The sequence below is a fragment of the Bradyrhizobium sp. 2TAF36 genome (genome assembly GCF_052114925.1).
GTDB lineage: Bacteria > Pseudomonadota > Alphaproteobacteria > Rhizobiales > Xanthobacteraceae > Bradyrhizobium > Bradyrhizobium barranii.
Genome location: NZ_JBFRFR010000018.1, coordinates 1 through 57,671, shown reverse-complemented (window position 1 = coordinate 57,671; position 57,671 = coordinate 1). Strand labels below are relative to the sequence as shown.

General features: G+C 64.7%; 43 protein-coding genes. 22 read left to right on the top strand and 21 right to left on the bottom strand.

The annotated features are described in order from the left end of the window. The first annotated feature begins 331 nt into the window (after window positions 1–331). The 3 genes from AB4Z51_RS12555 to AB4Z51_RS12545 all read left to right on the top strand — a co-directional run bounded on the left by AB4Z51_RS12555 (window position 332) and on the right by AB4Z51_RS12545 (window position 3,999). On the top strand, window positions 332–1,561 hold the full coding sequence (locus AB4Z51_RS12555) for an acyl-CoA dehydrogenase family protein (RefSeq protein ID WP_441497493.1): 1,230 nt from the start codon (window positions 332–334) through the stop codon (window positions 1,559–1,561). 326 nt (window positions 1,562–1,887) lie between these two features. After that, a complete protein-coding gene (locus tag AB4Z51_RS12550) occupies window positions 1,888–3,342 on the top strand; it encodes a hypothetical protein (protein WP_085403895.1) in 1,455 nt (484 codons plus the stop codon). Between the two features lie 147 nt (window positions 3,343–3,489). Further along, window positions 3,490–3,999, top strand: a complete 510-nt coding sequence (locus AB4Z51_RS12545; RefSeq protein WP_085403894.1) for an AAA family ATPase — start codon at window positions 3,490–3,492, stop codon at window positions 3,997–3,999. Between the two features lie 271 nt (window positions 4,000–4,270). Here AB4Z51_RS12545 and AB4Z51_RS12540 read toward each other — a convergent pair whose 3' ends face one another. Next, complete coding sequence (locus tag AB4Z51_RS12540; RefSeq protein WP_085403893.1) at window positions 4,271–6,010, bottom strand: methyl-accepting chemotaxis protein; 1,740 nt, start codon at window positions 6,008–6,010, stop codon at window positions 4,271–4,273. A gap of 219 nt (window positions 6,011–6,229) precedes the next feature. Between AB4Z51_RS12540 and AB4Z51_RS12535 the strand changes: the two genes are divergently transcribed. From AB4Z51_RS12535 to AB4Z51_RS12520, 4 genes are all read left to right on the top strand, one after another. Then, complete coding sequence (locus AB4Z51_RS12535; RefSeq protein ID WP_085403892.1) at window positions 6,230–7,612, top strand: ethanolamine ammonia-lyase subunit EutB; 1,383 nt, start codon at window positions 6,230–6,232, stop codon at window positions 7,610–7,612. Between the two features lie 152 nt (window positions 7,613–7,764). After that, a complete protein-coding gene (locus AB4Z51_RS12530; protein WP_441497492.1) occupies window positions 7,765–9,351 on the top strand; it encodes a B12-binding domain-containing radical SAM protein in 1,587 nt (528 codons plus the stop codon). 6 nt (window positions 9,352–9,357) lie between these two features. Then, complete coding sequence (eutC, locus tag AB4Z51_RS12525; RefSeq protein WP_085403890.1) at window positions 9,358–10,140, top strand: ethanolamine ammonia-lyase subunit EutC; 783 nt, start codon at window positions 9,358–9,360, stop codon at window positions 10,138–10,140. A 207-nt stretch (window positions 10,141–10,347) separates the two neighbouring features. Next, window positions 10,348–12,714 (top strand): efflux RND transporter permease subunit, encoded by a 2,367-nt coding sequence (locus AB4Z51_RS12520; protein ID WP_071915703.1) that lies wholly within the window; start codon window positions 10,348–10,350, stop codon window positions 12,712–12,714. Between the two features lie 25 nt (window positions 12,715–12,739). On the opposite strand, the gene AB4Z51_RS12515 is transcribed toward AB4Z51_RS12520, so the two are convergent. Both AB4Z51_RS12515 and AB4Z51_RS12510 read right to left on the bottom strand, forming a co-directional pair. Further along, window positions 12,740–13,573, bottom strand: a complete 834-nt coding sequence (locus AB4Z51_RS12515) for a hypothetical protein (protein ID WP_085403889.1) — start codon at window positions 13,571–13,573, stop codon at window positions 12,740–12,742. A 75-nt stretch (window positions 13,574–13,648) separates the two neighbouring features. Beyond that, complete coding sequence (locus AB4Z51_RS12510) at window positions 13,649–14,146, bottom strand: hypothetical protein (RefSeq protein WP_028146949.1); 498 nt, start codon at window positions 14,144–14,146, stop codon at window positions 13,649–13,651. A gap of 457 nt (window positions 14,147–14,603) precedes the next feature. On the opposite strand from AB4Z51_RS12510, the gene AB4Z51_RS12505 reads away from it, so the two are divergent. From AB4Z51_RS12505 to AB4Z51_RS12480, 6 genes are all read left to right on the top strand, one after another. Next, window positions 14,604–14,837 (top strand): hypothetical protein, encoded by a 234-nt coding sequence (locus AB4Z51_RS12505; RefSeq protein ID WP_028143219.1) that lies wholly within the window; start codon window positions 14,604–14,606, stop codon window positions 14,835–14,837. Window positions 14,838–15,029: 192 nt separating this feature from the next. After that, a complete protein-coding gene (gene hpnC / locus AB4Z51_RS12500; protein WP_014496822.1) occupies window positions 15,030–15,914 on the top strand; it encodes a squalene synthase HpnC in 885 nt (294 codons plus the stop codon). After that, a complete protein-coding gene (hpnD, locus tag AB4Z51_RS12495; protein WP_441497491.1) occupies window positions 15,904–16,743 on the top strand; it encodes a presqualene diphosphate synthase HpnD in 840 nt (279 codons plus the stop codon). The genes hpnC and hpnD overlap by 11 nt, the downstream gene beginning before the upstream one ends. Beyond that, the gene (hpnE, locus tag AB4Z51_RS12490; protein WP_085403887.1) at window positions 16,743–17,999 is read left to right on the top strand and encodes a hydroxysqualene dehydroxylase HpnE; all 1,257 of its coding nucleotides are present in this window, start codon (window positions 16,743–16,745) and stop codon (window positions 17,997–17,999) included. Before hpnD ends, hpnE begins: the two co-directional genes overlap by 1 nt. Window positions 18,000–18,049: 50 nt before the next feature. After that, window positions 18,050–20,017 (top strand): squalene--hopene cyclase, encoded by a 1,968-nt coding sequence (gene shc, locus AB4Z51_RS12485; protein ID WP_441497490.1) that lies wholly within the window; start codon window positions 18,050–18,052, stop codon window positions 20,015–20,017. After that, window positions 20,014–20,763: a phosphorylase gene (locus AB4Z51_RS12480; RefSeq protein ID WP_063984634.1), complete on the top strand. Its 750-nt coding sequence runs from the start codon at window positions 20,014–20,016 to the stop codon at window positions 20,761–20,763. The genes shc and AB4Z51_RS12480 overlap by 4 nt, the downstream gene beginning before the upstream one ends. A gap of 408 nt (window positions 20,764–21,171) precedes the next feature. Here AB4Z51_RS12480 and hpnH read toward each other — a convergent pair whose 3' ends face one another. After that, a complete protein-coding gene (gene hpnH / locus AB4Z51_RS12475) occupies window positions 21,172–22,332 on the bottom strand; it encodes an adenosyl-hopene transferase HpnH (protein ID WP_063984632.1) in 1,161 nt (386 codons plus the stop codon). 35 nt (window positions 22,333–22,367) lie between these two features. Then, on the bottom strand, window positions 22,368–23,294 hold the full coding sequence (ispH, locus tag AB4Z51_RS12470) for a 4-hydroxy-3-methylbut-2-enyl diphosphate reductase (protein ID WP_063984631.1): 927 nt from the start codon (window positions 23,292–23,294) through the stop codon (window positions 22,368–22,370). A gap of 462 nt (window positions 23,295–23,756) precedes the next feature. On the opposite strand from ispH, the gene AB4Z51_RS12465 reads away from it, so the two are divergent. Continuing rightward, window positions 23,757–26,345 (top strand): MMPL family transporter, encoded by a 2,589-nt coding sequence (locus AB4Z51_RS12465; protein WP_085403885.1) that lies wholly within the window; start codon window positions 23,757–23,759, stop codon window positions 26,343–26,345. On the opposite strand, the gene AB4Z51_RS12460 is transcribed toward AB4Z51_RS12465, so the two are convergent. Further along, window positions 26,313–26,990 (bottom strand): DUF2147 domain-containing protein, encoded by a 678-nt coding sequence (locus AB4Z51_RS12460; RefSeq protein WP_085403884.1) that lies wholly within the window; start codon window positions 26,988–26,990, stop codon window positions 26,313–26,315. The genes AB4Z51_RS12465 and AB4Z51_RS12460 overlap by 33 nt on opposite strands. Before the next feature lie 141 nt (window positions 26,991–27,131). Here AB4Z51_RS12460 and hpnO point away from each other — a divergent pair, with 141 nt between their 5' ends. Continuing rightward, entirely contained in the window at window positions 27,132–28,523 is a 1,392-nt protein-coding gene (gene hpnO / locus AB4Z51_RS12455; RefSeq protein ID WP_028146959.1) for an aminobacteriohopanetriol synthase HpnO, read from the top strand. Window positions 28,524–28,618: 95 nt separating this feature from the next. On the opposite strand, the gene AB4Z51_RS12450 is transcribed toward hpnO, so the two are convergent. The 6 genes from AB4Z51_RS12450 to AB4Z51_RS12425 form a co-directional block, all read right to left on the bottom strand. After that, window positions 28,619–29,386, bottom strand: coding sequence for an anti-sigma factor family protein (locus AB4Z51_RS12450; RefSeq protein WP_441497489.1), 768 nt, complete (start codon window positions 29,384–29,386; stop codon window positions 28,619–28,621). Continuing rightward, window positions 29,383–29,931 carry a sigma-70 family RNA polymerase sigma factor gene (locus AB4Z51_RS12445; RefSeq protein ID WP_028146963.1) on the bottom strand — a complete coding sequence of 183 codons (549 nt, stop codon included), beginning with the start codon at window positions 29,929–29,931 and terminating at the stop codon, window positions 29,383–29,385. The genes AB4Z51_RS12450 and AB4Z51_RS12445 overlap by 4 nt, the downstream gene beginning before the upstream one ends. Window positions 29,932–30,073: 142 nt before the next feature. Continuing rightward, window positions 30,074–30,397, bottom strand: a complete 324-nt coding sequence (locus tag AB4Z51_RS12440; RefSeq protein ID WP_028146964.1) for a cupredoxin domain-containing protein — start codon at window positions 30,395–30,397, stop codon at window positions 30,074–30,076. A 39-nt stretch (window positions 30,398–30,436) separates the two neighbouring features. After that, entirely contained in the window at window positions 30,437–31,378 is a 942-nt protein-coding gene (locus AB4Z51_RS12435; protein ID WP_441497488.1) for a metallophosphoesterase family protein, read from the bottom strand. A 262-nt stretch (window positions 31,379–31,640) separates the two neighbouring features. Next, complete coding sequence (locus AB4Z51_RS12430; protein WP_441497487.1) at window positions 31,641–32,522, bottom strand: alpha/beta fold hydrolase; 882 nt, start codon at window positions 32,520–32,522, stop codon at window positions 31,641–31,643. A gap of 12 nt (window positions 32,523–32,534) precedes the next feature. Continuing rightward, a complete protein-coding gene (locus tag AB4Z51_RS12425; protein WP_085403879.1) occupies window positions 32,535–34,154 on the bottom strand; it encodes a GMC family oxidoreductase in 1,620 nt (539 codons plus the stop codon). A 211-nt stretch (window positions 34,155–34,365) separates the two neighbouring features. Here AB4Z51_RS12425 and AB4Z51_RS12420 point away from each other — a divergent pair, with 211 nt between their 5' ends. Next, a complete protein-coding gene (locus AB4Z51_RS12420) occupies window positions 34,366–35,538 on the top strand; it encodes a M20 aminoacylase family protein (protein ID WP_085403878.1) in 1,173 nt (390 codons plus the stop codon). A 76-nt stretch (window positions 35,539–35,614) separates the two neighbouring features. Here the strand turns inward: AB4Z51_RS12420 and AB4Z51_RS12415 are convergent, their stop codons facing one another. The 3 genes from AB4Z51_RS12415 to AB4Z51_RS12405 all read right to left on the bottom strand — a co-directional run bounded on the left by AB4Z51_RS12415 (window position 35,615) and on the right by AB4Z51_RS12405 (window position 40,029). Then, a complete protein-coding gene (locus AB4Z51_RS12415; RefSeq protein ID WP_441497486.1) occupies window positions 35,615–37,243 on the bottom strand; it encodes an inorganic phosphate transporter in 1,629 nt (542 codons plus the stop codon). 108 nt (window positions 37,244–37,351) lie between these two features. Beyond that, on the bottom strand, window positions 37,352–38,794 hold the full coding sequence (locus tag AB4Z51_RS12410) for a UdgX family uracil-DNA binding protein (RefSeq protein WP_085403877.1): 1,443 nt from the start codon (window positions 38,792–38,794) through the stop codon (window positions 37,352–37,354). Continuing rightward, window positions 38,794–40,029, bottom strand: coding sequence for a putative DNA modification/repair radical SAM protein (locus tag AB4Z51_RS12405; RefSeq protein WP_441497485.1), 1,236 nt, complete (start codon window positions 40,027–40,029; stop codon window positions 38,794–38,796). The genes AB4Z51_RS12410 and AB4Z51_RS12405 overlap by 1 nt, the downstream gene beginning before the upstream one ends. Before the next feature lie 163 nt (window positions 40,030–40,192). Between AB4Z51_RS12405 and AB4Z51_RS12400 the strand changes: the two genes are divergently transcribed. The 3 genes from AB4Z51_RS12400 to AB4Z51_RS12390 are packed head-to-tail and all read left to right on the top strand — an operon-like array spanning window position 40,193 to window position 45,835. After that, window positions 40,193–40,975: an ImuA family protein gene (locus AB4Z51_RS12400; protein ID WP_085403875.1), complete on the top strand. Its 783-nt coding sequence runs from the start codon at window positions 40,193–40,195 to the stop codon at window positions 40,973–40,975. Next, window positions 40,878–42,464 carry a Y-family DNA polymerase gene (locus tag AB4Z51_RS12395; RefSeq protein ID WP_085403874.1) on the top strand — a complete coding sequence of 529 codons (1,587 nt, stop codon included), beginning with the start codon at window positions 40,878–40,880 and terminating at the stop codon, window positions 42,462–42,464. Before AB4Z51_RS12400 ends, AB4Z51_RS12395 begins: the two co-directional genes overlap by 98 nt. Next, window positions 42,461–45,835 carry an error-prone DNA polymerase gene (locus AB4Z51_RS12390; protein ID WP_441497484.1) on the top strand — a complete coding sequence of 1,125 codons (3,375 nt, stop codon included), beginning with the start codon at window positions 42,461–42,463 and terminating at the stop codon, window positions 45,833–45,835. The genes AB4Z51_RS12395 and AB4Z51_RS12390 overlap by 4 nt, the downstream gene beginning before the upstream one ends. A gap of 255 nt (window positions 45,836–46,090) precedes the next feature. Here AB4Z51_RS12390 and AB4Z51_RS12385 read toward each other — a convergent pair whose 3' ends face one another. Both AB4Z51_RS12385 and AB4Z51_RS12380 read right to left on the bottom strand, forming a co-directional pair. Then, the gene (locus AB4Z51_RS12385) at window positions 46,091–46,861 is read right to left on the bottom strand and encodes an SDR family NAD(P)-dependent oxidoreductase (RefSeq protein WP_441497483.1); all 771 of its coding nucleotides are present in this window, start codon (window positions 46,859–46,861) and stop codon (window positions 46,091–46,093) included. Window positions 46,862–47,037: 176 nt separating this feature from the next. Then, a complete protein-coding gene (locus tag AB4Z51_RS12380; protein ID WP_085403970.1) occupies window positions 47,038–47,325 on the bottom strand; it encodes a hypothetical protein in 288 nt (95 codons plus the stop codon). Window positions 47,326–47,438: 113 nt separating this feature from the next. On the opposite strand from AB4Z51_RS12380, the gene AB4Z51_RS12375 reads away from it, so the two are divergent. From AB4Z51_RS12375 to AB4Z51_RS12365, 3 genes are all read left to right on the top strand, one after another. Then, window positions 47,439–48,851 carry a CoA transferase gene (locus AB4Z51_RS12375; protein WP_085403871.1) on the top strand — a complete coding sequence of 471 codons (1,413 nt, stop codon included), beginning with the start codon at window positions 47,439–47,441 and terminating at the stop codon, window positions 48,849–48,851. 145 nt (window positions 48,852–48,996) lie between these two features. Further along, window positions 48,997–50,241, top strand: a complete 1,245-nt coding sequence (locus AB4Z51_RS12370) for an efflux RND transporter periplasmic adaptor subunit (RefSeq protein WP_085403870.1) — start codon at window positions 48,997–48,999, stop codon at window positions 50,239–50,241. 29 nt (window positions 50,242–50,270) lie between these two features. Continuing rightward, window positions 50,271–53,387, top strand: coding sequence for an efflux RND transporter permease subunit (locus tag AB4Z51_RS12365; protein ID WP_063984613.1), 3,117 nt, complete (start codon window positions 50,271–50,273; stop codon window positions 53,385–53,387). A 20-nt stretch (window positions 53,388–53,407) separates the two neighbouring features. Here the strand turns inward: AB4Z51_RS12365 and AB4Z51_RS12360 are convergent, their stop codons facing one another. The 4 genes from AB4Z51_RS12360 to AB4Z51_RS12345 all read right to left on the bottom strand — a co-directional run bounded on the left by AB4Z51_RS12360 (window position 53,408) and on the right by AB4Z51_RS12345 (window position 57,403). Then, window positions 53,408–54,370, bottom strand: a complete 963-nt coding sequence (locus tag AB4Z51_RS12360; RefSeq protein WP_441497482.1) for an amidohydrolase family protein — start codon at window positions 54,368–54,370, stop codon at window positions 53,408–53,410. Window positions 54,371–54,421: 51 nt separating this feature from the next. Next, window positions 54,422–54,979, bottom strand: a complete 558-nt coding sequence (locus AB4Z51_RS12355; protein WP_441497481.1) for a hypothetical protein — start codon at window positions 54,977–54,979, stop codon at window positions 54,422–54,424. Window positions 54,980–55,004: 25 nt separating this feature from the next. After that, the gene (locus AB4Z51_RS12350) at window positions 55,005–56,435 is read right to left on the bottom strand and encodes a TolC family outer membrane protein (protein ID WP_094184354.1); all 1,431 of its coding nucleotides are present in this window, start codon (window positions 56,433–56,435) and stop codon (window positions 55,005–55,007) included. A 188-nt stretch (window positions 56,436–56,623) separates the two neighbouring features. Continuing rightward, window positions 56,624–57,403: an enoyl-CoA hydratase gene (locus AB4Z51_RS12345; RefSeq protein ID WP_085403867.1), complete on the bottom strand. Its 780-nt coding sequence runs from the start codon at window positions 57,401–57,403 to the stop codon at window positions 56,624–56,626. Window positions 57,404–57,671 lie beyond the last annotated feature (268 nt).

Sequence of the window (57,671 nt, the reverse complement as noted above, 5' to 3'; positions counted from 1 at the left end):
ATCGTAGGGTGGGCAAAGGCGCACTTGCGCCGTGCCCACCACCGATCCAACACCGAAACAGAAACGTGGGCACGCTTCCGCCTTCGCTCTTCGAGCTACGGCGGACAAGTCGCTTTGCCCACCCTACGACACCGCTAGCAAAGCGGCCACACAGACGGTGCCCCCTCTCCCCTTGTGGGAGAGGGTGGATGCGCGAAGCGCAGCCGGGTGAGGGGTGTCTCTCCTCACGACTGCTTGTGCGAGTGGATACAACCCCTCATCCGGCGCTTCGCGCCACCTTCTCCCACAAGGGGAGAAGGGAAGAGCTAAGCGCAGCGAACAGGAGACCACCATGGACTTTCAACACTCCGCCCGTTCGCTGGAGCTGCAGGAACGCGTTCGCCAGTTCATGCTTGCGCATGTCGAGCCGGTCGAGGAGCTCTATTACGAGCAGGTCAAGCCGGAGGCCGCGCGCTACAAGACGCCGCAGGTCCTCCAGGACCTGAAGCGGCTGGCACGCGAGCAGGGGCTCTGGAACCTGTTCCTGTCAGGCGAGCACGGCCAAGACCCTGACAACACTGGCCTCACCAATCTCGAATATGCGCCGGTGAAGGAGATCATGGGCCGCATCCTCTGGGCGCCTGAAATCTTCAACTGCTCGGCCCCTGATGTCGGCAACATGGAGGTGCTGGCGAACTACGGCACGCCGGCGCAGCAGGAGCGCTGGCTGAAGCCGCTGCTGGAGGGGCGCATCCGCTCCGGCTTCTCGATGACGGAGCCGCAGGTCGCCTCCAGCGACGCCACCAACATCCAGTGCGAGATCAAGCGCGACGGCGGCGACTACGTCATCAACGGCCGCAAATGGTTCACGTCAGGCGCGATGAATGAGGATTGCGAGATCCTGATCGTGATGGGCAAGACCGCGCCCGACGATCCCGACCGCCATCGCCAGCAATCCATGATCCTGGTGCCCAAGGCGACGCCCGGCGTGCGCATCGTCCGCGACATGCTGACCTACGGCTACGACGACGCGCCGGTCGGCCATCCCGAGATCGTCTACGAGAATGTCCGTGTGCCGGCCGAGAACATCCTGCTCGGCGAGGGCCGCGGCTTCGAGATCGCGCAAGGCCGGCTCGGCCCCGGCCGCATCCATCACTGCATGCGCTTGATCGGCTGCGCCCAGCGTGCGCCGGAATTGATGTGCCAGCGCTCGGTGTCGCGCACAGCCTTCGGCAAGCCGCTCGCAGACCAGGGTTCGGTGCGCGAGGACATTGCGCACTCCTTCTGCGAGATCGCGCAGGCGCGGCTCCTCACGCTGCAGGCCGCCGACAAGATGGACCGCGAAGGCAACAAGGCCGCGCGCGACCTGATCGCCGCCGCCAAGATCGTGGTGCCCAGCATGGCCGCTCGCGTCATCGACCGCGCCATCCAGATCCACGGCGCCGCCGGCGTCTCGCAGGACACCTTCCTCGCCCGCGCCTACGTCTATGCCCGCTTCATCCGCATTGGCGACGGCCCCGACCAGGTGCACCTTGCCGCGGTCGGCAAGGAGCTGATCAAGCGCGGCGGAGTGATGGGGTAGGGCCTGACCCTCTCCAGGAGCGCGTGCACCTTGATGTGGGATGAACGCTCATAGCGGCGCGCAGGATGCCGCGCGCAACCCCGGCGTCTCGCCATTCGACCTGACATTTAACCATGAAACGGCACTGTTTCAGGTCGTTACCGTATTGTTTCAGATCATTGTAGCACAATAGTAACGACTCTCGATTGAAAGTGGCGCTGAGTACGCGCAGCGGCAGGTTCGCGCACGGGTGAGAGAGAACAGACCGCTTCCGTTCGAGGAGAGGGCCTTTGCCGGCGTCAAAAGAGGCGGTCACGCCCCTGGCCATGTCAGGAAGCACGTTTAGCATGAGCTACCGCTGGATCATCGTGTCGGCGATCCTGCTGATGGCCTTGCTCGTTCAAATGCCTGTCGTTCTCAACGCGGATTTGAGCTGCCTGCTGACCGAAGGCGAGAAAGTTCTCGATGGCGGAAAGCTCGGCGTCGACGTCTTCGAACTGAATCCGCCGCTGTCGGTCTATTTGTACATGCCGGCGTTGCAGCTTGCGCGCATCACCGGCATTGCCCCCGAGATCATCGTGATCATCCTGGTGATGATCGAGATCGTTGCCGCACTCGTCATCATCGATCGTGCCGCTGCGGCGGCAAAGCTGGAAGCCGACGAGAGGAGCATTACGGCGTGCGTGCTAGCATTCCTGTTCGCAATTTTTCCCAGCGCCGTATTCGGACAGCGTGAACACATCGCCGTCATTGCGATGACGCCTTTCGTCGCCATCGCTGCGATCCGCTGGCGCGGGCTTGCGCCCGGACCGGTTGCGATCCTGGCGGGACTGGGTGCCGGGTTGGGCATGAGCCTGAAGCCCTACCTTACCCTCGTGGTCGGCCTGCCGATCATCCTCTGCGTCCTCCGTCAACGCTCCATCAAACCCTTGTTCACACCCGAAGCGTGTGCGGCCGCTGCTGTCGTGATCGGCTATGGAGCGGTGCTCGCCATCTTCTTTCCGGCTTATCTGTTGACCTTTGCCCCGATGGTTACTGCCGCTTATGTGCCATTGAGGATGGATTTCGGCGATCTGCTTTTTTTCCCGGCCGTTATGCTGGTCGCTTCCGTCGGCCTCGTGCGCCTGTTGGCGCCGCAGGACTTCAAATGGGAAGGCGGCGCAACGCCGTGGCTGGCCGCAGCGGTTGGCGGAGCGGCGAGTTTCATCATCCAGGGTAAGGGCTGGACCTACACGGCATTTGCGCTTTGCATGTTTGCGAGTGCCGCGCCATTGCTGCAGGCTCGCACGAAGACGTTGCGCCTGCCTGTCATGATCTGCGCCCTTGCTGCGATTGTGTGCATCGGCTCCCGTTTGTCCCTTCAGGTGCGGCCGTTCCCGCCACTGGAGGGGCGTATCCTGGCCCTTGCAAAGCATCCGCGGCTGATCACGATCGGCGATCACGTCGCTCTCGGGCATCCGCTCGTCCGTCAGATCAATGCGACCTGGGCGGGCAACACGTGTGGGCAGGCGTTGGCGGCCGGCTCAATGCTCCAACAGAAGAGCTCGCAACTGCCTGAGGGTGAGCGAGCGAAACTGGACGGCATCATCAATTTCGAGCGGCGGCTGCTGTTGGCGGACCTGCGGGCCGGTCGGCCGAATGTGATTCTCGTGGATACCTATCTGCTGAGCTCAATGCCGTTCGATTGGCTGGCCTGGGCCAATTCGGATCCCGACCTCAAGGCGGAGTTGAGCCGTTATCGTGAAGTCGCGGATGCCGACGGCCGCGTTCGCATCTTGGTCGATCCATCCGGCTCGGAATGATAGTCCCGTCTCGCTCGATGTGAGCTGTCGATGGCAGTGCTTGCCGGGCTGCAGTGGCTAATAGCCGCTTTCGTTTGCTTGGCCGCTTATTCGTGGTGGCCGACGTCACGTCCCTAAGGGGCCGGTCCAACGCAATTCGGGTGTGCAATGGCGAGACTCATCACGCTTGCTGGTTTGCCGGGGGTCGGCAAGTCAAGCATTGCCCGGGTTCTGGCGCGGCGTACCGGAGCCGCCTGGCTGCGGATCGATTCGATGGATCAAGCGATCTGGGCATCCGGTACTGCACCGGCTGATCTGCTGGACTGGACCTATCGCGCCGCTCAGGCCGTCGCGACAGACAACCTCGCCCTCGGCCTGGACGTGATTGCCGACTGCGTCAATGATTGCGAGGAGGCGCGGGAAGGCTGGCAAATCGCTGCGCGAAAGGCTGGCGCCGAGATCGCCTGGATCGAGGTGGCGTGCAGCGATGCAGACGAGCACCGACGCAGGATTGAGACGAGATCGACCGACATTGCCGGGCTGTCGTTGCCCGGCTGGAATGCGGTCGCCGGCCGAGCGTACGCTCCGTGGGAGCGCGATCATTTTACGGTCGACACAGCACGGCGCAGTCTCGAGCAGTGCGTGGAAGAAGCGCTCGGCCTGCTTGACCGTCGGTAGCCGCTTCTGGCGCCTCCTTCCGCAAACACAAGTCTACTGAAGCTGACCCAGCTCATCCATGGCGCCTGACGCCGCCACGATGACATCATGCCAGTGTTTTGCCCGACGAGTCAAAGCGATTTCGTAAAATCAGTAGTCATCCGAGCGCGAAGCCAAGCCATTGATATCGCTGGCCCCGGCTACTGTGCATGGGGTTGTTTTTCAGTTTTGGTTCTGGCAGGCCTGCCGCCGGCCTCATGGCGCCGCGGTGCGCCGGATCATTTCGCCTTCATCATCCCGCTTTGGCGATACGGCTGTCGGCCGCTCCCGAACGCAGGTTCTGGAAGAACTTTTCCACCTCGCGCGACAGCGTGTCCGCCGTCTCCGTGAGGCTGCTCGCCGCCGTCAGCACGGAGGCTGCCGCCGTGTCCGTCTCGCCGATGGCGTCGCGCAGCGAGGTGATGTTGGCGACCAGGGTCTCGTTGCCCTGCGCGGCCGATTGGGCGTTGGACGAGATCTCGCGCGTGGCGGTGTCCTGCTGGCCGATGGCGCCGGCGATTGCCGAGGTGACGTCGCTGATCTCGCGCACGGCGCCGCCGATCTCGCGCACGGCATCGACCGCGTTGCGGGTGGACGCCTGGATCATCGAGACGTTCTCGCCGATCTCGGCGGTCGCCTTGGCGGTCTGACCCGCCAGCGCCTTCACTTCGTGCGCAACGACGGCAAAGCCGCGGCCGGCGTCACCGGCGCGCGCGGCTTCGATGGTGGCGTTGAGCGCGAGCAGATTGGTCTGCTCGGCGATGGCCTGGATCAGGTTGAGCACGCCGTCGATGCGCTGGGTGGCGGCCGCGAGGCTTTCGATCTCGGAGATCGACTTCTCGGTGCGCTGACCGGTCTGCTCGACCGCGCTTGCGGACTGCCGGACCTGGCGGCCGATCTCCACCACCGACGCCGACAGCTCCTCGGCTGCGCCTGCCACCGCGGTGACGTTGTGCGAGGCCTGCTCGGTGGCGTTCGCCGCGGTGCCGGCGCGGCTGTTGGCATCCGCTGTGACGCGGGTGATCGTCTGCGCGGTCTCGCGCATGACAGAGGCGTTGTCGCTGAGGCCGCGCATGATCGCGCCGATCGCCTCGCGAAACGCGTCGACGGATTGCTCGATGTGGCGGGCGCGCTGCTCGCGCGCGGCGGAGTCCTGCGAGACCTGCGAGGCGAGATTGCGGTTGCGGCCCATCGCGTCCTGGAAGATCTGGATGGCGCGTGCCAGCGCGCCGATCTCGTCGGCGCGGTCAGAGTGCGGTACCACGACATTCTCGGCGCCGTCCGCGACCTGCTCGATGGTCGCGGTGATGGCGGAGAGGGGACGGGCGATCGAGCGGGCGATGATGACGATGCCGATCACGACGAGGGCCAGCGCGACGCCGCCGAGGCAGGTCAGCACGAAGGAGAGGGTGCGATTGGTCTCGGTCTCTTGCGCGATCTGTCTGGCGCGTTCGGCATAGACCTTGTACAGTGCCTCGAGATCCTTGTTCAGCGCCGAGCGCACGGCGCGATTGGCGTCGTTGTCGCCCCATTCGCGGCCCGCGGCCGCATTGATCTCGACGCCGCGGCGCACCAGCTCCTTGCGGAACTCGACGAACTGCTCGATGCGCTTCTTGAACGTGGCGAACTGCTCGGCATCGTCGGCTTTGACGATGGTCTCCCAGCGCTTCACGACGTCCAGGATCTGGGCGTTGAACTTGAGCAGGCCTTCGCCGTATTTCTTCACGACGGCCGGTTCGGTCGACATGTAGACGCCGCGCGATTCCATCACGACCGCGTAGACCAGCGAGTTGACTCGCTCGACATTGAGCGCGGCGGCGTTCGCCGTCTCGATCGCGCTCGTCAACTCGGCGCTGCGGCGGCTGTTGTAGTCGGACAGCGTCGCGATCGCCGCCGTGAGCAGCGCGAACAGCGCGAAGATCGCGTAGAGCTTGGTCGCAAGCGTGAAACGGCCTGCCACCCCCGTGGCATTCCCAGATCGGTCGGTTGTCATGCTTTTCAGAGGCCCCAATGGCCGGCAGTGGCCGGAGAGCGCGGTCGTATAAAATTGATGCAAAACTATGCAGAATGAAGATGGACGCCGTCTTAACGCCGTGGCCCGGCCCCTTCGTCCTTAGTCGAAAGAAAGGTAAGATATTTCAGTGTCTTGATCTGGGTATAGTTTGGGATCGCGCTGATGTCGGCCACTGGCCGATGAACCCCGGAGGGGCCTTTGGTCTACCGCCACACCATCGACGCCACGACCTACACGTTCCCGGACCTGCGCGACCTGCTCGCCAAGGCGACGCCGCCGCGCTCCGGCGACCGGCTGGCCGGAATTGCCGCGGCAAGTGCCGCGCAGATGATCGCGGCGCGGATGGCGCTCGCCGACGTCCCGCTCGGGCAGTTCTTGCAGGAAGCTGTCATCCCGTACGAAGCCGACGAGGTCACCCGCCTCGTCATCGACAGCCACGATGCCAGAGCATTCGCGCCGGTGGCTTCGCTGACGGTCGGCGCCTTTCGCGACTGGCTGCTGTCGGACGCGGCGACATCCGAGGTTTTGCGCAGGCTGGCAGGCGGCATCACCCCGGAAATGGCGGCCGCGGTCTCAAAGCTGATGCGCAACCAGGACCTGATCCTGGCGGCGCGGAAATGCGAGGTCACCACCGCCTTTCGCAACACCATTGGCCTGAAGGGGCGGATGAGCACGCGGCTTCAGCCCAACCATCCCTTCGACGACGCCAGGGGCATCACCGCCTCGATCCTCGACGGCATCCTGTTAGGGGCCGGCGATGCCTGCATCGGCATCAATCCGGCGAGCGACGATCCCGCTGTCATTGCGCAATTGCTGCGGCTGCTGGACGAGATCATCGCGCGGCTGAAGATCCCGACGCAAGCTTGCGTGCTGACCCATGTCACGACGACGCTGTCGCTGATCGGGCAGGGCGTGCCGGTCGACCTCGTCTTCCAGTCGGTCGCCGGCACCGAGGCCGCCAATCGCAGCTTTGGCGTCGATCTCGCGCTCCTGAAGGAGGCGCAGCAGGCCGGCCTCTCGCAGAAGCGCGGCACGGTCGGCGAGAACGTGATGTATTTCGAGACCGGCCAGGGCTCGGCGCTGTCGGCGGGCGCCCATCACGGCGTCGACCAGCAGACCTGCGAGGCGCGGGCCTATGCGGTCGCCCGCGCCTTTGCGCCATTGCTGGTCAACAGCGTGGTCGGCTTCATCGGCCCGGAATATCTCTACGACGGCAAGGAAATCATCCGTGCCGGGCTGGAGGATCATTTTTGTGGCAAGCTGCTCGGCCTGCCGCTCGGGATCGACATCTGCTACACCAACCACGCCGAGGCGGACCAGGACGACATGGACAATCTGCTGACGCTGCTGGCGGCCGCCGGTGTCACCTTCATTATGGGTGTCCCCGGGGCCGACGACGTCATGCTGAACTACCAGTCGACGTCTTTTCACGACGCGCTCTATGTCCGCGACGTCTTCGGCCTGCGCCGCGCGCCGGAATTCGACGACTGGCTGGTGCAGTCGGGGATCGCGGGCGCCGATTTCCGTCTTGCCGGCGACGCAGGCCTGCTGCCCGATTTTGCCTCACGGCTGATCGCGTGACGCGGCGGGAGCGCCCGGCGGCTTGAGGAAACCATTGGTCCCTCTCGGAATTATGGTCCTGCCACAATATTGAGAAATTCCGGCGACAGCATTACGCTATGTGTCTGGCTGGCAATTTCCGCAGCTATGTCGACCGTGGCGGGGGAGCTTTGATGCGAGCTGAAAGTAACGGTACGGCCCGGCGGATTCTGTGCGTGTTTCCCCGGTACACCTCGTCGTTCGGGACGTTCGAGCATTCCTATCCATTGACCGACGGCGTCTGCGCCTTCATGCCCCCGCAGGGGCTCTTGCTGCTCGCGGCCTATCTGCCCGAGGAGTGGGAGGTCAAATTCGTCGACGAGAATCTCCGTCGCGCGACCAACGAAGAGTTCGCGTGGGCGGAGGCGGTCTTCGTCAGTGGCATGCACATCCAGCGCCAGCAGATGAACGACAWCTGCCGCCGCGCCCATGAGTTCGATCTCCCGGTCGCGCTCGGCGGTCCTTCCGTCAGCGCCTGCCCGGACTATTATCCGTCCTTCGACTATCTCCATGTCGGCGAACTCGGCGACGCCACCAATCGGCTGATCGAGATTTTGGCGCGCGACACGTCGCGTCCCGGGGAGCAGGTGGTGCTCACCACCAAGGACCGCGTGCCGATGACGGAGTTTCCGATCCCGGCCTACGAACTCGCCGACGTGAAGAAATACTTCCTCGGCAGCATCCAATATTCCAGCGGCTGCCCCTATCAGTGCGAGTTCTGCGACATCCCCGGCCTCTACGGCCGCAATCCGCGCCTCAAGTCGCCCGAGCAGATCATCGCCGAGCTCGACCGCCTGCGCGAATGCGGGATGACCGACACGGTCTATTTCGTCGACGACAATTTCATCGGCAACCGCAAGGCGGCGATGGACCTGCTGCCGCATCTGATCGAATGGCAGAAGCGGACCGGCTATGTGGTGCGGCTCGCCTGCGAGGCGACGCTCAACATCGCCAAGCGGCCCGAGATCCTCGAAAAGATGCGCGAGGCCTATTTCATCACCATCTTCTGCGGCATCGAGACGCCCGATCCCGACGCGCTGAAGGCGATGCACAAGGACCACAACATGATGGTCCCGATCCTCGAGGGCGTGCAAACGATCAACTCCTACGGCATGGAGGTCGTGTCCGGCATCATCATGGGGCTCGACACCGACAAGCCGAACACCTCGGAGGCGCTGCTGGCCTTCGTCGAGGAGTCCCGGATTCCGCTGCTCACGATCAACCTGCTCCAGGCGCTGCCGAAGACGCCGCTGTGGGACCGTCTGGAGCGCGAGGGACGCCTGATCGAGGATGACGGTCGCGATTCCAACGTCGACTTCCTGTTGCCCTATGATGAGGTCGTCGCATCCTGGAAGCACGCCATGGGCGTCGCCTACGAGCCCGAGAAGGTCTACGCGCGCTTCCAGTATCAATGCGACAACGTCTATGTGCACCGCCTGAAGATGCCGACGCCGGACGAGATGAAGACCTGGCCCAACATCCGGCGCGGTCTCGTGATGCTGCGCAACATCTTCTGGAAGGTCGGTGTGCTCGGCGACTACAGGCGCGTGTTCTGGAAGTTTGCGCTCGGGCGCATCAAGCGCGGCGACCTCGAAGGGCTGATCGGCTGCACCTTGATCGCGCACCATCTGATTACGTTTGCGCGCGCGGCGTCCAGCGGCAGGCAAAACGCCTCGAACTATTCGATCCGCCTGCGCGAGGCCTCCGTTCCCGCCGAATGACGCGACATGTCTGATCCGGCCGTCCCGCGCCGCCCGACCCTCGATCTGCGGTCGCTGACGCCTGCGCGCGTCGCGCTCGGCCGCAGCGGCGCGAGCGTGCCGACAAGGGCCTTGCTGGATTTCACGCTGGACCATGCCCGCGCCCGCGATGCCGTGCATGCAGTCTTCGACGCGCCGCGTCTGGTCGCAGATCTCCGCGCGCTTGGCCTTATCGTCACCGAGGCGCGGAGCCAGGCGGTCGACCGCAGGGATTATTTGCGGCGGCCGGATCTGGGACGACAGCTCGATGCCGGTTCAGCGGAGCTTTTGGCGCGAAGTGCCTCGGAGCCGTGCCAGCTCGCCATCGTGATCGGCGACGGCCTGTCGTCGGCCGCGGTCCACGCCCATGCGGTGGCGCTGGTGTCTCACCTGCTGCCGCTGCTTGCGGAAGGGAACGACGTCGCGATTGGACATTTCGTTGTCGCCTCAGGCGCGCGCGTCGCGCTCGGCGACGAGATCGGCGCCATTCTCGGTGCGCGCATGGTGGTGACGCTGATCGGCGAGCGGCCGGGCCTGTCCGCGCCCGACAGCCTCGGCGCCTATCTGACCTTCGCACCGAAGCCGGGCCGCACCGATGCCGAGCGCAATTGCGTCTCGAACGTCCACAAGGCCGGGTTGAGCCATGACGAGGCCGCCTTCAAAATCGCCTGGCTTGTTCGCGAGGGGCTGGCGCGGGAGGCCACCGGCGTGGCGCTGAAAGACGAGAGCGGCGATCCTCCCGCTCGAATCGGGACGATCCGGCCGGAATGACCGGTATCAAGGGTCGAAATCGCCGCATGTTGATCCAATTTGTGCGCTTGCGCGCGCTTGCGAGAGGGCGTTTGGACCTGCTAAACCCCTCGCGGCGATTTTCCGCGCATTTTCAAAGGGCAAGCCTCCCATCTGTATGGCATTTTCAAGCCGTTCGCGGGACGCAATAAGCTCACAGACCCGAGCCGATTAGGAACTGGACAAGGCATGCTCGAAAAGCACCGCGAGAATGAGGTTCATGTCGACAAGGTCGAGCAGGGACCGACGTCCTCGATCGCCTTCGGGCTCGAGCGCATCGGGCTGATCGCCGTCCGGGCGCCGATCGTCTCCTGCATCGTTCTGCTCGCCCTGATCGTCGGTGCCGTGTTCGGCATTCACCGGATCAAGATCGACGATTCGCTGTCCCAGCTGTTCCGGTCCAACACGCCGGAATTCCGCCAGTATGAAGCGGTGACAAAGAAGTTCCCGGCTGAGGAATTCGACGTCCTCGTCGTGGTCGAAGGCAAGACCCTCCTGGCGCGGAATAACCTCGAGAAGCTGCGCGACTTCGTCACCGACATGCAGCTGGTCGAAGGCACGCGCGGCCTGGTCTCGCTGTTCTCGGCGCGGCAGGCGCCAGCGCCGGGCAGGCTGCCGGCGGCGCTGTTCCCGCCCGAACTGCCCGAGGGCGCGGCCTATGACAAGTTCGTCGAGACCGTCAAGAACAACGAGATCATCCGCGGCAAGCTGTTGTCGGACGACGGCACGCTGGCGCTGATCGTGCTCTCGCTCGATCCGGAGGTGGTCGCCTCCAGCAAGCTGACCAAGACCGTCGGCGACATCCGTGCGCTGATGAAGGAAGACCTCGGCAATACCGGCCTCAACGTGCAGCTCTCCGGCGTGCCGGTGATGCAGCTTGAGATCCGCAACGCGGTCGAGCGTGACGGGCTGACCTACAACATCCTCGGCATCCTCGCCGGCTGCGTTATCGCCATCATCTTCTTCCGCAAGATCTCGTTCATGGTCGCGGCGGCGTTCCCGCCGATGATTGCGATCCTGCTGGCGCTCGGTGCGCTCGGCTGGGCCAATTTCAATCTCAACATGTTCCTGAACGTGATGACGCCGCTCATCATGGTGATCAGCTTCTCGGACTCGATGCAGTTGACGTTCGCCGCGCGCGACCGGCTGATCGCGGGCCAGGACAAGTTCACCGCGTTCAAGAACGCCGTGCTGGTGGTGGGCCCGGCCTGCGTGCTGACGCACGGCACCGCCGGCATTTCCTTCATCGCGCTCCAGTTCTCCGACTCCGACCTGATCCGCAAGTTCGGCGAGGCGGGCCTCGCCGCCACCATCATCGCGCTGGTCGCGGTGCTGTCGCTGGTGCCGGTGTTCGGCGTGCTGCTGGTGCGCAATGAGAAAGTCTTTGCTTCCAAGTTCCAGAGCGCGGATGCCGGCGTGCAGGCGCTGCGCAATTTCTGCTACTGGATCGCGGTCCGCATGGTGGGCCGTCCCGGCCTGTTCAGCCTGATTGCAGTGTTGTTCGTCGCGGGCCTCGGCGTCATCTACGCCAATCTGGAACCGCGCTACCGGCTCGCGGATCAGGTGCCGGACAAGCGCCAGGCCGTCGCCGCCAGCGACCGGCTCGATGCCAAGCTCACCGGTGCCAATCCGGTCAACGTGCTGGTCCAGTTCCCCAAGGGTGAGACGCTCTACTCGCCGGAGACGCTCCAGACCATCGCGGACGTGCATGCGACCGTCGAGAAGGCGGCCGGTGTCGGCAACGTCTGGTCGCTCGAGACCCTGCGCCGCTGGCTCGCAGACAAGGCCGGCAGCGCCGACGTCGCGACGCTGAAGGAATATGTCAACGTCATCCCCGAGCATCTGGTCCGGCGCTTCATCGACGCCGAGCAGGACGCCGTCGTGGTCGCAGGCCGCGTGCCGGACAAGGATTCCAGCCAGCTGCTACCGATCGTCGACAAGCTCGATTCCGAACTTGACGCCGTCCGCAAGAAGCATCCGGGCTACGAGATCGCGGTAACGGGTCTTGCCGCGATTGCCGCGCGCAACTCGGCCGGCATGATCGAGAAGCTCAACCGCGGGCTCACTGTCGAATTCGCGCTCGTCGCGATCTTCATCGGCCTTGCCTTCCGCTCCTGGGTCGTGATGTTCGCCTGTATCCTGCCGGGCATCTTCCCGGTGGTGATGTCGGGAACGGTGCTGTGGGCGATGGGCGAGGGGCTGCAATTTGCCAGTGTCGTGGCGCTGACCGTTTCGTTCGGCCTGGGCTTGAGCGCGACGATCCACTTCCTCAATCGCCTCAGGCTGGAGAGCAAGCCGGGCGTCGGTTCGGCGCTCGCGGTGGAGCGCGCGACGGTGCTGGTCGGCCCGGCGTTGATCCTGACCACGCTGGTGCTGGCCTGCGGTCTCGTCGTCACCGTGTTCTCCGACCTGCCGTCGCTGCGGCTGTTCGGCTGGCTCAGCGCCTTCTCGATGGTGATGGCCCTCGTCGCCGACCTCTTCATCCTGCGGCCGACGGCGATGTGGCTGATCAACCTGCACGCCAAGCTTCAGGGCCCTGACAAGCCGGCGATCTGAGCGGGCGGCATACGCCGCCCTTTGCTCACGCCTCGACCCGGACGATCCCGTACGGATTGAACTTGAAATCGTCCTCGGCGTAGTCCTGCTCCCGCGAGAGCGTAAGCTTGCGATCGCGTAGCGTCGCTTCGATGCCACTCTCGGCCATCGCGTTGGCAAGCTCCTCCATGAGCATCACCGCCGACCATTCGTTGCCGCGCGATTTCGCGACATAGATCTCCGGCAAGCCGACGAGGTGATAGCCGACGGTCTCGTAATAGCGATCGCCGCCGAGCGGACGCTTGGCGAAAGCAAGACGACACGCCTTGGCGACGGCGAGGGTCATGCCAAGGCCCTGACTGGTCTTTGCGCCCTTGCGGGCCTGATCGCCGAGACTGCGCCACCGCTCGAGGCCGTGGGCAATGCCGGCGCTTTCGCCCTTCACGGCGGTGGCACCGGCTTCGATCATCTCCTCGACGATGCGCAAGGCCGCGGCCGAAAAGGCGACTGCCTTCTGCTGCTCCAGCGGCGGGCTCAGCAAATAGAGCACCGCTTTGTGGCTGGCCACGGTCGCTTCGTCCGCGGCAGACCAGGCTTTCGGGAAGACGCGGTCCCAGCACACGCCGAACGACCGCTCCATGTGCGGATCGGGTTTGGCTTGCGAATAGGTGCGGTCGATCTCGAAGTTGAAATCCGCGATTGTCTTGGCCACCGCCTTCGACGGGTGCAGCAGGCTCTCGTCCTTGCCGAGGAAGCAGAGCACGTGACGCGGTTTTACCGACGAAGGCTGCATGCTCGTACCCTGCTGGTCATTGGCGAAGGCGCGGCTGGTTACGAAGAGCCCGGCGGCCTTGAGCAGATGTCTGCGAATTGGGTCCATGTCCGCAACAATGTCAGCAAAAAGCCCCCGGCTCGCGAGAACCGGGGGCGTGTTCCTTATCCGCTGGGAAGGGCGTCAGCCCTTCGTCATCGTGATGTTGACGCCGCGGATCTCGCCCTTCGAGCTGATCTGCACCGTCTGCTTGGTGCCGTTGGTGCGCAGCGACAGGTTGGCGGCGAAGCCGTTGGCTTCGACGAACACCTCGATCTGGCCGCCGCCGGCGGTGCCCTGGAGATTGCCGAAGATGTTGCGGTTGGTCTCGCTCCAGTTGCCGGAGATTCGCTCGCCCTGGCTCGTCACGTCGCTGGTGAGGTCGAACTTGTAGCTGTCGGACGCGCAGTGAAGGGCCTGCTTGAGGCTGAGACCGGTGCCGGCGACCTTGTAGTCGGCCTTGCAGCGGATGCGCTCGGTGCTGCCATCGGACAGCGACACCGTGCCGGTGCCGCTCCACGCACCGTCGAAACCTGCAAACGGTCCGGACGACTGAGCATGGCTTGCCGAGACTGAGAAGAGCAGCGCAGCCCCGATGCCGGCCGCCTTGATTGCCTGTCCAGATCGCCCAAAGAATTGCATTTTGAATATCCCGTTTTCGAGCGACGTTCGCTTAGGATGAACGTCTCGCCACATCGAAAGTTTAGTGTTCCGAGGCTGTGTCTGGTTCAAAGTCTGACAGCCGGGGACGGCGGTTCACGACGCCCTCGCGCCAGGTCAGGCTGCGCGATTCTCTCTGTTTCGGTGTGTTTCTGGCGGGAAAAGCAGGGCGGAGAGATGCAGCTCTGCAACAGGTACGCATCAAAACGCGGTGTGCCAGAATTATGACGTAGTATCAAACTCTTACATCTGCCAATGAAGAGCGAGGGAAGACCTAATTTGGTGGCTGTGGCGCCAATTTGGCCGCATTTGCCAGTGCTTGTGCCTTCTCCGAGGCCGCACGTTCCGCGGCGACTTGCCATCAGAACAATCCATTCCGGTCGTCCGCCCTGTGCTGTCCGGGATTGGTGCGATTCTGCCGTCAGAATGAAGGAATACAATGCGTAAGCTTCTCGTCGCTCTCACCCTGCTGTCGGCATCCCTTTCGACGGCGGCATTCGCCCAGGCAGGACGCGGCACGGACGCGGAACAGAAGGCCTGCACGCGCGATGTGCAGAAGTTCTGCCGTCCGGTCATYGACCAGGGCGATTTCACCATCCTGGCCTGCCTCAAGGAGAACCGGGCCAAGATCTCGCAGGCCTGCGACCAGGTCCTGAAGACCCACAACCAGTAAGCTCGGCCACTGGCCTACCAAGGGCGGCCCCGGGGCCGCCTTTTCGGGCCGGATCCGGAAGGGCAGCCATCGAGAGACAGGATTGGTTTTGCGGCCGTATTCCCCTATATGGGGGCCGCGGCGGCATCGCCGGCATGAGCCCGCGCGAGCGAAAAAGCCCTTCCTGTCCAAACGATTGTAAACCAGCCCTCGATGACCTCTGCGAGCGAATTGCGATCCGGCAAGGGTGACCGCGACGAGAATTTTCCCGTCGCGTCCTGGATCATTCATCCGCGCCATCGCGCGCTGATCCTGGCGTACTACAATTTCGTCCGCACCGCCGACGACATCGCCGATCACGCGACGCTGCCGCCCGACCAGAAGCTCGCTTATCTCGACCTGCTCGAGGCGGAACTGCTCGGCGAGGGCGACACCCAGGCCGAAGCCGTCATTCTGCGGCGGGCGCTGGCCGAGCGAGGCATGGCGCCGCGCCACGCGCTCGACGTGCTCATCGCGTTCCGCATGGACGTCACCAAGCTGCGCTACGAGAACTGGGACGAGGTCATCCACTATTGCCGCTACTCGGCGATGCCGGTCGGCCGTTTCATGCTCGACGTCCACGGCGAGAGCACGTCGACATGGGCGGCCTCGGACGCGCTCTGCGCAGGTCTTCAGATCAACAACCACCTCCAGGATTGCGGCAAGGATTTTCGCGAGCTCAATCGCGTCTATCTGCCGCGCGACGCGCTGGCCGCGAGTGGCGCCTCGGTCGAGCAGCTCGGGCTGACGCAGTCGCCGCCGGCGATGCTGGCCTGCCTTCAGGCGCTCGCCGTGCGCAACGCAGCCCTGCTCGACGAGGGCCGGTCGCTCAGCGCGGAGATCCGCGATTTCCGCCTCGGCGTCGACGTCGCGGTGATCCAGGCCTATGCCGATCGCATCGTGCGCCTGTTGAAGGTGCGCGATCCCCTGCGCGAGCGCGTGCATCTGAACAAGTTCGAGCTTCTCACTTTCAGCCTCGCCGGCATGATCGGCGAAGTCGGCCGCCGCGCGATCGGGCGCAAGGCCATTTCCAGACCGGGGACTGCACATGACGCTTGAGGCGACCTCGCCCAGCGCCAATTACGGCTCGACCGCATCGAACAGCTCCTTCTACGCTGCGATGCGCATCCTGCCGCATGACCAGCGCGAAGCGATGTTCCAGATCTACAGCTTCTGCCGCCAGGTCGACGACATCGCCGATTCCGACGGCCCGCGCGACGAGCGGCTCGCCGCGCTTCAGGAGTGGCGCAACGACATCGACGCGCTCTATCAGGGCCATCCGCCGCCGCGGCTGAAGGACTACGTCGCCTCGGTGAAGACCTTCGGCCTCAAGCGCGAGGATTTCCTTGCGATCGTCGACGGCATGGAGATGGACGTGCCGCAGGACATCCGCGCGCCCGACATGACGACGCTCGATCTCTACTGCGATCGCGTCGCCAGCGCCGTGGGGCGGCTGTCGGTGCGGGTGTTCGGCCTGCCCGAGGAAGACGGCATCCAGCTCGCCTACCATCTCGGCCGCGCGCTCCAGCTCACCAACATCCTGCGCGACATCGACGAGGACGCTGGCCTCGGCCGGCTCTATCTGCCGCGCGAGGCGCTGCTGCATGCCGGCATCACCTCCAACGACCCGAACGGCGTGATCACCGAGCGCGCGCTGCCGAAGGTCTGCCAGCCGCTGACGCAGCGTGCGAAGGCGCATTTCGAGAAGTCTGACGAGATCATGAACCGCAACAAGCGCCGCGCCGTGCGCGCGCCGCGGATCATGTCGAAATACTACCATTCCATTCTGGACCTCCTGATCGCACGCGGCTTCAACGCGCCGCGCGAGCCGGTGCGTGTGTCGAAGGTCGCGCGCATCCTGATCCTGCTCCGTTACGCTTTCATCTGATGCAAAAGACAGCTCACATCATCGGTGCTGGAATTTCCGGCCTCTCCGCCGCCGTGCGGCTCGCCAATGCCGGCTTCAAGGTCGCCGTGCACGAGGCGACGCACCAGGCCGGCGGCCGCTGCCGTTCCTATTTCGACGGCGCCACCAATCTCACCATCGACAACGGCAATCATCTGCTGCTGTCGGGCAACAGCCATGCGCGCGCCTATGCCCGCTCGATCGGCACCGAGGCGGGCCTCGTCGGCCCCGAGCGCGCGCAGTTTCCGTTCGTCGACATCAAGACCGGGCAGCGCTGGCAGATCGATCTCGGCGATGGCCGGCTGCCGACCTGGGTGCTCGACGAGAGCCGCCGCGTTCCCGACACCGGGCTCAGCGATTATCTCAAGCTGGCGCCGCTGATCTGGGCGTCGGAGGAGACGCTGGTCGGCAAGTCCATTCCCTGCGAAGGCATCCTGTATCAGCGGCTGGTGCAGCCGCTGCTGCTTGCGGCGCTCAACGTCGATCCGCCCGAGGGCTCGGCCGGGCTTGCCGGCGCGATCGTGCGCGAGACGCTGCTTGCCGGCGGACAGGCGTGCCGGCCGCTGATTGCGCGCGACGGCTTGAGCGCCGTGCTGATCGAGCCTGCCGTCAAGTTCTTGCAGGAGCGCGGCCACACCGTTCAGCTCGGCCATGAGCTGCGTTCGTTTACGACCGGTGACGGCAAGGCCAGCGCGCTGAATTTCGGCGGCGAGGATGTGATCCAGCTCGGTGAGGGCGATGTCGTCGTGATGGCAGTGCCGCCGCGTGCCGCTGCGAGCCTGCTGCCCGGGCTGAAGACGCCGACCGAATTCCGCGCCATCGTGAACGCGCATTTCCGCTTTGAACCGCCGCCGGGCTCGGCGCCGATCCTCGGCGTGATCGGCGGCGTCGTGGAATGGCTGTTCGCGTTCCCGAACCGGCTCTCCGTGACCATCAGCAATGGCGACCGCCTGGTCGACATGCCGCGCGAGGAACTCGCGCAGGCGATCTGGAACGACGTCTGCAAGGCGGGCGGGGTCTCCGGCGAGCTGCCCCCCTGGCAGATCGTGCGCGAGCGCCGTGCCACATTTGCGGCCACGCCGGCCCAGAATGCCCTGCGTCCGGGGCCGGCCACTGCGCTGAAAAACCTGTTTCTTGCCGGCGACTGGACTGCTACGGGATTGCCTGCAACCATCGAGGGATCGGTGCGGTCCGGTGATCGCGCCGCCGATCTGGTTTTGGCCGCAAAGCGGCCCTGACGGGCAAAGTCCCGGTCAATTTCAATCGACTATCGGAGCAATCGAGCGACATGGATTCCGTGAACGCGACCAGCCGCGAAGCCTTGGAATCGGGCGTCCTGGAATCGAGCATTGCGTCGGCGACGCAAGGCGTTCTCGGCTTCCAGCAATCCGACGGCCATTGGGTGTTCGAGCTCGAGGCCGACTGCACCATTCCGGCCGAATACATCCTGCTGCGCCATTATCTCGCAGAGCCCGTGGACGCCGTGCTCGAGGCCAAGCTCGGCAATTATCTCCGCCGCGTGCAGGGCGCCCATGGCGGCTGGCCGCTCGTGCATGACGGCGAGTTCGACATGAGCGCGAGCGTGAAGTCCTACTTCGCGCTCAAGATGATCGGTGATTCCGTCGACGCCCCGCACATGGTGCGTGCGCGCGAGGCGATCCATGCCCGCGGCGGCGCGATCAACAGCAACGTCTTCACGCGCTTCCTGCTTGCGATGTTCGGCGTGGTGACCTGGCGCGCGGTGCCGGTGCTGCCGATCGAGATCGTGCTGTTGCCGTTCTGGTCGCCGTTCCACCTCAACAAGATTTCCTACTGGGCGCGCACCACCATGGTGCCGCTGATGGTTCTCGCCGCGCTGAAGCCGCTGGCGAAGAATCCGAAGGGCGTCGGGATCGACGAGCTGTTTCTCCAGGATCCGCGCTCGATCGGCATGACCGCGAAGGCGCCGCACCAGAGCATGGCCTGGTTCGTGCTATTCCGCGCGCTCGACGGCATTCTGCGCGTGATCGAGCCGATGTTTCCGAAGAGCCTGCGGCAGCGCGCGATCGATACGGCGCTCGCCTTCACCGAGGAGCGGCTCAACGGCGAGGACGRCATGGGCGCGATCTATCCGCCCATGGCCAACATCGTCATGATGTATGACGCGCTCGGCAAGGACGAGAATTATCCGCCGCGAGCGGTCACGCGCCGCGGCATCGACAAGCTGCTCGTGTTCAACGGCGACGAGGCCTATTGCCAGCCCTGCGTCTCGCCGGTGTGGGACACGACGCTGACCGCCCACGCGCTGCTCGAAGCCGGCGGTGACATAGCCCTGCCTGCGGCCAAGCAGGGCCTCGACTGGCTGATCCCGAAGCAGGAGCTCGAGGTGAAGGGCGACTGGGCGGTGAAGCGGCCCGACGTGCGCCCGGGCGGCTGGGCCTTCCAGTACAACAATGCCTATTATCCCGATCTCGATGACACCGCGGTGGTGGTGATGTCGATGGACCGCATGCGACGCGAGCACGGTGCGACCGGCTATGACGCCGCAATCGACCGCGGCCGGGAGTGGATCGAGGGCATGCAGAGCGACGACGGCGGCTGGGCCGCCTTCGACGTCAACAACCTCGAATACTATCTGAACAACATCCCGTTCTCGGACCATGGCGCGCTGCTCGATCCGCCGACCGAGGACGTCACCGCGCGCTGCATCTCCATGCTGGCCCAGCTCGGCGAGACCGAGAAGACCAGCAAGCATGTCGCCGACGGGGTCGCCTACCTCAGGAAGACCCAGCACCCGGAAGGGTCCTGGTACGGCCGCTGGGGCATGAACTTCATCTACGGAACCTGGTCGGTGCTCTGTGCCCTCAACATGGCCGGCGTCCGCCATAACGACCCGATGATTCGGAAAGCCGCCGACTGGCTGGCCTCGATCCAGAACAAGGACGGCGGCTGGGGCGAGGCCGCCGTCAGCTACCGTCTCGACTACAAGGGCTGGGAGGCGTCTCCCTCGACCGCCTCGCAAACGGCATGGGCCTTGCTTGCCCTGATGGCTGCTGGCGAGGTTGATCACCCGGCCGTCGCCCGCGGGGTGGAGTACCTGATTGCAACACAGAACAAAAAAGGACTGTGGGACGAGCAGCGGTACACCGCCACAGGCTTTCCTCGTGTATTCTATCTGCGTTATCACGGTTACCCGAAGTTCTTCCCGCTGTGGGCGTTGGCGCGGTATCGGAACTTGCGGAACACCAACAGCAGGGTGGTAGGGGTCGGGATGTGACTTTGGGGACGGGGGACTATCTGACCGTGGGTAATGCCATCGACCCGCGGCCGATATTGATCGTGACTGGACTGGTTCAGGAGGCCCGTATCGCGGCTGGGCCCGGAATGGCGGTCATTTGCTCGTCGAGCAGCCCGACCCAGTTGCGGGCGCTTCTGACGGTGGTGGATCCCGAGACGATTCGCGGCGTGATCTCGTTCGGCGTGGCCGGCGGGCTCGACCCGACGCTGCGCTCCGGCGACGTCGTGCTGGCGACCGAGGTGCTCTCCGGCGATACCCGCTGGGCCGCGGGCCTGTCGCTCGGCGACGACCTGATCGACCGCCTGACGTCGGGCCGCCGCCGCGTGGTGCGCGGCAGCCTTGCCGGCGCCGAGGAGGTGGTTACGAAGCGGTCCTGCAAGGCGGCGCTGCATTCGGAAACCGGCGCCTCCGCCGTCGACATGGAGAGCCACATCGCGGCCGCCTACGCCGCCGAGGCGGGGCTGCCCTTTGCCGCGGTCCGCGTCATCAGCGATCCCGCCCATCGCGCGCTGCCGGCGCTCGCCCGCGCCGCCATCAAGCCGAACGGCCAGATCGATCTCGCCGCCGTTCTGCGCGGCATCGTGCGCAATCCGACCACGCTGCATGCGCTGGTCTCGACCGGCATCGACTTCAACCGCGCGCTGCGTAGCTTGCGCGGCTGCCGCGACTATTTGATCGGCACCGAGCTCGTCGACAGCGAGGCCCTGGTCTCCAAGGCGGCCTGACCTCTTGATACGATAAAGCAAAGGGCCCGGTCGCCATTGGCGACCGGGCCTTTTGCGTTTTGGTGCCTGCTCACTCGGTCGCTTCCATGCGGTTTCGATCCACGACCCACAGCGTCCGTCGCATCATGCCCTCGACAATTGCCGCCGACTCGCTTGGACGCAGATAGATCGCCGTCGCACGACGCTCGTTCCGGACACGCTGGGCTCGATCGTCGGTTTGCTGGATTCAGCGCGATCAGCCTGACGAAGGTCGGCAATCTGCCTTATGGCACGAGTGGCCGCGCAGGGCCGTTTGGCTTCACGGGGCAGCGGATCTGCCTCCGGTCGCCTCGGGGCGTTCGTGCCGAAGATGAAAAGGCCCGGTCGCGGTGGCGACCGGGCCTTCTTTGTTCGTACCGACTTGCGTGCTTACGCGGCGGTCGACGCCTTCCGCGCCGCCTTCTCCTGCGCCGCGGCCGCCTCGTCCTTGCGGATCTCCGACAGGCGCTTCTGCACTTCCGCCGAGAAGATGTACTGCGCCGGACGCTGCTTGGTCATGTCGATCTCGGGCGCCATCGGGCCCGTGGTCCTGATGCCGCGCAGCGACACCCACATCGCCTTCAGCGGGTGGCTGATGGCAGCGGTCGCAGCCGTCGGCTCGTAGCCGCAATGGGCCATACAGTCGGCGCACTTCTCGTACTTGCCGGTGCCGTAGGTTTCCCAATCGGTGGTGTCCATCAGCTCCTTGAAGGTCTTGGCATAGCCTTCACCGAGCAGATAGCAGGGCTTCTGCCAGCCGAAGATGTTGCGCGCGGGCATGCCCCACGGCGTGCACTCGTATTCCTGGTTGCCGGCGAGGAAGTCCAGGAACAGGCCGGAATGCATGAAGTTCCACTTCTTGCCCTTGCCCATCGCGAAGACGTCGCGGAACAGCTTCTTGGTCTTGGTGCGGTTGAGGAAGTGCTCCTGGTCCGGCGCACGCTCATACGCATAGCCCGGCGACATCGAGACGCCGACACCGAGCTCGACGGTGAGGTCGAGGAATTTCGCGATCTCCTCGGCCGGATGGCCGTCGAAGATGGTGGCGTTGACGTTGACGGTGAAGCCGCGCGCCTTGGCCGCCTTGATCGCGGAGACGGCGCGGTCGAACACGCCCTTCTGCGACACAGCCTTGTCGTGATGGTCCTTCAGGCCGTCGAGATGCACCGAGAAGAACAGGTACGGGGAGGGCGTGAACAGGTCGAGCTTCTTCTCGAGCAGCAGCGCGTTGGTGCAGAGCGAGACGAACTTCTTGCGTTCGACCAGGCCGCGCACGATCTCGCCGATCTCCTTGTGGATCAGCGGCTCGCCGCCGGGAATGGCGACCATCGGCGCGCCGCACTCGTCGGCCGCGTCCCAGCACTCCTGGGCGGTCATGCGGCGGTTGAGGATCGCATCCGGATAATCGATCTTGCCGCAGCCGACGCAGGCGAGGTTGCAGCGGAACAGCGGCTCCAGCATCAGCACGAGCGGATAGCGCTTGCGGCCAAGCAGTTTCTGCTTGAGCAAATAGCCGCCGATACGCATTTCCTTGAAGAAGGGGATAGCCATTACAAGTTTCTTTCTGGGCTAGGAATTCGGGTGGGTCAGCTCGCAGCCAGTTCGGCCGGAAGCCGGAATTCGATGTTTTCCTCGCGGCCCGGCAGCACCGAGACCTTGACTGGTCCGATCCGCCGCATCGCTTCGATCACGTCATCCACGAGTACCTCAGGCGCCGAAGCGCCGGCCGTGACGCCGACGGTCTTGGCATCTTTCAACCACTCCGGATTGAGCGCGCTGCCGTCGGCAATCAAATAACTCGCGACGCCGGCCTCAGTGCCGATTTCGCGGAGCCGGTTCGAGTTCGAGCTATTGGCAGCGCCCACCACCAAGATCACGTCGACCAGCTTGCTCAAGTCCCTTACCGCAGATTGGCGGTTCTGTGTCGCATAGCAGATATCCCGGATATCCGGGCCTTGAATATCTGTAAAGCGGGCCTGGAGGGCCGCAATAATGTCCTTGGTGTCGTCGACCGACAGGGTGGTCTGGGTGATGTAGGCCACTGGCGTATCCGCCTGCAGCGTCAAGGCCTTAACCTCTTCAACGCTTTGGACAAGCAGCACCGGGGCGGGAACCTGGCCCATCGTGCCCTCGACCTCGGGGTGGCCGGCATGGCCGATCAGGATCAGGGTGCGGCCCCTGGAGATGTAGCGTTTCCCCTGATTGTGAACTTTCGTGACCAGGGGGCAGGTGGCATTGAGCACCGGAAGGTCGCGCGCGGCAGCCTCTTCCTCGACGCTGCGGGCGACGCCATGGGCACTGAAAACGGTCACGGCTTTCGGCGGAACCTCGGACAGTTCCTCGACGAAGATCGCGCCCTTGTTCTTCAGGCTCTCGACCACGTACTTGTTGTGCACGATCTCGTGGCGCACGTAGACGGGCGGGCCGTACTTCTCCAGCGCCCGTTCCACGATCTCGATCGCACGCACCACGCCCGCGCAAAAGCCGCGCGGCTGCGCTAGATAAACTTCCATAGGACGCCCATCACGCAATTTGCACCAATCCGCTTCTCAAGTCCCCGGCGGCACTTCGATACTGTCCAATGAGTTGCAATAACCGCACCATTGGTTTCGCGCACGCGGTAACCGCCCACCCTATCTGGGCCCCGGCGCATGGAGGCACAGCACTTTGTGTCAAAAAATCGGCAAAAAGGAAAGACCGGATGAAACCCTGGTTCCGTTACCGTGCGCATCCGCGGTATTATAATAGGGCATGCGCTCTGATCAAAATGGCGACATTTGTGCTCACCGCTTCGCCACTTTCCCGCCTCAAGTCACCGGCTATACCGACCGCCCCGCATGATTTTGCCTAGGTCTGTCGCCGTTTACCTCGAACCTTCGTGCGGCGAGAACCACTCAAAACAGCAATAGGTTTCGCCGGGGAACTCCGATAAACAGCGGGCGTTTCCGGCAAGCTGTTAACCGCAGAAAGAAAAGATGCTGCAAAGCGTAGTCGTTGCCATCGTCAGGGCCTGCACCCGGTTTGCCTCCCTCGTCGTCGTTCTCGGGCTCCTGCTTTCGGTCGGGGCGGGCTATTACACGTCTAAGCATTTCGCCATCAACACCGACATCAATTCGCTGATTGCCCAGAATTTGGACTGGCGCCAGCGCGACCAGCAATTCGACCGTGCCTTCGACCGCGACGCGACGATTCTCGCGGTCGTCGAGGCCAGGACGCCGGAGATGGCGACCGCGGCGGCGGATGCGCTCTTCGCCAAGCTGAAGGACAACAAGACCGACTTCCAGTCGATGCAGCAGCTCGGCACCGGCGAGTTCTTTGAGAAGAACGGCTTGCTGTTCCTGCCGACCGAAGAGGTCGGCAAGATCACCAGCCAGTTCGAATCCGCAGCGCCCCTGGTCGAGATCATGGCCGGTGATCCCTCGATCCGCGGCCTGACCGGCGCGCTGGAGACGGGACTTGCCGGCGTCAAGCGCGGCCAGGTCAAGCTCGACAATACCGCGCGGCCCTTCAATCAGATCGCGCAGACCGTCGAGACCGTGCTCAACAAGGGCAAAGCGAGCTTCTCCTGGCGTGAGCTCGTCAGCGACGAGCCGCTGACGGATTCCGATAAGCGCGCCTTCATCGAGTTCAAGCCGATCCTGGACTACAACGCGCTGGAGCCCGGCAAGGGCGCCACCGACGCGATCCGCAAGGCGGCAGTTGATCTGGATTTTGCGAACAAGTACCAGGCACGAGTGCGACTGACCGGTCCCGTCCCGATCGCCAACGAGGAATACGCCACCGTCCAGGAGGGCGCCGTCGTCAACGGCGTCGGGACTGTGCTGGTCGTGCTGCTCATCCTGTGGATGGCGCTGCACTCGTCGAAGATCATTTTCGCGGTGTTCGTCAATCTCTTCGTCGGCCTTGCGCTGACGACCGCTGCCGGCCTGATGATGGTCGGCTCGTTCAATTTGCTGTCGATCGCGTTCGCCGTGCTGTTCGTGGGACTGGGCGTCGATTTTGGTATCCAGTACAGCGTCCGCTACCGCTCGGAGCGCTACAAGCACAACGATCTCTCCGGCGCGCTGGTGCTTGCCGCCAAGCGCTCCGCGGTGCCGCTGTCGCTGGCGGCAATGGCGACCGCCGCCGGCTTCCTCTGTTTCCTGCCCACCGATTACAAGGGCATCTCCGAGCTCGGCCAGATCGCCGGCGTCGGCATGCTGGTGGCGTTCCTCTCCAGCATCACCGTACTGCCCGCAATGCTGAAGCTGTTGAACCCGCCCGGTGAGCAGGAGCCCGTCGGTTATGCCTTCCTGGCGCCGCTCGATTACTTTCTGGAGAAGCACCGTGTGCTGGTCGTGGGCGGCACGTTGCTGCTGGCGCTCGCCGGCCTGCCGCTGCTCTACTTCCTGAAGTTCGACTTCAACCCGATGAACCTGCGCAACCCGAAGGCCGAGTCGATCGCGACCTTCCTCGATTTGCGCAAGGATCCGAACACCGGCGCCAATGCCATCAACGTGATGACCACGTCCGAGGAGCAGGCGAGGCAGGTCGAGGCGAAGCTGGAGAAGGTGCCGGAGGTGCTGCGCGTGATGTCGCTCGACAGCTTCGTGCCGACCGACCAGGCGCCAAAGCTGAAGCTGCTCGCGCAGGGCGCCAAGGTGCTCAACCCCGCGCTCAATCCTGACCAGGTCGACGCTGCGCCAACGGACAAGGAAAACGTCGAGGCGTTGAAATCCTCGGTCGACAATCTGCGCCGGACCGCCGGTGACACGAAGGGCCCGGGCGCCGTCGCCTCGCGCCGGCTGGCGGACGCGCTCGAAAAGCTCGCCAATGGCGACGAGGCCACGCGGAACACGGCGCAGGACGTGTTCGTCACGCCGCTGAAGATCGCGTTCGGCCAGCTCAGGAACGCGATGCAGGCCGGGCCGGTCACCCTGGCCTCACTGCCCCCCGAGCTCGTCAGCGCCTGGAAGAGCAAGGACGGGATCATCCGCGTCGAGGCGCAGCCGAAGGGCGATCCCAACGACAACGACACGCTGCGCAAATTTGCGGCGGCGGTGCTCGCGGCCGAGCCGACCGCGATCGGCGGGCCGGTCTCGATCCTGAAATCCGGTGACACCGTGGTGAAGGCGTTCATCCACGCCGGCATCTACGCGCTGCTGGTGATCGGCCTGTTGCTTTGGATCACGCTGCGGCGGTTCGTCGACGTGCTGATGACGCTGGTGCCGCTGCTGGTCGCCGGCGCGGTGACGCTCGAAATCTGCGTGTTGATCGGGCTGCCGCTCAACTTCGCCAACATCGTCGCGTTCCCGCTGCTGCTCGGCGTCGGCGTCGCCTTCAAGATCTATTATGTCGTGGCCTGGCGCTCGGGCAGGACAAACCTGCTCCAGACCAGCCTGACACGCGCGATCTTTTTCAGCGCGCTGACGACGGCGACCGCGTTCGGTAGCCTGTGGCTGTCGAGCCACCCCGGAACGTCCAGCATGGGCAAGCTACTCGCACTCTCGCTGGTGACGACGCTTGCCGCAGTGCTGCTGTTCCAGCCGGCCCTAATGGGCAAACCCCGCAATCTCAGGGAGTAGGCAGATGTCGCCGACCGGGTCGGCGGCGTTCTTCTGACCGGGCTTGGCGGTGGTAGCGGTCTTCTGGGCTGCGGGGGCAGGGGCCGGCGCTGTGGCGCTGGCGCCGGTCGTGCCGCCTGTTGTCGGGCCGCCTGTGGTGCCGCCGTTGTTGCCTTGGGCTTTCGGCGCCGCGCCGGTGGGCTTCGGTGCGCCCTTGGCCATGGCGTTGGCGGTGCTCAAAGGAATCGGCGGGGCGACGCGGGTCCAGGTCTCGCCGCCGCAGAGGAAGCCCATCACGCAGCCCTTGATTTCGAGCTGGTCGGTGCCGACGGTCGTGATGGTTGCGCTGTAGAGCTGGCCGTCCTTGGCGTTGTAGACCTGCCCTTCCCACTGATCGACGCCGGGCTTCTTCTTCATGTCGATCAGGGTCGCCATGCCCAGCGTCGGCCTGGTCTTTTTCGACGGATCCGGATTGTATTCATCGCGGCCGCCGGGCTGTTTTTCCCAGGAAACCGCGCCCCACATGCTGCCATTGCATTGGGCGACACGAATGTTGGCGACGGCGTCGGCGACCCGCCAGTCGCCGGTGGGATCGGCGGCGAGCGCGGGTGTCAGGCAGGTGTAACCACCAGCCAGTATTAGTCCGGTGTAAAGGGCTAAACGCATGATAGTTCCTTGGCAGTGCAACATGGTTTAAAGCTGTGCTTGCGAAGATGGTCCGAAAAAGGGCAAAAGGCCGCACAGACCGTTTTCGGTAACGGTCCCTTTTCAGTTGACGAGCCGGCCCTCAAGCGAAGTATGTAGCGGATGCACAGCCCAAATCCAGACATGTCTCAGCTATTCGCGGACCGTCAGGCCCAGCGCAGCACCCTGCATAATCGGTATCTGAACGAGCAGTTCGTTCGGGTTCTCAAGACCATCGGCTACGATGTCGGCTTCCAGAAGGGGCAGGGGCAGTACCTCTACGATCGCGAGGGGGCGCGCTATCTCGACCTGTTGTCCGGCTTTGGCGTGTTCGCGATCGGGCGCAATCACCCTGTCATGCGCGAGGCGCTCAAGAGCGTGCTCGATGCCGACCTGCCCAATCTGGTCCAGTTCGACGTCTCGGTGCTTGCCGGCGTGCTCGCCGAGCGGCTGCTGAAATACGTCCCCTATCTCGACAAGGCGTTCTTCGCCAATTCCGGCGCCGAATGCGTCGAAGCCGCGATCAAATTCGCCCGCGGCGCCACCGGCCGTCCCGGCATCGTCTATTGCGCCCACGGCTATCATGGCCTGACCTACGGCGCGCTGTCGCTAACGGGTGATTCGAACTTCCGTACCGGCTTCGAGCCGCTGCTGCCCGGCTGCACCTCGATTCCGTTCAACGACCTCGCCGCGCTCGAAAAGGCGCTGGCCTCGCGCGAGGTTGCGGCCTTCGTCGTCGAGCCGATCCAGGGCAAGGGCGTCAACATGCCCACCGACGAGTTCCTGCCGGGCGCTGCCGCGCTCTGCAAGAAATACGGCACGCTGTTCGTCGCCGACGAGATCCAGACCGGCATGGGCCGCACCGGCCGCTTCCTGGCGGTCGAGCACTGGAACGTCGAGCCCGACATGGTGCTGCTGTCGAAGTCGCTGTCCGGCGGCCACGTGCCGGTCGGCGCCGTGCTGACGCGCAAGAGCATCTTCGACAAGATCTTCAACCAGATGGACCGCGCCGTGGTGCACGGCTCCACCTTCTCCAAGAACGATCTGGCGATGGCCGCGGGCATCGCGACGCTCGACGTCATGGAGTCCGAGAAGCTGATCGAGTCCGCCGCCAAGCGCGGCGCCGAGCTGCGCCTCGCGCTGACGCGCATGGTGCCAGGCTACGAGCTGATGAAGGAAGTGCGCGGCAAGGGCCTGATGATCGGCGTCGAGTTCGGCCCGCCGAAGTCGCTGCGGCTGCGGGCGTCCTGGAACGTGCTGGAAGCTGCCAACAAGGGCCTGTTCTGCCAGCTCATCACCGTGCCGCTGTTCAAGGACCACAAGATCCTCACGCAAGTCGCCGGTCACGGCAGCCACACCATCAAGCTGCTGCCGCCGCTCACCATCACCGAGGAAGATTGCGGCTGGATCGAGCGCGCCTTCGACGACGTCATCGCCGGCAGCCACAAGGTCCCCGGCGCGATCTGGTCGCTCGGCAAGACGCTGGTGGACAACGCGGTGCGGCGGTCGGCGTAAATTCGCCGATCTATCTCAGCGGTCGTCATTGCGAGCGAAGCGAAGCAATCCAGTATCCCTCTGCGGATGCGGGCTGGATTGCTTCGCTCCGCCAGCTACCCCTCCACATTCGCCTTCATCSCCGCCTCGAACTTGTCGACGAATTCGGCGAGCTCGTCGGCGCCGATATCGCTGACGGCCCAGAAGTTCAGGCCGCGATTGCCCCAGCGGCGGCAGTTGAAGCCCTGCATGGTCTCGGTCTTCGGCGCGCGATATTCCGCGTTCGATGTCTGCGATACGAACAAATTGATCACGTGCTGCCGGCGCTTGTAAACGACGGCGCCGATGGCGCGGGCGTCGATATAGTCGAGCCGGCCGCCGACCAGCGTGAAGCCTTGCGCGGTGAGATCGATCACGGGCGGGGCGACGTCGAGCTTGCCGTTGAACCACGGCTTCACGGTGTGCTGGTCGGTGGAGACCACGTCGATGAGATGGCCGGCCTGAAGCGAGCGCAGATGCGCGGAGACGACCTCCGACAGGATGCGCTGCTGGTCGTCCTGGCGCAGCACCACGGCGACGACGCCGGAGGCGGCGAGCGCGGAGACGGCCGAGCCCATCGCAAAGCCGCGCAGCACGGAGCGGCGGGTCGGTTGCCGGCGCTGCGGCTGCGGCAGCGCGGCTTCGATCCGGGCGCGCAGGCTAGCCGGCGCGGCATAGCGCAAATCGGTGTCGGCGAGCACGCGCTGCATCTCGCGTTGTGCGGCAAACTCCGCGGCGCAGTCCGGGCAACTGGCAATGTGGGCTTCGACCTCGCGCGCGTGGCCGGCATCGAGCTCGTTGTCGAGCAGCGCGTGAAGCAGGATTTTTGCTTCGTCGCAGGTCATCTCGAGTGCTCCTCTTCCGCCGTCCAGGCCGCGCGCAGCATGGCGCGGGCGCGGGCGAGGCGGGACATCACGGTGCCGACGGGGGCGCCGACGGCCTCGGCGATTTCACGATAGGACAGGTTGTTGATCTCCCGCAGCACGAATGTTTCCTTGAACGGTTCGGCGAGCGCGTCGATCAACTTGCGGATGGCGCCGGCATCGCGGCTGCGCAGCACCTCGGTCTCGGGGCTCGCCTCGCTCTCCTGCCAGATCGGCGTCTGCTCGGCGGCGCCGGGCGTATCCTCGATCGCGCTGGGCCTGTGCGCGCGCCGCGCGTATTCTGCGTTGCAGACGTTGCGCAGGATCGCGAACAGCCAGGGCTTCATCGCCGGCCCGCGATAGCTGTCAAAATGCTTCAGCGCGCGCAAATAGCACTCCTGCACCGCATCCTCGGCGTCGGAGGCATCGCGCAGCAGATAGCGCGCGAGCGTGTAGACGTCGTCGAGATAGGGCAGCGCGGCTTCACGGAAGCGCTGCGCCTTCTGCAAATCGTCGTTGGCGGGCATCGCTCCTCGCTTTGCCTCTTGTTCTGCGCGTCGCGTTGTTTCGTCCCTGTTTGTTTCGTCTCCGTGTGTGACGGAAGGCACACGAGCCCGGCCGGCGTGGGACCACCGGCCGGGCAAGACGTTGATGCCTTGGTTTGAGACGTTACTCAACCTTGATCATCCCCGTCATGTGCGGGTGCAACGAACAAAAATATTTGTAGTCGCCCGCATTGGTGAAGGTGAACGAGAACTTGTCGTCGGTGTCCAGGGCCTTGGACCTGAACTTGCCGGCCGACACCACGGTGTGCGGGATGTCGTCCCGGTTGGTCCAGGTCACGGTGGTGCCGAGCTTGATCTTCAACTCGGCCGGCTGGAAAACGAAATTGTCGATATGCACTTCCATGTCGTCGGCACGGGCCGTCGTTGCGGGCAACAGGATGGCCGCGACCACGGCGACACCGAAGTCGCGGCGATTGAGTGTTTTCATTGTCAGCTTCCGTTCAGCCTTTTTCCGTTCAATCTTGGATCAACCCTGCAGCGGCGTGTCGATGATCGCGAGCCGCTGCTCGTTCTGCTTGAAGTTGATGCTGGCGACGCCGAGCATGCCGCGCAGCTTTGCGTCCTCGACCTTCATCGGTCCGGGCGAGGGCGCGGTCCCCGGCGCGGGCTGCGGGAACGCAGTCGAGCGCGCGGTGTGGAAAGTGACGWTGCCCTCGACCTTCTGCATCACCTGATGGATATGTCCGTTCAGCACGGTGACGGAGCCGAAGCCCTTGACGTATTCGAGCGCGCGACCGCCGTCCTCGGTGCCCCAGCCCCATTCGGGATAGACCGTCCAGAGCGGGATATGCGCGAACAGCACGATCGGTGTCGATTTCGACTTGCCGCGCAGATCGTCCTCGAGCCAGGCGAGTTGCTCGGCGCCGAGATTGCCGAGACCGCCGCCCTTGAGGTCGACGACGTTGACGAGGCCGATGAAGTGTACGCCGCCGGCGTCGAACGAATACCAGCCTGCACCCTTGGTGCCGCGGCCGTAACGCTCGCGATAGAATTTCACCTCCTCGTCGAGAAAGTCATGCTCGCCAGGCACGTAGTGCACGTCGAGCTTGCTCTGCGAGATGATGCGGTCGGCATTGTCGAACTCGGCGGCCTTCGACAGGTGCGTGATGTCGCCGGTGTGGATCATGAAGGAGGGTTTTGCCGGCATTGCGTTGATCTTGTTGATGGCCTCCTCCAGCGTGCCGAGCGCGTTGGGGTTTGCCGGCTTGTCGAAGCCGACATGGCTGTCGCTGATCTGGAGGAAGGTCATGCCGGGCGCGGCTGCCGTGGCGGCCTGCGCGGAATCGATGATGCCGAGCGAGCGCGGCACGCCGCCCGTGATGGTCCAGAGCACCCCGGTGCCGGCCCAGGTCATGCATTCCAGCACCTTGCGGCGGCTGACGCCGTCCCCGTGATCGTGGCCGCTCATCGCACGTCTCCACTTCGCCCGGAATTGGGCTTCGGGGAGGTGATTGGGGGCGGAGGAGACTTATTCCCGGATGCGATGACGTTTTCGTGAGGTGGTAGGGTCTCGTGTCCCGGACGCGGTGCAGCGCCCAAGAGCGGGTTCACGCGCGTCTTCGACGCGTTATGGCGGTGCGCCGCAGAGCCGGGACCCACGCGGCTCGGATTGTCTGGGCCGGGCTCTGCGCAGCAGCGTTGCACGCTGCAGCGCGTCCGGGGCGCGAGACTTATTTCGCGAATTCCCGCACGGCCTCCACCACGCGTTCCGGCACTTCCTGCGCCACGCAGTGCCCGGCGCCCTCGAAGACCAGTGTGCTGACGCGCGGAATCAGCGACACGGCGCGTCGCGCCATCTCCTTGTAGATCGGCCCCGACTTCGCGGCGGTGGTGACGCGCACCGGGCAGTCGATCTCGGTGAGCGAGACAAACGGATTGCCGCGGGCATCGCCGACATAGACCTGCTCCATCGCCTCGTAGATCGGACGCAGGATTGCGAATTCGATCTCGGGCGTGCAGCAAAGCCGAACCCGGCCATTCTCCAGCGGCACGAAGCCGTGGCGCACATAGGCCCGCAGCGATGGTTCGGTCCAATCGGCAAACGCCGGCGCTGTGCGGTAGCGCTCGAACACGGTGTCGGCACTGTCGAATTCGGCCCGCCGGCGCAGCGTGCCCTGGACGCGGGTGAGCGAGTCTTCGCTCAAGCCTCCGGGCCGCGCCGCGCGCGGGTCCATCACGGTCGGCTCCATCACGAACAGGCGCGTGAAGCGTCCTGGCCGAAGTTTCGTCGCGAGCAGGAGATCGGTCGCGCCGGCGCTGTGGCCGATGCCGTAGACGTCGCGCAGATCGAGCGCATCGATCACCTGGCAGACATCCTCGGCATAATCAAGGAAATGATAGGCATCGGGCTTGTGGCTCGCGCCGTGGCCGCGGCGGTCGAGCGCGTAAACGGTGCAGGTCGATGCAAGCTCGCGCGCGACCTCGTCCCAGACGTCGGCGACGAAACCGGTGCCGTGCACGAGCAGCGCGGGCGGCCTCCCGCTCTCGCCCCATTGCAGCATCGCGATCTGCGCGTCAGTGGGGCCAATGGAGAAGCGATGTGGATTGATCATGGGGACGGGACGCTACTTCGCGTCCTCCAAAATCATCGTCGCGCCCTTCTCGGCGATCATCGCTGTCGGCGTATTGGTATTGCCTGACGTTATCGTCGGCATGATCGACGCGTCGATAATGCGCAGGCCGCTCAGGCCGTAGAAACGCAGCCGCTCGTCCACCACCGCCATCGGATCATTCGCCGCGCCCATCTTTGCGGTGCCGACGGGATGGAAGATGGTGGTGCCGATGTCGCCGGCGGCCTTGGCGAGCGAGGCATCGTCGTCGCCGACGGTGGGACCGGGCAGATATTCGCTCGGGCGATATTTCGCGAGCGCCTTCTGCCGCATCAGTCGCCGCGTGGTCCGGATGGCGTCGGCGCCGACCTGGCGGTCGTCGTCGGTCGACAGATAGTTCGGCGCGATGATCGGCTTCTCGTCCAAGCTCGCCGAGCGCAGCCGCACCGTGCCGCGCGAGGTCGGCTGCAGATTGCAGGCGCTCACGGTGATCGCGGGGAAGCAGTGCAGGGGATCGCCGAACTTGTCGAGCGACAGCGGCTGCACGTGGAACTGGATGTTGGCGCGGGCGCGCGTCGCGTCGGAGCGGGTGAAGATGCCGAGCTGCGACGGCGCCATGGTCAGCGGTCCGCGGCGGCGGAAGGCGTAGTCGAGCCCCATCAGGCCACGGCGGAACAGATTGTAGTAGGTCTCGTTCAGCGTGCGCACACCCTCGACCTTGTAGATCGCGCGCTGCTGGAGATGGTCCTGAAGGTTGCGGCCGACGCCGGGCTTGTCCATCACGATGTCGATGCCGAGCGGCGACAGCCAGTCGGCGGGACCGATGCCGGAGCGATGCAGCACCTGCACTGAGCCGATGGAGCCTGCCGAGAGGATCACCTCGCGCTTCGCGCGCGCCTCGATGACCTCGCCATTCTGGATGAAGCGTACGCCGACGGCGCGGCCCTGCTCGATGATGAGACGATCGACCAGCACGTTCTTCTCGAGCCGCAGATTTTGGCGGTTCAGTGCGGGCTTGAGGAAGCCGCGCGCGGACGACCAGCGCCGACCGCGCTTCTGGTTGACGTGGAAATAGCTGGTGCCTTCGTTGTCGCCGGTGTTGAAATCCGGAATGCGCTTGATGCCCATCTCCTCGGCGGCGTCGCCCACGGCGTCGAGAACGGCCCATGACAGCCGCGGCGCCTCGATGCGCCAGCCGCCGCCGGCGCCGTGATGCTCGCTCGCGCCGAGGAAGTGATCTTCGAGTTTCTTGAACAGCGGCAGCACGTCGTCATAACCCCAGCCGGTCATGCCGAGCTGGCGCCAGTGGTCGTAATCAGCGGCCTGTCCGCGCATCGAGATCATGGCGTTGATCGCCGAAGAGCCGCCGATCACCTTGCCGCGGGGATAGGCCAGCGAGCGGCCATTGAGACCGGGCTCGGCCTCGGTCTTGAACATCCAGTCCGAACGCGGATTGCCGATCGCGAAGAGATAGCCGACCGGAATGTGGAACCAGATCCAGTTGTCGTCGCCGCCGGCTTCGAGAATGAGGACGCGATTCCCTGATACGGCCGAGAGGCGGTTGGCGATGATGCAGCCGGCCGTGCCGGCCCCGACGACAATGTAGTCAAACTCACCTTCGAGCCGCCTCGGCATTCTGCTTCCACCCAAACATGCGTCATGCCCAGGCTCGTCCCGGGCATCCACGCGCTTTCCGTCCTAATAGTCAGACGTGGATGGCCAAGACAAGCTGGTGACAGGCCCGGCCATGACGAGAGCACAGGGGACCCTCGATCCACGGGAGTTAGGTGGACTGGTGCTTGCATGGTAGACAGTCCTGTATTCCCAACAAGGCTTGAGACCCTCCATGCCCATCGTGAACCGAGTCGCCGACCTCCAACCCGATATTCAGGCATGGCGCCGGGACATCCACCAGCATCCGGAGCTGCTGTACGACGTTCACCGCACCGCAGCATTCGTTGCGGACCGGCTGCGCGAGTTCGGCTGCGACGAGGTCGTGACCGGCCTCGGGCAGACCGGCGTGGTCGGCGTGATCAAGGGCAGCAAGCCGGCCGGCGATGGGCTCAAGGTGATCGGCATGCGTGCCGACATGGACGCGCTGCCCGTCGACGAGCAGACCAACCTGCCTTACGCCTCCAAGACTCCGGGCAAGATGCACGCCTGTGGCCATGACGGCCACACCGCGATGCTGCTCGGTGCGGCCCGCTACCTTGCCGAGACCCGCAACTTCGCCGGCGATGCTGTCGTAATCTTCCAGCCTGCCGAGGAAGGCGGCGCCGGCGGCGCGGCCATGGTCAAGGACGGCCTGATGGAGCGTTTCGGCATCGAGCAGGTCTACGGCATGCACAACGGCCCGGGCATTCCGATCGGCTCGTTCGCAATCCGGCCGGGCCCGATCATGGCGGCGACCGACGAGGTCGACATCATGATCGAGGGCCTCGGCGGCCACGCCGCGCGTCCGCACAAATGCGTCGATTCCGTGCTGGTCGGCGCGCAGGTGATCACCGCGCTGCAGTCAATCGTCGCCCGCAGCGTCGATCCCCTGGAATCGGCCGTGATCTCGATCTGCGAATTTCACGCCGGCAACGCCCGCAACGTCATTCCGCAGACCGCAACGCTGAGGGGCACCATCCGCACGTTGTCGCCGGAGGTGCGCAAGCTGGTCGAGAAGCGCGTGCACGAGGTGGTGGCGGGCGTGGCGCAGATCACCGGCGCCAAGATCGACCTGCACTACAAGCGCAACTACCCTGTCGTGAACAACCACGCTGCGGAGACCGAGGTGGCGCGGCGCATCGCCAGGAACGTTGCCGGCGAGGCCAATGTGCACGAGATGCCGCCGCTGATGGGCGGCGAGGATTTCGCCTACATGCTGGAAGCGCGGCCCGGCGCGTTCATCTTCTGCGGCAACGGCGACAGCGCCGGCCTGCATCACCCAGCCTACAATTTCAACGACGAGGCGATCGTGTTCGGCACGTCCTATTGGGTCAAGCTGGTCGAGGAATCGCTCGCGGCGTCTTAACGCCGCCCCCCGAACCACAAACGAAAAGGGCCCGTGCATCGCACGGGCCCTTTGTCTTTGAGGCGCGTGATCGGCTTCAGAAGATCCGCGAGAAGATCACATACAGCGTGGCCGACAGCGCGATCGCGCAGGGCAGCGTCAGCACCCAGGCCATCAGCAGGTTGCGGATGGTCGCCATCTGCAGGCCCGAGCCGTTCGCGGCCATGGTGCCGGCGACACCCGACGACAGCACGTGGGTGGTCGAGACCGGCAGGCCGAACACGTCGGCGGCGCCGATCGTGGCGGCGGCGACCAGCTCGGCGGAGGCGCCCTGTGCGTAGGTGAGATGGGTCTTGCCGATCTTCTCACCGACGGTGACGACGATGCGCTTCCAGCCGACCATGGTGCCGAGGCCGAGCACGATGGCGACGGCGACCTTCACCCAGGTCGGGATGAACTTCGTGGCGCTATCGAGGCCGCCCTTGTAGGCGTTCAAGGTCGCGACCTCTTCCTTGTTGAGGTCGTTTTCCTTGTCCTTCATCAGGAAGCGGATCGCTTCCGAGGTCAGGTACATGTCGTTACGGGTGTTGCCGACCACTTCCGCCGGTACCTTGTTGAGCGAGCCGTACTTCGCGACCTGGTCGCCGACATCCTTCACCAGCACCGACAGCGAGGGGTAGGTGCCTTCGCTGATGTGGTGCGAGGTGATGTACTGCGTCACCGCAGGACGAGGATCGCCGATGATCGAGTGACCGGCGCCCTTGGCCGCGATCACCTTGGAGGCGGCCTCCGAGACCTTCTGGAACTGGGCGACCTGGCTCTCCGGCAGCGCGCGGTTGAGCGCGTAAGCGGTCGGCACGGTGCCGATCAGGATCAGCATGATCAGGCCCATGCCCTTCTGGCCGTCGTTCGAGCCGTGGGCGAAGCTGACGCCGGTGCAGGTTGCGATCAGCAGGCCGCGGATCCAGAGCGGCGGCGCCTTGTTGCCTTCGGGCGCGGCATAGAGCGCAGGGTTGCGCACGATGAACTTGAGCAGCAGCAGCAGCACGGCGGCGCAGATGAAACCGAACAGCGGCGACAGCAGCAGCGCGTAGCCGATCTCGGTGGCCTTGCTCCAGTCGACGCCCGAGGTGCCGTCGCGGCCGCGCATGACGGCATTGGCGATGCCGACGCCGATGATCGAGCCGATCAGCGTGTGCGAGGAGGAGGCGGGCAGGCCGAAATACCAGGTACCGAGGTTCCAGATGATCGCGGCGATCAAGAGTGCGAACACCATGGCGAAGCCGGCGCTGGAGCCGACCTGGAGGATCAGCTCGACCGGCAGCAGCGAGACGATGCCGAACGCGACCGCGCCGGAGGACAGCAGCACGCCGAGGAAGTTGAAGAAGCCCGACCACATCACCGCGAATTCAGCCGGCAGCGAATGGGTGTAGATCACGGTCGCCACCGCGTTGGCGGTGTCGTGGAAGCCGTTGACGAATTCGAAGCCGAGCGCGATCAGCAGCGCGACGAACAAGAGGATGTAGGGCAGGAAGGTCGTCACCTTCGTGCCGGTCGCGTTGACGTCGACATAGATGCTGTAGGCAACGAACAGCAGGCCTGCGGCAAGGATGCCGAAGAACAGGATCATCGTGAGCGGGTTAAAACCCTTGTCGAGATTTGGCCTGGAAGCCGGCTGGACGGGCGTCGGATCGCCTACCGCACGGTCGAATGCAACGTCTGTCATTTTTGGACGCCCCTTAACTAATTTGAAGGGGCTATTGTCCGCGATGGATTTGAAGGCTGGATGACAACTGCGTCCTAAAGTCGCTTTCCCACCAGTATTCGCCAGTATTTAGGCGGCGCGTGGGGCTTTCTTCTGCAAACTGGCGGCAATCTTCAGGTCTTCGACAAAGCGCTGATATTCCAGCACTTTGGCTTCCGGATCAGGCAGCCGCAACAGATAGGACGGGTGCACCGTCACCAGTGCCTTGCGTCCCTCGGGCATATCTATGAGCCGGCCACGGGTCTTGCCGATCGGGGTGATCTTGCCGAACACGCTCTGCGCGGCGGTGGCGCCCATTGCCACGATGAGCTCGGGCTGGATTGCCGAAACTTCCCGCTCGTACCATTGCCGGCACGCCCGGATCTCCGGCGTCGCCGGCTTCTGGTGCAGACGGATCTTTCCGCGCGGCACGAATTTGAAGTGCTTGACCGCGTTGGTGACGTAGACCTTGTTGCGGTCGACGCCGGCTTCCTGAAGCGCACGGTCGAGCATCTGGCCGGCCGGGCCGATGAAGGGGTGGCCGGCGAGGTCTTCCTTGTCGCCGGGCTGCTCGCCGACCAGCATGATGGTCGCGTCTTTCGGGCCCTCGCCGAACACGGTCTGCGTCGCGTCCTTGTAGAGCGGGCAGGCGCGGCAGTGCGCGGCCTCCTCGCGGAGCGCTTCGAGATCGTCGGCAGCCAGCTTGCGTGGCATCGGAGCCTCCGGCCGCTTCTGGGGCTTGTGCGGATCGGTTGCGGCATTGGCGATCATGGCGCCGGTCATGCGCTCGGCGTCCTCGATCAAGGGCTTAATGATCGACGCCTCGGGCAGGTTCCTCCAGTATTTCTTCGGCATCTCCGTCTGCATCGCCTTCACCTTCAGCCGCGCCGGGTTGAAGATGCTGGCGTAGTAGCGCCGCCAGGTTTCCTCGAGCCGGTCTTCGCCGGGTGCTTCGCTCTTGCTCACGCCCGACGTGAACGAGAGCGCGTGGCCATCCCAATGCGCACACAGATCGGGTGTCAGGATCGACCATGGCATGTCGGCGAAGCGCTTGGCAAAGAACGGCGCGGCAAGCTCGACGATGTAATGCTCCGGCTCGAACCAGGCGACGTAATGCGCCGCGCGCTCGCGGCCGATCTCGCGGAAGCGCACGAAGGCATGCATCTTGTGCTCGTCGCGATGGACTGCTCTTGCCATGGCGGTGACTTGCGCGACATCAGGATTGGTCGCGACCTCGATGAGATCGTGATTGTCCTTCAATCGCCAGAGCAGGCGATAGAGGATCGCAAAGCGCTCGCCGTCGCGATGCAGGATCGCGGCCTTGGCGAGATCGACGAATTTTGCCGAGACGTTAAAGGTGCTGTCGTTCACCTCAAATATCGGAGACGGGGAGGGCGGTGCAAACAGCTCGGCTTCGCCGCCTTGTACGGTCCAGGTGACATCGGTTGGCTGCACATGATGCAGCACGAGGCTACGCGCGGCTTTGCGCCAGCCGTCGAAATCGGTTTCGGTGTCGAGGGTGATGTACTGCATCAGAAGCCAAACCCCAATTGTGTTGCCTTCGGCTTGAACCGTTCGATCAGCCGCGCCTCGTCGAGGCGATGCGGCGCGGGCCGGTGATCGCTGAGGACGATGAATGGCAGCGCCTTGTTGCGGGGCACATGCAGCCGCGCGAGATCGGAGAGGCGGATCGTGGTGGCGCGCCGCGTCGCGATGATGCGTTCGACCGCCTTGGTGCCGAAGCCCGGCACGCGCAACAGCTCCTCGCGGCTGGCGCGGTTGACGTCGAGCGGGAAGCGGTCGCGATGGCGCAGCGCCCAGGCGAGCTTCGGATCGATGTCGAGCGGCAGCATCGCGCTGTCGTCAACGATCTCCGCAACGTCGAAACCGTAGAACCGCATCAGCCAGTCGGCCTGGTAAAGCCGGTGCTCGCGCAGCAGCGGCGGCTGTACCAGAGGCAAAGCGCGGCTGGCATCGGGGATCGGGCTGAAGGCGGAGTAATAGACGCGCCGCAGCCGGTAGGAGCCATAGAGATTGGAGCTGGTGTGCAGGATGGTGTGATCAGAGGCCGCGTCGGCGCCGACGATCATCTGTGTGCTCTGTCCGGCGGGCGCGAAGCGCTGCGGCCTGGCCTTCGTCTTTGTGCTGCGGTTTTCCTCGGCCTCGTCGAGCTTCAGCCGCAGCCGGCCCATGGTGCGGCGGATCGCGCGCACATCCTTTTCCGGTGCGTATTGCTGCAGGCTCGTCTCCTCAGGCATCTCGATGTTGATGGAGAGGCGATCTGCATATTTGCCGGCTTCCGCGATCAGCGCGTCGTCGGCCTCGGGAATGGTCTTGAGATGGATGTAGCCGCGGAAGTGATGCTCCTCGCGCAGTTTGCGCGCGACGCTGACCACCTGCTCCATGGTGTAGTCGGGGCTGCGGATGATGCCGGAGGAGAGAAACAGGCCCTCGATGTAATTGCGCCGGTAGAAGTCGAGCGTGAGCTTGACCACTTCGTCGATGGTGAAGCGGGCACGCGGCACGTTGGAGGAGGCGCGGTTGACGCAATAAAGGCAGTCGTAATTGCAGGCGTTGGTCAGGAGCACTTTGAGCAGCGAGATGCAGCGTCCGTCCGGCGCGTAGGAATGGCAGATGCCCATGCCCGGCGCGGTCGAGCCCATGCCCTTGCCATCGCTGGAATCCCGCTTCTCGGTGCCGCTGGAGGCGCACGACGCGTCGTATTTGGCGGCATCAGCCAGAATCTCCAGCTTGCGTTGTACGTCCATCGTGGAATCCCTTTGATTCAGCTTACGAATCCGGATGAGCACCAATTCGATTGACTCCCCGGCCGCTGTTAGCTTTATATTAGAACATATCATGAACAAATGAGCCAGCCGTAGGTTCTTATTTTTGAGAACCTCGGCAATCACCTCTGAAGGAGCGGCGTATATGAGCGGCGCACGGATGAACGCGCTTGCGACCTTGCGCGGCCAGATCGAGCGCATCGAGACGGCGGAGGTCGTGCATCAGCACGATCGCGTCGCGCTCGGCCACGACGAGGTCGACAGCGCGCTGAAGGGCGGGCTCGCGCGCGCGGTGATCCACGAGGTGTTTTGCGAGGGCCGGCAGGGAACCGCCGCGACGGGTTTTGTCATGGGGCTTGCGGGGCGTGTCTCGCGGCGCCGGCCGCTGCTGTGGGTGCGGCAGGATTTTTCGGAACTCGAGACCGGCGCGCTGTCGATGAGCGGGCTTGCCGAGATCGGTCTCGATCCGCGCCGCGTGGTGATGGTGCGCGCCGCCGATGTCGAGAGCGCGTTGCGGACCTCGGCCGATGCGCTCGCCTGCGACGCGCTTGGCGCCGTTGTGCTCGAGCTCTGGGGTGAGACGCGGCAGTTCGATCTCGTGGCGAGCCGCAAGCTGACACTGGCCGCGCAAGGCTCCGGTGTCACCGGCCTGATGTTGCGGATGGCCGCGCAGCCGCTGCCCTCGACCGCGGAGACGCGGTGGATGTTGCGCGCGGCGCATTCGCCGCCGGGCCCGGCATGGAGCTCCTGGGGCGCGCCGCGCTTCGATGCCGAACTCTTGCGCAATCGTCATGGCCCGTGCGGCCGGTGGATCATGGAATGGAAATGTGATGAGTGCCAGTTCTCTGAACCGTCGACGTATCCTCAGCCTGTGGCTGCCGCGCCTGCCCATCGATCGGATTCAGCGGTTCTTCGGCGCGCTGGGTAAGACCAATGATCCGAGCATCGTTGTCATCAAGGACAACAATGCGCTGGTGATCCATGCGCTGGACGAAGCCGCCGAGCGCCTCGGCTTGCACATCGGCCAGCCCCTGGCCAATGCACGGGCGATGTGTCCGGACTTGAAAGTGTTCGACGCCGATGTCGTGGCCGATGCGAAGACGCTCAGCGACGTCGCCGACTGGTGCGACCGCTTCACGCCGCTGGTGGCGCTCGATCCGCCGTACGGGCTGTTTCTGGACATCACCGGCTGCGCGCATCTGTTCGGCGGCGAGGCTGCGTTGTTGCAGACCTTCGTCCGCGCGCTCGCCCGTCAGGGTTTTGCCGTCAGCGCGGCGATCGCCGGCACCTCGGTCTGTGCGCGCACGCTGACGCGGCAGGCCTCCGGCACCATCGTCGCCGATGGCGGGGAGGCGGCGGCGATCAGCCGGCTGCCGGTATCCGCGCTTGGTGCGGGCGAGGCCATCACCACTGGTCTGCGCCGCGCCGGCCTGAAAACCATCGGCGATGTCGCCTCGCGCGAGCCGCATGAGATCACGGCGCGGTTCGGCGCGCGGTTCTCCACGCTGCTCGCGCATGCGCAGGGGCATGGCGATGCCCCGATCAATCCGCGCAAACCGCTGCCGGATTATATCGTGGAGAAGCGCTTTGCCGAACCGATCGCCACCGACACCATGATCGCGCTGACGCTGTCGCGGCTCGCCGACACGCTGATCGCGTCCATGGAGAAGCAGGGCAAGGGCGCGCGGCGCCTGGAAGCCGCCTTCTTTCGTACCGACGGCGTGGTGCGCGCGATCATGGTCGAGACCGGGCGGCCGGTGACGCAAAGCAAAGTCATCGACCGGCTGTTTCGCGAACGTCTCGATGCGCTCGCCGATCCGCTGGATCCCGGCTTTGGTTTCGACATGGTGCGGCTGTCGGCGAGCCGCACCGAGATCGTGGTGCAGGAGCAGCGCGATCTCGACGCCCATGTCCATGACAATGACGAGCTCGCCGCGCTGATCGACCGCATCGCCGCGCGCATCGGCGGAAAGCGCGTCGTCGTGCATTTGCCTGAGGATACCCATATCCCCGAATGTGCGGTGCTGGCCGCGCCTGCCCAGCACCATCTCGCCGTGGCCATGCAGGCCGAATGGCCGGCGCGCGCCGAGAGCGAGCCGCCGCTGCGCCCCCTGCGGCTGTTCGACAGACCGGAGCCGATCAAGGTGCCGTTCGCGACCGTGCCGGACGGCCCGCCGCATCAGTTCACCTGGCGGCGTGCGCTGCATGCGGTGGTGCGGGTGGAAGGGCCCGAGCGCATCGCGATGGAATGGTGGCGGCAGGACGGCAAGCAATTGACGCGGGATTATTTCCGCATCGAGGATGCCGAAGGCCTGCGCTTCTGGATCTTTCGCGACGGTCTTTACGAAGGAGAGGTGTTCGACGACGAAGGCAAACCCATTCCCCCCAACTGGTATGTGCACGGTCTCTTCGCATGACCACGCCCGCTTATGCCGAGATCGGCATCACCACCAACTTCTCCTTCCTGCGCGGCGGCTCGGATCCGCGCGCCTATGTGCATCAGGCGAGCATCCTCGGCATTCCCGTGATCGGCATTGCCGACCACAACACGCTCGCCGGCGTGGTGCGCGCCTACAAGGAGCTCGACAATGACAAGGTGCTGCACAAGCCGAAATTGCTGATCGGCGCGCGCATCGTCTTCATCGACGGCACGCCCGACATTTTTGTCTATCCGCGCGACCGCGCCGCCTATGGCCGGCTGTGCCAGCTCCTCACCAGAGGCAAGCGCGGCGACGACATCACGCGGATCGAGAAGGGCGAATGCCATCTCTCTTTTGCCGACCTTCTTGAGTTTTCCGAGGGCCAGCTCCTGATCCTGACGCTGCCGCATCGCTTCGAGCCCGCGCAGGCGCTGGATGTTCTCGCCAAGCTTAAGGACAGCCGCGCCGAGGGCGTGTGGCTGGCGGCGAGCCTGGTCTATCGCGGCGACGACCGCCGCCGCCTGGCGCGGCTCGATGATCTCGCCGCCAAAGCAAACGTGCCGCTGCTCGCGACCAACGAGGTGCTCTATCACGATCCCGGCCGCCGTCCGCTCCAGGACGTGCTCACCTGCATCCGGGAAAAAACCACGATCGAGGCGGTCGGAAGGAAGCTCGAAGCCAACGCCGAGCGCTTCCTGAAGACGCCACGCGAAATGTCGCGGCTGTTCCGCGATTTTCCCGAGGCGATCGCGGAGACCATGCGCTTTGCGGGCAAGATCGATTTCACGCTCGACCAGCTCAAATACCAGTATCCGGACGAACCGGTGCCGCGGGGCAAGACCGCGCAAGAGCATCTGGAGGATCTGACCTGGGCCGGCGTCGACAAATATTTCGGCGGCAAGATCGATGACAAGCTGCGCACGACCCTGAAGAAAGAGCTCGCGCTGATCGCCGAGCTGAAATACGCGCACTACTTCATCACCGTGCACGACATCGTACATTATGCGCGCAGCCAGAACATCCTGTGCCAGGGGCGGGGATCGGCGGCGAACTCAGCGGTCTGCTACGTGCTCGGCATCACCTCGGTCAATCCGACCAGCGTCGATCTCCTGTTCGAGCGCTTCATCTCCAAGGAGCGGCTGGAGCCGCCTGACATCGACGTCGATTTCGAGCATTCGCGGCGCGAGGAGGTGATGCAATATGTCTATCGCCGCTACGGCCGCCACCGCGCCGCGATCATCGCCACCGTGATCCATTACCGTCCACGCAGCGCCATTCGCGACGTCGGCAAGGCGCTGGGCCTGACCGAGGACGTCACCGCCGCGCTCGCCGACACCGTCTGGGGAAGCTGGGGCAAGGGCCTCAACGACATGCAGGTCAGGCAGGCCGGGCTCGATCCCAGCAATCCCATGATCAACCTCGCGGTCGAGCTTGCGACCGAGCTGATCGAATTCCCGCGTCATCTCTCCCAGCATGTCGGCGGCTATGTGCTCACCCAGGACCGGCTCGACACCTATGTGCGGATCGGCAACGCCGCGATGGACGAACGCACCTTCATCGAGTGGGACAAGGACGACGTCGACGCGCTCAACATGATGAAGGTCGACGTGCTCGCGCTGGGCATGCTGACCTGCATCCGGAAATGTTTTGATTTGATCGACCACCACAAGGGCAAGCGCTGGGTTCTGGCGAGTGTCCCTCAGGACGATCCCAAGGTTTACGACATGCTGTGTGCTGGGGAATCCCTCGGCGTGTTTCAGGTCGAGAGCCGCGCCCAGATGAACATGTTGCCGCGGTTGAAGCCGCGGACCTTCTACGACCTTGTCATCGAAGTCGCGATCGTGCGGCCCGGACCGATCCAGGGCGACATGGTGCATCCGTATCTGCGACGGCGGAACGGCCAGGAAAAGGTGAGTTATCCCTCGCCATCACCCGAACACGGTCCCGCGGACGAACTCTACAAGGTGCTGCACAAGACGAAAGGCGTGCCCTTGTTCCAGGAGCAAGCCATGCGCATCGCGATCGAGGCGGCAAAATTCACCTCCGAGGAGGCTAACGGCCTGCGCCGCTCGATGGCGACCTTCCGCAATGTCGGCACCATCGGCCAGTACGAGGAGAAGCTGATCGGCAACATGGTCGCGCGCGGCTACGATCCCAACTTCGCCAGAAGCTGCTTTGACCAGATCAAGGGCTTTGGCTCCTACGGTTTTCCAGAGAGCCATGCCGCGAGCTTTGCTCAGCTCGTCTACATCTCGTCATGGCTGAAATATCATCACCCCGATGTGTTCTGTTGCGGCCTGTTGAACTCGCAGCCCATGGGCTTTTACGCGCCCGCGCAGATCGTCGGCGACGCCCGCAAGAATGGCGTCGAGGTGCGCGACATCGACGTGTCCTGCAGTTTTGCGCAGAATACGCTGGAGAATATGGACGACGGATATTGCGCCGTGCGTCTGGGTTTTCGCCAGATCGACGGCTTCCACTGGCTCGATCCGGATGAGGAGGAGCTTAAGAGGCAGCAGGCTGAGCGGCAGGGCAAGGTCTATGTCACTCAGGAAGACTGGGCCGACCGCATTATCAAGGCTCGCGACCGCCAGCGGTTCACCTCGCTCGAAGACTTCGCCCGCGACACCGGCCTGCCCAAGCGTGCGCTGATCCTGCTCGCGGATGCCGACGCCTTCCGCTCGCTCGGCCTCGACCGCCGCGAGGCGCTGTGGCAGGTGCGGCGGCTGCCCGACGACGTGCCGCTGCCGCTGTTCGAGGCCGCGACCGCGCGCGAGCAGCCGGACGAGCATGCAAAACCGTTGCCGGAGATGCCGCTGGCCGAGCAGGTGGTCGCGGACTACCAGACTATCCGGTTATCGCTGAAGGGCCATCCGATGGAGTTTTTGCGCGAGATGTTTTCGCGCGAGCGTGTCGTGGCCTGCAGGGACATCAGCCATGAGAACGAGCGGCGCCGCGTCCGCTGCGCCGGCGTGGTGCTGGTGCGGCAGCGGCCGGGCAGCGCCAGCGGCGTCGTGTTCATGACGCTGGAGGACGAGACCGGCATCGCCAATGTCGTGGTGTGGCCCAAGATCATGGAGCAGTACCGCAAGGAAGTGATGGGCGCACGCCTCATCCTGGTCGAGGGCTATATCCAGAGCAGCCCCGAAAAGGTGACGCATCTCATCGCCCAGCGCATGGTCGACCGCTCGCACGATCTGGTCGGCCTCGCCAACGACGCGCTGAGCCGCAAGCATCCGGTGCCGGCAGGCGCCGACCTGATCGAGCCCCTCAACGACGATCCCCGGGCCCACGCGGATATGCCGGCGCAAAAAATCCGCCACCCCCGCAACGTCCGCATCCTGCCGCCATCGCGGGATTTCCATTGAAGATGTGACGCAGAATGCTGCCACACCGTCATTGCGAGCGCAGCGAAGCAATCCAGACTGCCGCCCGTGGAAAGACTCTGGATTGCTTCGCTGCGCTCGCAATGACGAGCTTGTTGAGCCGGGCCGTGTCATACTCTCGGTGTCATACCCTGCGAAAGCGGGGTATCCAGTACGCTGCGGCTTCTCGGTTCTAGCCGCGCTGTCTCTGGAATACTGGATCGCCCGATCAAGTCGGGCGATGACAGAGTGCCCGCTCTAAAAATTCACCCGGTTCGAGATCGCGCCGTCCACGACGAGATTGGAGCCCGTGGTGAACCCCGACACCGGGCTTGCCAGAAACACCGCCGCGCTTGCGATCTCCTGCGGCGTTGCCATGCGGCCCGTCGGGTTGCGCTTCATCGCGTCGTTGTAGCGCTCCGGCATGTTCTGCTCGATCATGTTCCAGACGCCGCCCTTGAAATAGACCGTGCCGGGCGACACCACGTTGACGCGGATCTTCTTCTTTGCGTATTGCCGCGCCAATCCCTTGGCCATGTGGATCAGCGCCGCCTTGATCGGGCCGTAGGAGCTGGCGAGATCGGCCTGCGCCGCCGAGATCGAGGAGATGATGACGAAGGCGGCATCGCCGCTTTTCTCGCCGCTGGCCTCGAGGAACGGCCGCGCGGCGTCGAACGCATGCACGGCGCCGAGCACGTCGAGCCGGAAGTTCTGTTCCCAGGACGCCGCATCGTGGCCCTGCGCCATCGCGCCGGCATTGGCGAACAGCAGGTCGACGCCGCCGAGCTCCTTTGCAGCAGTCTCGATCCAGGATTTCAGCGCCGCGCCGTCGGTGACGTCGACCGGTCCGCYGCTGGCACGGATTCCGCTTGCCTTGAGTTCAGTGACGGTCGCCGCAACCTGATCGGCGTTGCGCGCGCACACCGCGACGTTGGCGCCTTCGCCGGCCAGTGTCGCCGCAATCGCCCGCCCGATGCCGCGCGTGCCGCCGAGGACGATGGCGTTTTTTGCTTTGAGACCGAGATCCATTGTTTGGTTTTCCTTTTTGTTGGTGCAAAGAGTGTAGCCGTTTCAGGAGACATGCTGAACTCTCCAATTCGTCCTTGCGAGCGTAGCGAAGCAATCCAGGAATGCATCCGCAGAGACAGTCTGGATTGCTTCGTCGCAAGGGCTCCTCGCAATGACGACGCGGAGAGGCGGTCCTCTCACTCCGGTGCCGCCCCCACCGGCGGGCCGCCGGGCGGGCGGTGCAGGAAGGTCAGCGAGACGTAGGCGCCGGCCCACGAGCCGATCGCCGCGAAAGCGACATAGAACGGGTTTTCGGTGTAGCTGATCACGGCGTAGGAGGAGAGCAGGTACCAGACCGCGCTCCAGTTCGCCGCCGGCACGCGCTTGCGCGCGATCACGGCCGAGGTGAACATGACATAGACTGCGTCGGTGGCCGCCGTTGCGATGAACACGGCGCCTGCGGTGAGGGGATCTACGGCGGCCATTGCATTCCTTTCTGCGATCATGACATGGTCGCGAAAACTACAGCATGATCCGGAAAATGCGCAGCGGATTTACGAAAAGATCATGCTCAAATCTGAAAGGGAGAGAAGCGGTCATGCAAAGCCCCGCCGATATTCTTAGGGATCTCTGGACCTCCATCGGCGGCGACAAGGCCGCGCTCGAGCGCGTGCGGCTGACCGGCGAGGAGCCGCAAATTCCGTCCTCGTTTCGCGTCGCCGTCGCCGGACAGACGACGATCGCAGCCGCCGGTCTTGCCGCCGCCGAAATCCGGAGACTGCGCAGCGGTGAGACGCAGGACGTCTCCGTCGACATGCGCCACGCCGTCGCCGAATGCCGTTCGGAGCGCTATTTGCGCCTCGACGATAAGCCGCCGCCGCCAGCCTGGGACGCCATCGCCGGTGTCTACAAGACCGGCGACAACCGCTTCGTCCGCTGCCACACCAATTTCCCGCATCATCGCGACGCCGTCTGCAACGTGCTCGGCTGCGAGCCCGAGCGCGACAAGGTTCAGGCCGCGTTGATGCAATGGAAGGGCGAGGATTTTGAAACTGCGGCCTATGCCGCGGGCGGCGTCGTCGCCCTGATGCGTTCCTACGACGAATGGTCCGCGCTGCCGCAGGCGCGCGCGCTCGCCGAACTGCCGTTGGTCTCGATCGAGAAGATCGGCGAGGCCCCACCCAAGCCATGGCCGCAGGGATTGTCGAACGGCGATCGTCCGCTTTCCGGCCTGCGCGTGCTCGATCTCTCGCGCGTCATCGCGGGCCCCGTTGCCGGCCGCACGCTCGCCGCGCACGGCGCGGATGTGCTGCTCGTCTCGGGGCCGGAGCTGCCGGCCATTCCCTGGCTCACCATCGACACCGGCCGCGGCAAGCTCACCACGTTGGTCGAGTTGAAGAGCGAGGCGGGCAGGGCGCAGTTGCGCGAGCTGTTGAAGGGCGCCGACATCTTCTCGCAAGGCTATCGTCCGCGCGCGCTTGCAGCCCTCGGGTTCGCGCCGGAGGATGCAGCGAACATCAATCCCGGCATCGTCTATGTCACGCTGTCGGCCTATGGCCATGCCGGCCCCTGGGCGGAGCGGCGCGGTTTTGATTCACTGGTGCAGACCACGACGGGCTTCAACCACGCCGAGGGGCAGGCCGCGGGCATCGACGGTCCGAAGGAATTGCCGGCGCAGATGCTCGACCATGCCACCGGCTATCTGATGGCGTTCGGCGCGATGATGGCCAAGGCACGCCAGGCCCGCGAGGGCGGGAGCTGGCACGTGCGCGTGTCGCTGGCGCAGACCGGACGCTGGCTGTGGAATCTCGGCCGGCTCGATGGCGGCCTGGACACCCCGGATCTTACGGGCGAGGCCGTACATGCTGCATTCATCGAGTCCATGCCATCTGGCTTCGGCACGTTGAAGGCGGTGCGCCATTCCGCGCTGCTGTCGACCACGCCGGCGCGATGGAGCCGCCCGGCGATGCCGCTCGGCAGTCATCCGCCACAATGGCCGGCGCGAAACTGACGTGAAGCTGACGCGATGCAATATTTTAACGCAAACGGAAAGGTGGCTGGCGTTTTTTAGGTTGTTTGAAATCCCAATTCAGCACTATTAGCGCGACCGATAAGGCAGGCGTCTGCCGAGATCGTCGCAGACTTGACCGGGCCCCATGGTAGTTGAAAATACCAAGCGATTGCAGGTGTTTACAAAACAACGGGTGATCACATCCGTAGTTTTACTGGCACTCGCCTGCGCCGGTGCCTATGGCTTCCTGCGTGCGGGGGCCAAGGAAAAGAGCCACTCCGAGGTCTCCAGCCAGTCGCGCAGGAATGCGCAGAATTTCACGCCGACGCCGTCCGAGTGGGCGACGCTGACGATCGAGCCGGTCAAGGCCAAGACCTTCCGGGCCGAATATGTCACCGAGGGCAAGGTCGCGGTCGACGAGGATCGCTCGACGCCGGTGTTCTCGCCCTATGCGGGCCGGGTGACCAAGCTGCTCGCCAAGCCGGGCGAGATGCTGAAGCAAGGTCAACCGCTGTTCACGATCGAGGCCGCCGACACCGTGCAGGCCCAGAACGATTTCATCGCGGCGATGACCTCGCAGAACAAGGCGAAGTCTGCGATCGATCTTGCCGACATCCAGTTCAGGCGCGCCAAGGACCTCTATGAGGGCCGCGCCATTCCGCTGAAGGACTATCAGCAGGCCGAAACGACCCAGGTCCAGGCGCAGAACGACGTGCGCTCCTCGGGGACGGCGCTGGAAGCCGCGCGCAACAAGCTGCGCATCCTCGGCTTCACCGACGAGACCATCAAGGCATTCCAGGACAAGGGCGTCATCGATCGGGAGATCACGATCTACTCGCCGATCTCCGGCACCGTCGTGCAGCGAAAGATCGGCCCGGGCCAATACGTCAATTCCGGCGCTAGCGATCCGGTGTTCGTGATCGGCGACCTCTCGACGGTCTGGCTCACCGCCTTCGTGCGCGAGAGCGATGCGGCCGCGGTGTGCATCGGGCAGGACATCAGCGTCAACGTGATGGCGCTGCCGGGCCACCCCCTGACCGCCAAGATCAACTACGTCGCCGCCGCCATCGATCCCACCACCCGCCGCCTGCTGGTTCGCGCGACCATCGACAACAAGGACGGCCTGCTCAAGCCGGAAATGTTCGCCAACGTCACGATCTATTCGGCCGGCGACCGTGCCGCGCCGGCGGTGCCGAAGCAGGCGCTGATCTATGAGGCCGACAAGGTCCGCATCTGGGTCGCGCGCGAGGACAAGTCGGTCGAGCTTCGCCAGATCAAGACCGGCCTCATCAATGGCAATTTCGTCGAGATCACCAGCAATCTGAAGCCAGGCGAGCAGGTCGTCACCAAGGGCAGCCTGTTCATCGACCGCGCGGCGTCCGGTAGCTGATCGACGACCCAAGAAAATTGAAGACCTGAATGGATCGTCTCGTCGCCCTTGCCGTCAACCGGCGCTTCCTGATGGTCGGGATGTTCTTCGCCGTGCTGATCGGCGGCCTGATCGCGTTCAACCAGCTCAACATCGAGGCCTATCCCGATCCGACGCCGCCGATGGTCGACATCGTGACGCAGAGCCCGGGCCTGTCGGCGGAAGAGATCGAGCGCTACATCACGATTCCAATCGAGACCCAGGTCGCGGGTCTGAAGAACCTCACGACGATCCGCACCATCTCGCTCTACGGCCTCTCCGACATCAAACTGCAGTTCTCCTTCGCCTACACCTATGACGAGGCGCAGCAGCAGGTCTTGAACCGGCTGGCGCAGCTCGCGCCGCTGCCGGGCAATGTGCAGCCGCAGATCTCGCCGCTCAGCCCGATCGGCGAAATCTTCCGTTACCGCCTCGTCGGCCCGCCGAACTACAGCGTGCTCGACCTCAAGACCATCCAGGACTGGATCCTCCAGCGCCGCTTCCGCGCCGTACCCGGGGTCATCGACGTCACCGGCTGGGGCGGCAAGAGCAAGACCTACGAGCTCCAGGTCGACTTCAACAAGCTCGTCGCCAACGGCCTGACGCTGCCGCAATTGCTCCAGGCGGTCAGCAATTCCAACGTCAATGTCGGCGGCAACACCGTCAATATCGGCCAGCAATCGGCCGTGGTACGCGGCGTCGGCCTGATCCGTTCGATCGACGACCTCGCCAACACCATGGTCTCGCAGACCAACGGCAATCCGGTGTTGGTCAAGGACGTCGCCACCGTCACTGTCGGCCAAAAACCCCGTCTCGGCATTGCCGGCATCGACGATTCCGACGACATCGTGCAGGGCATCGTCCTGATGCGCCGCGGTGAGCAAAGCTCGCCAACCATCAAGCGCGTCCACCAGCTCGTTCAAACCATCAACAACTCCAGCATCCTGCCGCCCGGCGTGCGCATCGAGCGCATCTACGATCGCGGGGACCTGATCGAACTCACCACCCACACCGTGTTGCACAACATGGTGGTCGGCATCCTGCTCATCGTACTGTTGCAGTGGATGTTCCTCGGCGATCTCCGCAGCGCGCTGATCGTCGGCGCCACCATTCCGTTCGCGCTGTTCTTCGCCGTGATCATCCTGGTGCTACGCGGGGAATCCGCGAATCTGCTGTCGGTCGGCGCGATCGATTTCGGCCTCATCGTCGACGCCACCGTCATCATGGTGGAAGCGATCTTCCGCCGCCTGACGCAGACCACGCCGGTGTCGGAATCCGAGCAGATGTCGCCCGAGACGCTGTTCGGCATGAAGAGCCACGCCATCCTCAGCGCCGCCGCCGACGTGTCGCGCTCGATCTTCTTTGCCGCCGCCATCATCATCGCGGCGTTCCTGCCGTTGTTCACGCTGTCCGGCGTCGAGGGCAACATCTTCGGGCCGATGGCGCGCACCTATGCCTATGCGCTCGCCGGCGGGCTGCTCGCGACCTTCACGGTTACCCCGGCGCTGTCCGCGATCATTCTGCCTGCGCATCTCGAGGAGACCGAGACGAGGGTCATGCGGATCCTGCACCGGATCTACATGCCGGTGCTGAATTGGGCCGTCGCCAACCGCGGCATCATGCTCGGCGGCGCGGTCGGTCTCGTGCTGATGACGGTGGCGCTCAGCCGCCTGCTCGGCCTCGAATTCCTGCCCAAGCTGGAAGAGGGCAATCTCTGGATCCGCGCCACGCTGCCGCCGACCATCTCGCTCCAGGAAGGCAACACCTACGTCAACGAGATGCGCAAGCTGATCCGTGCCCGGCCCGAGGTGGAATCCGTGGTGTCGCAGCATGGCCGCCCCGATGACGGCACCGACGCGGCCGGCTTCTTCAACGCCGAGTTCTTCGCCCCCCTCAAGCCCGCGAGCCAATGGCCGGGGACGCACGACAAGGAAGAGTTGACCGCGCAGCTATTGAAGCAGCTCGACGATCGCTTCCCAGGCGTCGAATTCAACTTCTCGCAATATCTCCAGGACAACGTCTCCGAAGCCGTCTCGGGCGTGAAAGGCGAGAACTCCATCAAGCTGTTCGGCAGCGATCTCCAGGCGCTCACCGACACCGCCAACAAGATCAAGTCGGTGCTGGCGACCGTGCAAGGCGTCACCGACCTCGCGGTGTTCACCTCGCTCGGGCAGCCGACCATTCAGATTGACATCGACCGTGCCAAGGCCGCGCGCTATGGGCTCGCGCCGGGCGACATCAACGCCACCATCAAGGTCGCGATCGGCGGCGATACCGCGGGCGATCTCTACGAGCCGGGCTCCGATCGTCACTTCCCGATCATCGTCCGCCTCGCGCCGGAATATCGCAGGAGCGCCGAGGCGATCCAGAATTTGCGCATCGGCGCGCCTGGCCCCAACGGCACCGTCACGCAGATTCCCCTGAGCGAGGTCGCCACCATCAGCCTCGTCTCCGGTGCCGCCTACATCTATCGCGAGCAGCAGGAACGCTATCTGCCGATCAAGTTCTCGGTGCGCGAGCGCGACCTCGGCAGCGCGATCCGCGAGGCGCAACAGAAGGTCGCCGAGCAGGTGCAGCTGCCGCCCGGCGCGCACATGGACTGGGTCGGCGAGTTCGGCAATCTCCAGGACGCCATCCGCCGGCTGTCGATCGTGGTGCCGATCTCGCTGGCGCTGATCGGCGTGCTGCTCTGGTTCAATTTCGGCTCGATGACCGACACGCTGCTCGCCATGAGCGTGATTCCGATGGCGATCTTCGGCGGCGTGCTCGGTCTCTTGATCACCGGCACCGCCTTCAGCGTCTCCGCCGCGATCGGATTCATCGCGCTGTTCGGCATTGCGGTCATGGACGGCATCATCATCCTGTCGCAGTTCAACCAGCTCATCGAAGAAGGCATGGACCGCGTGAGCGCGGTGATACGCACCGGCGAGTTGCAGCTCCGGCCGGTGCTGATGACCTGCGTCGTTGCCGGCGTCGGCCTGCTGCCGGCGGCGCTGTCGGAAGGCATCGGCTCGCAAGTGCAGAAGCCGCTCGCCGTCGTCGTCGTCACCGGCATGATGCTCGCGCCGGTCGTGATCCTCGTGACCTTGCCGGTCCTGATCTCCTTCTTCTCCCGCCGCGCGCGCTGATCGCGCGCCGTCGCCGCGCCTCAGAATCCGTAGAGACGCGCGGGATTGTCGACCAGGATCTTCTTGCRCACCTCCGCATCCGGCGCCCACACCGGAAGCTGGTTGAGGAGCCGGCCGTCTTCGATCTGATAGAAGGGCGCGATGTCGGTGGGCTTGCGTCCCTCGACGGGGCTGGAATCCGGATGCGGCCAGTCGGTGCCCCAGACGATGCGGTCCGGGTTCGCCGCGATCAGCGCCCGGGCATAGGGCACCATGTCCTGATAGTCGGGCGCGAGGTTCGACGAGCGATAGGCTCCCGAGATCTTCACATAGGCCTTACCGGATTTGACGAGCGCGATCAGGTCGGAGAATCCCGGCTGCTCCAGTCCGAGCGACGCCTCGAGGCCGCCGAAATGGTCGAACACAGCCGGCACAGGCGAAGCCAGCACGAGCTCCTTGATCGCCGAGATCATCGGCAGCGTGGTGTAGAGCTGCACGTGCCAGCCGCGTGCCTTCATGCGCTCGACGGCGGCGGTGAAGCGCGCGCGGCCGACATTCGGATCGCTGACGCCGCCGGTGGCGAGATTGATGCGACTGCCGCGAAAACCGTCCGCCTGCATCGCGTCGAGCTGGGCTTCCGTGGTCTTGTCGTCGATCACGGCCACTCCGCGTGCGGTCGCGCCGCGCGCCTTCATGCCGAACAAGGTGGAGGAATTGTCGGTGCCATAGACGCTCGGCGTCACGATCACGACGCGCTCGATATGCAGCGCCTTGTGCAGCGCCGCCATTTCCTCGGGGCTTGCCGGTTCCGGCGTATAGACGCGCCCCGCGAAGAACGGAAACTTTTCGACGTCACCATGGATGTGCGTGTGGCAATCGCAGGCAAGGGCCGGAACGTCGAAATCGACCGGCGTCGCGGGCTGCGCCGCACGGGCGTGAGCTTTGTTGGTCATGGCTACTCCGGCGGCAAGGGAGGCAAGCAGGACGCTGCGTCGGTTGAGCATGGTTCTCTCCCTGCTTCGTTATTTTTGAGGTGGGACCGGAACAATATCACATCAGCCGGGTAGCCGCTCCGCTTCACTGCATGGCTGCTCGACAAGATCCGCAAGCCGGCGTGAGCCGTCGATGCGCACGACCGGGCAGGGCAGGCCCGCGAGCCAGGCTTCATCTTTTGTGAGACTGCGGCCCTCGCGATCGCCGGCTTCGTAGCGCGAGGCCCATTCGACGAACGACTCCGTCTCCTCGTGACGCCAGCCGCCCTGTGCGACGGCATCAGCTCCGAAATGCGTAGCCTCGCGGCCACGCAGGCGCTGCAAGCGAAGCTCGCGCGGTGTCGTCACAAAGACGACAAGATCGAAGAACGGGACGAGTTCGTCGCCCCAGCCGGTGACGGTTCCGCTCAGCACCCAGTCGAGACGCGGCAGAAACATCTCGCGCATCAGGCGCAGGCGCTCCGCGGCAGGGCGCGTCGTCTGGTGGGGCGGCACGGTCGGCAGCCAGAAATAATCGTCGCTGTCGTGATGCGGCAGCGCAAGCCGGCCGGCGAGCGCGCGACCGAGCGTCGTCACGCCGGAGCCCGAAGCTCCCATCAGATGGATGCGGCGGCTCTTCATCGGCATCAGGCCAGACGATTTGAAACTACTGCCCCGACGGCGTGCGCAGGCCGTGCCAGGCGTCGCGGACCTGCTGGTAATGCACCTCGGGCAGATAGTCCGGCGTGTTGAGGCTGAGCGTCTTGACGTCGAGATGGCCGACGGCGCTGAGCAGCGTGTAGGAGGCGATGACGCGGTCGCGCAGTGCGCCGATCAGGCGGGCCTTGGCCTGGATCAAATCGGCCTGCGAGTTCAGCACGTCCACCGTCGTGCGCTGCCCGCCGGCGGCCTCGCGCTGCACGCCCTGGAGCGCGACGGTCGCCGCCTTCACCTCTGATTCGGAAGCGGAGACCGTGATCTTGGCGCCCTCATTGGCGACCCAGGCGCTGGTCGCCGCCGTGCGCGCCTGGTTGCGGACCTGGTCGAGCACGAGCCGGCTCTGCGCCGTGATCTCCTTGGCCTGTCGGGTCTGTGCGGCGGCCTGGCCGCCGTCGTAGATCGGCGCGGTGACGTTGGCGACGATCGAGGCCTGGTCTTCGGCGATGGTGCTCAGCGTCGGGTCGTTGCTGCGGCTCTTGCTGGCACTGCCCTGGAGACTGGCGCTCGGCAGCAGCGCGCCCTCGGCGACGCGGATGTTGGTCGAGGCGACATCGACGTCGAAGCCCGCCGCCATCACCGCTGGATGCTGGCGGATCGCCGTCGTCAGCGCATCCTCGCGGCTCTTCGGCAGATAGCGGTCGACGACTTCGGCGGGCCGAAGCTGCGATGGCGCATTGCCGATCACCTGCGCGTAGACCGCCTGGCTCACCGCCAGCGCGACTTCCGCGGCGTTGAGGTCGGCGAGCCCCCGGCTGAGCCGCGCCTCGGCCTGGGCGCTGTCGGTCGGCGTGACGTCGCCGGCGTTGAGGCGGCGTTGGGTGACGGCGAGCGTCTCGCGCAGGAACGCGACGTTGGAGCGTTGCGCCTCGACCAGTGACTGGTTGGCCAGCACGTTGGTGTAGGCGGTGACCGCGTCGAGCAGCACGCCTTGGCCGACATTGCGCAGCGCCTCGCGGCCGGACTGCACCTGAAGTTCCGCAGCGCGGACGCTGTTGGCGGTGCGGAACCCGTTGAACAGGGTCTGCGTCACGGTGACGCCGATGATCCACGGCTTCAGATTGGCGGTCTGGATCGTGTTGTCGGGCAGCAGATTGCGCACCGATTGCAGGCCGGCGCTGAGGCTTGCCACGATCTGCGGCCGGTAGCCGGCGAGGGCCTGCGGCACGTTTTCATCCGTGGCGCGTTGCCGCGCGCGCTCGGCATTGAGCTGCGGGTTGGTCTGGTAGGCCTTGGCGAGCGCCTCCGGCAGGGCTTCCGCCCATGCGGCGGAGGGCAGGGCGCAACAGAGCGCCAGCGTGGTCCATGTCGCAAGCACAGGACCCACGCCCGATCGATGCCGCGTCATCACGCGACCAACTCTGGCGGCACGCCCAATCATGTAATCCTGCTAAACCCCGGCTGTCCGCCCCCGCCGACGGTGGCCTCTTAACTGTTTAACCAGCCGGGGTCCCGCAGGCAAACTGCCGCGGGGAAAACCCCCATCTATTCCGTGCTTGTTGCAGGTGCGTCACAGGGTTTCTGCACCAGAGCGGCGAAGCCTTACACCAGCCTGACCGCTCGCGGGCATTACCGGTTCTTGTTGACAGGCTTGCGCTTCTCGATGAACGCCGCCATGCCCTCGGAGCGGTCCTCCAGCGCGAAGGTCGCGTGAAACAGGTTGCGCTCGACGCTCATGCCTTCGGCGAGCGTGGTCTCGAAGGCGCGGTTGACCGCTTCCTTGGCCATGGCGACGGCGGGCCGCGACATCGATGCGATCTTTTCGGCGGCTTCCATGACCTCGTCCATGAGCTTGTCGGCGGGCACGATGCGGCTGACGAGGCCTGAGCGCTCTGCTTCCGCCGCATCCATCATGCGGCCGGTGAGGCAGAGGTCCATCGCCTTCGACTTGCCGATCGCGCGGGTCAGGCGCTGGGTGCCGCCGATGCCGGGAATGGTGCCGAGCGTGATTTCGGGCTGCCCGAACCTGGCGGTGTCGGCGGCGATGATGAAGTCGCACATCATGGCGAGCTCGCAGCCGCCGCCGAGCGCATAGCCCGCAACCGCGGCGATGGTCGGCTTGCGGCAGCGCGCGACGCGATCGCCGCCGATCGCGGCGAAATCCTCGGAGAACATGTCGATGAAGCCTTTCGGCTGCATCTCCTTGATGTCGGCGCCGGCGGCAAAGGCCTTCTCGCTGCCGGTCACGACGATGCAGCCGATGGCGTCATCGGCCTCGAGATCGTCGACGGCCGCGGCGATCTCGCGGAAGACGCCGAAGGAGAGCGCATTGAGCATCTTCGGCCGGTTCAGCTTGATGATGCCGACCGCGCCTTTGCTCTCGACGATGATGTGTTCGAACGTGCTCATGCTCCACCCACGCGTTTGATTGGGCGGGCAATGTGCCCGCTGGCGCGGTGGGCTTCAAGGGCCGAAAAGCTGTCGGAACGAGGCCGTCCGGAACGCGCGGCGAGACGCGCGTTCCGGACGAGGTCCCTCACCCCAAAATCAGGCCAAAAACCAGGCCAAGCATCAAGCGAAGAACATGCGTGCGGCAGACGCCAGCGTCAGCAGCGTGCCGACGCCGATGAAGATCTTGCCGATCAGCGAGCTCTGGTCCATCAGCGAGCTCTGGTCC

What these genes read in the sequence shown, in the direction of transcription:
- AB4Z51_RS12555 (WP_441497493.1), top strand. Translation starts at nt 332, where the DNA reads ATGGACTTTCAACACTCCGCCCGTTCGCTGGAGCTGCAGGAACGCGTT.
- AB4Z51_RS12550 (WP_085403895.1), top strand. Translation starts at nt 1,888, where the DNA reads ATGAGCTACCGCTGGATCATCGTGTCGGCGATCCTGCTGATGGCCTTG.
- AB4Z51_RS12545 (WP_085403894.1), top strand. Translation starts at nt 3,490, where the DNA reads ATGGCGAGACTCATCACGCTTGCTGGTTTGCCGGGGGTCGGCAAGTCA.
- AB4Z51_RS12540 (WP_085403893.1), bottom strand. Translation starts at nt 6,010, where the DNA reads ATGACAACCGACCGATCTGGGAATGCCACGGGGGTGGCAGGCCGTTTC.
- eutC (WP_085403890.1), top strand. Translation starts at nt 9,358, where the DNA reads ATGTCTGATCCGGCCGTCCCGCGCCGCCCGACCCTCGATCTGCGGTCG.
- AB4Z51_RS12520 (WP_071915703.1), top strand. Translation starts at nt 10,348, where the DNA reads ATGCTCGAAAAGCACCGCGAGAATGAGGTTCATGTCGACAAGGTCGAG.
- AB4Z51_RS12515 (WP_085403889.1), bottom strand. Translation starts at nt 13,573, where the DNA reads ATGGACCCAATTCGCAGACATCTGCTCAAGGCCGCCGGGCTCTTCGTA.
- AB4Z51_RS12510 (WP_028146949.1), bottom strand. Translation starts at nt 14,146, where the DNA reads ATGCAATTCTTTGGGCGATCTGGACAGGCAATCAAGGCGGCCGGCATC.
- hpnC (WP_014496822.1), top strand. Translation starts at nt 15,030, where the DNA reads ATGACCTCTGCGAGCGAATTGCGATCCGGCAAGGGTGACCGCGACGAG.
- hpnD (WP_441497491.1), top strand. Translation starts at nt 15,904, where the DNA reads ATGACGCTTGAGGCGACCTCGCCCAGCGCCAATTACGGCTCGACCGCA.
- hpnE (WP_085403887.1), top strand. Translation starts at nt 16,743, where the DNA reads ATGCAAAAGACAGCTCACATCATCGGTGCTGGAATTTCCGGCCTCTCC.
- hpnH (WP_063984632.1), bottom strand. Translation starts at nt 22,332, where the DNA reads ATGGCTATCCCCTTCTTCAAGGAAATGCGTATCGGCGGCTATTTGCTC.
- ispH (WP_063984631.1), bottom strand. Translation starts at nt 23,294, where the DNA reads ATGGAAGTTTATCTAGCGCAGCCGCGCGGCTTTTGCGCGGGCGTGGTG.
- AB4Z51_RS12465 (WP_085403885.1), top strand. Translation starts at nt 23,757, where the DNA reads ATGCTGCAAAGCGTAGTCGTTGCCATCGTCAGGGCCTGCACCCGGTTT.
- AB4Z51_RS12460 (WP_085403884.1), bottom strand. Translation starts at nt 26,990, where the DNA reads ATGCGTTTAGCCCTTTACACCGGACTAATACTGGCTGGTGGTTACACC.
- hpnO (WP_028146959.1), top strand. Translation starts at nt 27,132, where the DNA reads ATGCACAGCCCAAATCCAGACATGTCTCAGCTATTCGCGGACCGTCAG.
- AB4Z51_RS12445 (WP_028146963.1), bottom strand. Translation starts at nt 29,931, where the DNA reads ATGCCCGCCAACGACGATTTGCAGAAGGCGCAGCGCTTCCGTGAAGCC.
- AB4Z51_RS12440 (WP_028146964.1), bottom strand. Translation starts at nt 30,397, where the DNA reads ATGAAAACACTCAATCGCCGCGACTTCGGTGTCGCCGTGGTCGCGGCC.
- AB4Z51_RS12430 (WP_441497487.1), bottom strand. Translation starts at nt 32,522, where the DNA reads ATGATCAATCCACATCGCTTCTCCATTGGCCCCACTGACGCGCAGATC.
- AB4Z51_RS12425 (WP_085403879.1), bottom strand. Translation starts at nt 34,154, where the DNA reads ATGCCGAGGCGGCTCGAAGGTGAGTTTGACTACATTGTCGTCGGGGCC.
- AB4Z51_RS12420 (WP_085403878.1), top strand. Translation starts at nt 34,366, where the DNA reads ATGCCCATCGTGAACCGAGTCGCCGACCTCCAACCCGATATTCAGGCA.
- AB4Z51_RS12415 (WP_441497486.1), bottom strand. Translation starts at nt 37,243, where the DNA reads ATGACAGACGTTGCATTCGACCGTGCGGTAGGCGATCCGACGCCCGTC.
- AB4Z51_RS12410 (WP_085403877.1), bottom strand. Translation starts at nt 38,794, where the DNA reads ATGCAGTACATCACCCTCGACACCGAAACCGATTTCGACGGCTGGCGC.
- AB4Z51_RS12405 (WP_441497485.1), bottom strand. Translation starts at nt 40,029, where the DNA reads ATGGACGTACAACGCAAGCTGGAGATTCTGGCTGATGCCGCCAAATAC.
- AB4Z51_RS12400 (WP_085403875.1), top strand. Translation starts at nt 40,193, where the DNA reads ATGAGCGGCGCACGGATGAACGCGCTTGCGACCTTGCGCGGCCAGATC.
- AB4Z51_RS12395 (WP_085403874.1), top strand. Translation starts at nt 40,878, where the DNA reads ATGAGTGCCAGTTCTCTGAACCGTCGACGTATCCTCAGCCTGTGGCTG.
- AB4Z51_RS12390 (WP_441497484.1), top strand. Translation starts at nt 42,461, where the DNA reads ATGACCACGCCCGCTTATGCCGAGATCGGCATCACCACCAACTTCTCC.
- AB4Z51_RS12380 (WP_085403970.1), bottom strand. Translation starts at nt 47,325, where the DNA reads ATGGCCGCCGTAGATCCCCTCACCGCAGGCGCCGTGTTCATCGCAACG.
- AB4Z51_RS12375 (WP_085403871.1), top strand. Translation starts at nt 47,439, where the DNA reads ATGCAAAGCCCCGCCGATATTCTTAGGGATCTCTGGACCTCCATCGGC.
- AB4Z51_RS12370 (WP_085403870.1), top strand. Translation starts at nt 48,997, where the DNA reads ATGGTAGTTGAAAATACCAAGCGATTGCAGGTGTTTACAAAACAACGG.
- AB4Z51_RS12365 (WP_063984613.1), top strand. Translation starts at nt 50,271, where the DNA reads ATGGATCGTCTCGTCGCCCTTGCCGTCAACCGGCGCTTCCTGATGGTC.
- AB4Z51_RS12355 (WP_441497481.1), bottom strand. Translation starts at nt 54,979, where the DNA reads ATGAAGAGCCGCCGCATCCATCTGATGGGAGCTTCGGGCTCCGGCGTG.
- AB4Z51_RS12350 (WP_094184354.1), bottom strand. Translation starts at nt 56,435, where the DNA reads ATGATTGGGCGTGCCGCCAGAGTTGGTCGCGTGATGACGCGGCATCGA.
- AB4Z51_RS12345 (WP_085403867.1), bottom strand. Translation starts at nt 57,403, where the DNA reads ATGAGCACGTTCGAACACATCATCGTCGAGAGCAAAGGCGCGGTCGGC.